The 57,671-nt window shown below is 42.1% G+C and carries 50 protein-coding genes; 21 read left to right on the top strand and 29 right to left on the bottom strand.

Annotated features, from left to right (window positions below; all coding sequences use genetic code 11):
• Positions 1-7: 7 nt before the first annotated feature.
• Both cdaA and folP read right to left on the bottom strand, forming a co-directional pair.
• Positions 8-799, bottom strand: coding sequence for a diadenylate cyclase CdaA (gene cdaA / locus R2S08_RS24960; RefSeq protein WP_108553614.1), 792 nt, complete (start codon positions 797-799; stop codon positions 8-10).
• Positions 800-831: 32 nt separating this feature from the next.
• The gene (gene folP, locus R2S08_RS24955; protein ID WP_316837676.1) at positions 832-1,689 is read right to left on the bottom strand and encodes a dihydropteroate synthase; all 858 of its coding nucleotides are present in this window, start codon (positions 1,687-1,689) and stop codon (positions 832-834) included.
• Positions 1,690-1,744: 55 nt separating this feature from the next.
• Here folP and R2S08_RS24950 point away from each other — a divergent pair, with 55 nt between their 5' ends.
• The 4 genes from R2S08_RS24950 to R2S08_RS24935 are packed head-to-tail and all read left to right on the top strand — an operon-like array spanning position 1,745 to position 5,006.
• Positions 1,745-2,287, top strand: a complete 543-nt coding sequence (locus tag R2S08_RS24950) for a DUF1599 domain-containing protein (protein WP_316837675.1) — start codon at positions 1,745-1,747, stop codon at positions 2,285-2,287.
• Positions 2,288-2,289: 2 nt separating this feature from the next.
• Positions 2,290-3,441 carry a BT_3928 family protein gene (locus R2S08_RS24945; protein WP_316837674.1) on the top strand — a complete coding sequence of 384 codons (1,152 nt, stop codon included), beginning with the start codon at positions 2,290-2,292 and terminating at the stop codon, positions 3,439-3,441.
• A gap of 2 nt (positions 3,442-3,443) precedes the next feature.
• Positions 3,444-4,499 carry an ABC transporter permease gene (locus tag R2S08_RS24940; RefSeq protein ID WP_316837673.1) on the top strand — a complete coding sequence of 352 codons (1,056 nt, stop codon included), beginning with the start codon at positions 3,444-3,446 and terminating at the stop codon, positions 4,497-4,499.
• 3 nt (positions 4,500-4,502) lie between these two features.
• Positions 4,503-5,006 carry a shikimate kinase gene (locus tag R2S08_RS24935; RefSeq protein WP_316837672.1) on the top strand — a complete coding sequence of 168 codons (504 nt, stop codon included), beginning with the start codon at positions 4,503-4,505 and terminating at the stop codon, positions 5,004-5,006.
• Here R2S08_RS24935 and R2S08_RS24930 read toward each other — a convergent pair.
• From R2S08_RS24930 to R2S08_RS24860, 15 genes are all read right to left on the bottom strand, one after another.
• Positions 4,996-5,451, bottom strand: coding sequence for a DoxX family protein (locus R2S08_RS24930; RefSeq protein WP_316837671.1), 456 nt, complete (start codon positions 5,449-5,451; stop codon positions 4,996-4,998). The two genes, R2S08_RS24935 and R2S08_RS24930, sit on opposite strands and share 11 nt — an antisense overlap.
• An 89-nt stretch (positions 5,452-5,540) precedes the next feature.
• Complete coding sequence (truA, locus tag R2S08_RS24925; protein ID WP_316837670.1) at positions 5,541-6,350, bottom strand: tRNA pseudouridine(38-40) synthase TruA; 810 nt, start codon at positions 6,348-6,350, stop codon at positions 5,541-5,543.
• A gap of 4 nt (positions 6,351-6,354) precedes the next feature.
• Positions 6,355-8,319: a beta-N-acetylhexosaminidase gene (locus tag R2S08_RS24920; protein ID WP_316837669.1), complete on the bottom strand. Its 1,965-nt coding sequence runs from the start codon at positions 8,317-8,319 to the stop codon at positions 6,355-6,357.
• A 77-nt stretch (positions 8,320-8,396) separates the two neighbouring features.
• Complete coding sequence (gene dacB / locus R2S08_RS24915; RefSeq protein ID WP_316837668.1) at positions 8,397-9,809, bottom strand: D-alanyl-D-alanine carboxypeptidase/D-alanyl-D-alanine-endopeptidase; 1,413 nt, start codon at positions 9,807-9,809, stop codon at positions 8,397-8,399.
• 76 nt (positions 9,810-9,885) lie between these two features.
• Positions 9,886-10,878, bottom strand: coding sequence for an aspartate-semialdehyde dehydrogenase (locus tag R2S08_RS24910; RefSeq protein WP_133782418.1), 993 nt, complete (start codon positions 10,876-10,878; stop codon positions 9,886-9,888).
• A gap of 76 nt (positions 10,879-10,954) precedes the next feature.
• Positions 10,955-11,830 carry a sugar phosphate isomerase/epimerase gene (locus R2S08_RS24905; RefSeq protein WP_316837667.1) on the bottom strand — a complete coding sequence of 292 codons (876 nt, stop codon included), beginning with the start codon at positions 11,828-11,830 and terminating at the stop codon, positions 10,955-10,957.
• A gap of 11 nt (positions 11,831-11,841) precedes the next feature.
• The gene (locus tag R2S08_RS24900; RefSeq protein WP_316837666.1) at positions 11,842-12,726 is read right to left on the bottom strand and encodes a hydroxypyruvate isomerase family protein; all 885 of its coding nucleotides are present in this window, start codon (positions 12,724-12,726) and stop codon (positions 11,842-11,844) included.
• 10 nt (positions 12,727-12,736) lie between these two features.
• The gene (locus tag R2S08_RS24895; protein ID WP_316837665.1) at positions 12,737-13,972 is read right to left on the bottom strand and encodes a nucleoside permease; all 1,236 of its coding nucleotides are present in this window, start codon (positions 13,970-13,972) and stop codon (positions 12,737-12,739) included.
• A 26-nt stretch (positions 13,973-13,998) separates the two neighbouring features.
• Positions 13,999-14,694 carry a DUF1080 domain-containing protein gene (locus tag R2S08_RS24890; RefSeq protein WP_316837664.1) on the bottom strand — a complete coding sequence of 232 codons (696 nt, stop codon included), beginning with the start codon at positions 14,692-14,694 and terminating at the stop codon, positions 13,999-14,001.
• A gap of 15 nt (positions 14,695-14,709) precedes the next feature.
• Entirely contained in the window at positions 14,710-16,164 is a 1,455-nt protein-coding gene (locus R2S08_RS24885; protein WP_316837663.1) for a Gfo/Idh/MocA family oxidoreductase, read from the bottom strand.
• A gap of 17 nt (positions 16,165-16,181) precedes the next feature.
• Positions 16,182-16,589, bottom strand: a complete 408-nt coding sequence (locus R2S08_RS24880; RefSeq protein WP_316837662.1) for a c-type cytochrome — start codon at positions 16,587-16,589, stop codon at positions 16,182-16,184.
• Between the two features lie 49 nt (positions 16,590-16,638).
• Positions 16,639-17,694: a sugar phosphate isomerase/epimerase gene (locus R2S08_RS24875; protein ID WP_316837661.1), complete on the bottom strand. Its 1,056-nt coding sequence runs from the start codon at positions 17,692-17,694 to the stop codon at positions 16,639-16,641.
• A 4-nt stretch (positions 17,695-17,698) separates the two neighbouring features.
• Entirely contained in the window at positions 17,699-18,859 is a 1,161-nt protein-coding gene (locus tag R2S08_RS24870; protein WP_316837660.1) for a Gfo/Idh/MocA family oxidoreductase, read from the bottom strand.
• A complete protein-coding gene (locus tag R2S08_RS24865) occupies positions 18,859-20,562 on the bottom strand; it encodes a GMC family oxidoreductase (protein ID WP_316837659.1) in 1,704 nt (567 codons plus the stop codon). Before R2S08_RS24865 ends, R2S08_RS24870 begins: the two co-directional genes overlap by 1 nt.
• Before the next feature lie 15 nt (positions 20,563-20,577).
• A complete protein-coding gene (locus R2S08_RS24860; protein ID WP_316837658.1) occupies positions 20,578-21,249 on the bottom strand; it encodes a gluconate 2-dehydrogenase subunit 3 family protein in 672 nt (223 codons plus the stop codon).
• 332 nt (positions 21,250-21,581) lie between these two features.
• On the opposite strand from R2S08_RS24860, the gene R2S08_RS24855 reads away from it, so the two are divergent.
• Together R2S08_RS24855 and R2S08_RS24850 are read left to right on the top strand one after the other, a co-directional pair.
• A complete protein-coding gene (locus tag R2S08_RS24855) occupies positions 21,582-22,532 on the top strand; it encodes an NAD-dependent epimerase/dehydratase family protein (protein ID WP_316837657.1) in 951 nt (316 codons plus the stop codon).
• Between the two features lie 19 nt (positions 22,533-22,551).
• Positions 22,552-23,277: a YebC/PmpR family DNA-binding transcriptional regulator gene (locus tag R2S08_RS24850; protein WP_316837656.1), complete on the top strand. Its 726-nt coding sequence runs from the start codon at positions 22,552-22,554 to the stop codon at positions 23,275-23,277.
• A 207-nt stretch (positions 23,278-23,484) separates the two neighbouring features.
• Here the strand turns inward: R2S08_RS24850 and R2S08_RS24845 are convergent, their stop codons facing one another.
• The 10 genes from R2S08_RS24845 to R2S08_RS24800 all read right to left on the bottom strand — a co-directional run bounded on the left by R2S08_RS24845 (position 23,485) and on the right by R2S08_RS24800 (position 41,868).
• Positions 23,485-24,273, bottom strand: coding sequence for a prolyl oligopeptidase family serine peptidase (locus R2S08_RS24845; RefSeq protein ID WP_316837655.1), 789 nt, complete (start codon positions 24,271-24,273; stop codon positions 23,485-23,487).
• Positions 24,274-24,360: 87 nt separating this feature from the next.
• Entirely contained in the window at positions 24,361-26,658 is a 2,298-nt protein-coding gene (gene bglX / locus R2S08_RS24840; protein ID WP_316837654.1) for a beta-glucosidase BglX, read from the bottom strand.
• A 34-nt stretch (positions 26,659-26,692) separates the two neighbouring features.
• Positions 26,693-27,355 (bottom strand): GDSL-type esterase/lipase family protein, encoded by a 663-nt coding sequence (locus R2S08_RS24835; RefSeq protein WP_316837653.1) that lies wholly within the window; start codon positions 27,353-27,355, stop codon positions 26,693-26,695.
• A 4-nt stretch (positions 27,356-27,359) separates the two neighbouring features.
• Positions 27,360-29,111, bottom strand: a complete 1,752-nt coding sequence (locus tag R2S08_RS24830) for a family 43 glycosylhydrolase (protein WP_316837652.1) — start codon at positions 29,109-29,111, stop codon at positions 27,360-27,362.
• A gap of 1 nt (position 29,112) precedes the next feature.
• Entirely contained in the window at positions 29,113-30,495 is a 1,383-nt protein-coding gene (locus tag R2S08_RS24825) for a glucoamylase family protein (RefSeq protein WP_410479537.1), read from the bottom strand.
• A gap of 61 nt (positions 30,496-30,556) precedes the next feature.
• Entirely contained in the window at positions 30,557-32,041 is a 1,485-nt protein-coding gene (locus tag R2S08_RS24820) for a RagB/SusD family nutrient uptake outer membrane protein (RefSeq protein WP_316837651.1), read from the bottom strand.
• An 11-nt stretch (positions 32,042-32,052) separates the two neighbouring features.
• Positions 32,053-35,118 carry a TonB-dependent receptor gene (locus R2S08_RS24815; protein WP_316837650.1) on the bottom strand — a complete coding sequence of 1,022 codons (3,066 nt, stop codon included), beginning with the start codon at positions 35,116-35,118 and terminating at the stop codon, positions 32,053-32,055.
• A 254-nt stretch (positions 35,119-35,372) separates the two neighbouring features.
• Complete coding sequence (locus R2S08_RS24810; RefSeq protein WP_316837649.1) at positions 35,373-38,264, bottom strand: triple tyrosine motif-containing protein; 2,892 nt, start codon at positions 38,262-38,264, stop codon at positions 35,373-35,375.
• Complete coding sequence (locus R2S08_RS24805; protein WP_316837648.1) at positions 38,261-39,196, bottom strand: rhodanese-related sulfurtransferase; 936 nt, start codon at positions 39,194-39,196, stop codon at positions 38,261-38,263. The genes R2S08_RS24810 and R2S08_RS24805 overlap by 4 nt, the downstream gene beginning before the upstream one ends.
• Before the next feature lie 221 nt (positions 39,197-39,417).
• Complete coding sequence (locus R2S08_RS24800; RefSeq protein ID WP_316837647.1) at positions 39,418-41,868, bottom strand: DUF5686 and carboxypeptidase regulatory-like domain-containing protein; 2,451 nt, start codon at positions 41,866-41,868, stop codon at positions 39,418-39,420.
• A gap of 106 nt (positions 41,869-41,974) precedes the next feature.
• On the opposite strand from R2S08_RS24800, the gene kbl reads away from it, so the two are divergent.
• From kbl to R2S08_RS24765, 7 genes are all read left to right on the top strand, one after another.
• Positions 41,975-43,162, top strand: a complete 1,188-nt coding sequence (kbl, locus tag R2S08_RS24795) for a glycine C-acetyltransferase (RefSeq protein WP_133782471.1) — start codon at positions 41,975-41,977, stop codon at positions 43,160-43,162.
• Positions 43,163-43,284: 122 nt separating this feature from the next.
• Positions 43,285-44,322, top strand: coding sequence for a phenylalanine--tRNA ligase subunit alpha (gene pheS, locus R2S08_RS24790; RefSeq protein WP_316837646.1), 1,038 nt, complete (start codon positions 43,285-43,287; stop codon positions 44,320-44,322).
• Complete coding sequence (locus R2S08_RS24785; RefSeq protein ID WP_133782475.1) at positions 44,322-44,735, top strand: hypothetical protein; 414 nt, start codon at positions 44,322-44,324, stop codon at positions 44,733-44,735. Before pheS ends, R2S08_RS24785 begins: the two co-directional genes overlap by 1 nt.
• Complete coding sequence (locus R2S08_RS24780) at positions 44,735-45,310, top strand: TetR/AcrR family transcriptional regulator (protein WP_133782477.1); 576 nt, start codon at positions 44,735-44,737, stop codon at positions 45,308-45,310. Before R2S08_RS24785 ends, R2S08_RS24780 begins: the two co-directional genes overlap by 1 nt.
• A 994-nt stretch (positions 45,311-46,304) precedes the next feature.
• The gene (locus tag R2S08_RS24775; protein WP_108555555.1) at positions 46,305-46,415 is read left to right on the top strand and encodes a phenylalanyl-tRNA synthetase subunit alpha; all 111 of its coding nucleotides are present in this window, start codon (positions 46,305-46,307) and stop codon (positions 46,413-46,415) included.
• Between the two features lie 112 nt (positions 46,416-46,527).
• Positions 46,528-47,943, top strand: coding sequence for a 23S rRNA (uracil(1939)-C(5))-methyltransferase RlmD (rlmD, locus tag R2S08_RS24770; RefSeq protein ID WP_316837645.1), 1,416 nt, complete (start codon positions 46,528-46,530; stop codon positions 47,941-47,943).
• Positions 47,944-47,948: 5 nt separating this feature from the next.
• On the top strand, positions 47,949-48,356 hold the full coding sequence (locus tag R2S08_RS24765) for a hypothetical protein (protein WP_316837644.1): 408 nt from the start codon (positions 47,949-47,951) through the stop codon (positions 48,354-48,356).
• A 59-nt stretch (positions 48,357-48,415) separates the two neighbouring features.
• Here the strand turns inward: R2S08_RS24765 and R2S08_RS24760 are convergent, their stop codons facing one another.
• Positions 48,416-49,129: a head GIN domain-containing protein gene (locus R2S08_RS24760; RefSeq protein WP_316837643.1), complete on the bottom strand. Its 714-nt coding sequence runs from the start codon at positions 49,127-49,129 to the stop codon at positions 48,416-48,418.
• A gap of 125 nt (positions 49,130-49,254) precedes the next feature.
• On the opposite strand from R2S08_RS24760, the gene R2S08_RS24755 reads away from it, so the two are divergent.
• From R2S08_RS24755 to hemH, 4 genes are all read left to right on the top strand, one after another.
• A complete protein-coding gene (locus tag R2S08_RS24755; RefSeq protein ID WP_316837642.1) occupies positions 49,255-49,764 on the top strand; it encodes a phosphoribosyltransferase family protein in 510 nt (169 codons plus the stop codon).
• A gap of 38 nt (positions 49,765-49,802) precedes the next feature.
• A complete protein-coding gene (locus R2S08_RS24750) occupies positions 49,803-50,429 on the top strand; it encodes a 1-acyl-sn-glycerol-3-phosphate acyltransferase (protein WP_316837641.1) in 627 nt (208 codons plus the stop codon).
• Positions 50,430-50,473: 44 nt separating this feature from the next.
• Positions 50,474-51,322, top strand: coding sequence for a 4-hydroxy-3-methylbut-2-enyl diphosphate reductase (locus R2S08_RS24745; protein WP_316837640.1), 849 nt, complete (start codon positions 50,474-50,476; stop codon positions 51,320-51,322).
• Positions 51,323-51,393: 71 nt separating this feature from the next.
• The gene (gene hemH / locus R2S08_RS24740; RefSeq protein ID WP_316837639.1) at positions 51,394-52,407 is read left to right on the top strand and encodes a ferrochelatase; all 1,014 of its coding nucleotides are present in this window, start codon (positions 51,394-51,396) and stop codon (positions 52,405-52,407) included.
• Here hemH and R2S08_RS24735 read toward each other — a convergent pair.
• A complete protein-coding gene (locus tag R2S08_RS24735) occupies positions 52,404-53,621 on the bottom strand; it encodes a 3-deoxy-D-manno-octulosonic acid transferase (RefSeq protein WP_316837638.1) in 1,218 nt (405 codons plus the stop codon). The genes hemH and R2S08_RS24735 overlap by 4 nt on opposite strands.
• A gap of 145 nt (positions 53,622-53,766) precedes the next feature.
• On the opposite strand from R2S08_RS24735, the gene R2S08_RS24730 reads away from it, so the two are divergent.
• From R2S08_RS24730 to R2S08_RS24715, 4 genes are all read left to right on the top strand, one after another.
• Complete coding sequence (locus tag R2S08_RS24730; protein WP_316837637.1) at positions 53,767-55,077, top strand: UDP-glucose/GDP-mannose dehydrogenase family protein; 1,311 nt, start codon at positions 53,767-53,769, stop codon at positions 55,075-55,077.
• Positions 55,077-56,066 carry a UDP-glucuronic acid decarboxylase family protein gene (locus R2S08_RS24725; RefSeq protein ID WP_316837636.1) on the top strand — a complete coding sequence of 330 codons (990 nt, stop codon included), beginning with the start codon at positions 55,077-55,079 and terminating at the stop codon, positions 56,064-56,066. Before R2S08_RS24730 ends, R2S08_RS24725 begins: the two co-directional genes overlap by 1 nt.
• Before the next feature lie 14 nt (positions 56,067-56,080).
• A complete protein-coding gene (gene galE / locus R2S08_RS24720; protein ID WP_316837635.1) occupies positions 56,081-57,103 on the top strand; it encodes a UDP-glucose 4-epimerase GalE in 1,023 nt (340 codons plus the stop codon).
• A gap of 2 nt (positions 57,104-57,105) precedes the next feature.
• On the top strand, positions 57,106-57,671 hold a 566-nt coding region (locus R2S08_RS24715; RefSeq protein ID WP_316837634.1), incomplete at its 3' end, for a hypothetical protein.

Genomic DNA, 57,671 nt, shown 5'->3' with positions numbered 1-57,671 from the left:
TGAGTAGCTAAAAATCCTTATTCAGGAGTTTTTCCAGTTCTCCAAAAGAAACATTCATTCTTACCCGTCCTTGTTTTGCGTAGGCAATCTCACCGGTTTCTTCAGAAACAATAACCGCTACAGCATCCGTGTTTTCCGAAATACCAATCCCCGCTCTGTGGCGCAAGCCAAACTGAGGAGGGAGGTTATCATTATCTGTTAACGGAAGAATACAGCTTGCACTCTTTATTTTATTTTCAGCAATCACTACTGCGCCGTCATGAAGCGGGCTATTCTTTTGAAATATACTTTCCAGTAAACGTTTGGAAATCTTAGAATCTATAATTTCGCAGCTGTTGGCAAAAAGCTGGTCATCATAGAACTTCACAAACACAATCAATGCACCTGTCCTCGACTTCTTCATACTCTTACAAGCATCAATAATCGGTTTAATCCTTGCCAGATTATCCCTTTCAATTTCTTTATTACCAAACAAATAACCCCACCAGGCTTTGTTTTTCTGTAGAAAAGTGTTCTTCCCAATCAGCAATAAAAAGCGCCTGATCTCCGGTTGGAAGATCACAATCAATGCAATGATCCCCACACTCATGAATTTGTTGATGATGGTCGAAAGCAGTCTCATGTGAAGTGCATCCACTACATAATACAGCAACAAAATGATCAGCATTCCCAGCAGCAAGTTCACCGCAAGCGTATTTTTGATCAGACTATAGACATAATAGATCAGCAGCGCGACAAAAATGATGTCGATAACATCTGTAGGGGTTATTTTTAAAAAATCGAAGTCAAAACCTTTCATTGTTGACAAGTTAGTGAATTTTTAAACAAGCATCAGGCCTGTTGCATTTTTTCAATAAGGATAATGCATTCCCGGGCCTCACGTACATCGTGCGCACGGAGTATCTTTGCACCTTTAAGCAAGGAGAGGGTATGAAGTACTGTGGTTCCATTCAGTGCCTCAGCAGGAGTGGTATCCAGTGCCTTATAGACCATAGATTTCCTGGAGAAGCCTACCAGGAGCGGTAATCCGAAAAGATGAAGATCTTCCATTTCCCGGAGCAGCTGATAATTGTGCTGCGGGCTTTTAGCAAAACCAAAACCCGGATCCAGGATCAGATCTTTTACCCCCAGTTTTTTTAACTTTTCCACCTTATCCACAAAGTAATCCACAACCTCGAGGGTTACATGTTGATAACTTGGGGATAACTGCATATTTTGTGGTGTGCCTTTCATATGCATCAGGATATATGGCACATTTAACGTCGCCACTGTATCAAACATATCAGGATCCAGTTCACCTGCCGAGATATCATTAATGATATGGGCGCCGGCTTCAATACTTTTTTTAGCCACTTCTGCACGAAAAGTATCTATGGACAAAAATGCCTGGGGAAATTGTTTGCAAATGGCTTCAACTACGGGTACTACCCGGTCTACCTCTTCCTGTGTACTGACATCTTTGGCACCCGGCCTGGAAGAATACCCACCGATGTCAATAAAAGAAGCGCCTTCCTGAAGGTACTTTTCTGTCCTGAGTAAGGCATCATCTATGTTGAAATTTCTGCTTTCCCCGTAGAAGGAATCCGGAGTAATATTCAATATTCCCATCACGCAAGGACTGGTCAGATCTAGCAGTTGCCCTTGCAGGTTTAATGTGTGCTTTCGGTTTAAAAATGTATCTTTAGCCATTGTTTGATACAAAAATACAGTATTAAACAGCTTTAAACTAAATATTTTAATTGTTTTGGCAGCAAACACTTCACAGGAATACGATTCAGTAATTGCGGTTTGTAAATCGCTTTTTTTAAAAAAAACAAAAGATTATGGTACAGCCTGGCGCATCCTAAGACCGGCATCTATTACAGACCAGATCTTTATCAAAGCCCAGCGCATCCGGACACTGGAAGAGAAGAAAATTTCGAAGGTCGGGGAAGACATCACCTCAGAATATATTGGCATTGTAAATTATTGTGCCATTGCACTCATGCAGCTGGAGCTTACAGAAGAGGATCCCTATGAATTGGAATTCAGTGAAGTAGAAAAGTTGTATGACCTGTATGTTCAGGCAACCAAAGAGCTCATGTTTGCCAAGAATCATGACTATGGCGAGGCCTGGAGAGATATGCGGATCAGTTCCCTGACAGATCTTATCCTGATGAAGATCTTAAGGGTTAAACAAATAGAAGACAATAAAGGGCAAACCCTGGCTTCTGAGGGCATCAATGCCAATTATCAGGACATGTTAAACTATGCAGTTTTTGCGTTGATCAAATTAGACGTTAAATAGCCATGAGCAAAATTTTTTTAAACTTCTCAAGAATATTTGTTGGTATCCTGTTTATTTTCTCTGGTTTAATCAAGGCTAATGATCCACTTGGATTTGGTTATAAACTCCAGGAATACTTCGAAGTTTTCCACATTCCGTTTTTAAGTGGTATTGCAACTGGAATTGCTATTCTGCTGTGTGTTCTGGAGGTTGTTTTGGGTGCCTTGCTGCTGCTCGGTTTCTGGGGAAAAAAGGTAGGTACCGGTTTGCTCGGCATTATTATATTTTTCACCTTCCTTACCTTTGTTTCGGCGGCATTTAAGGTGGTTACCTCTTGCGGGTGCTTCGGCGATGCGATTCCTTTAACACCATGGCAGTCTTTCAGTAAAGACATCATTTTACTGATCCTGATTGTTTTTATTTATAAACACAGAAAAAGTATACAACCAGTTTTAACAAAAGCAACACAACAGAAAACTGTTTCTGCGGTCATCATACTGGCCGCATTGATCTTTCCGGTTTATACTTATAGCTGTTTGCCGGTTCTGGATTTCCTGCCTTACAAAGTAGGAGCAAACCTGCCGGAACTGATGAAGATTCCTAAAGGCGCTGCACCGGATGAGTATCAGCTGATGTACCACATGAAGAATAAGAAAACAGGAGAGAAGAAAGATATTTCAGACAAAGATTACCTGAAAACAGAGATCTGGAAAGATACAACCTGGGAGATTGTTGGAGAGCCAGATAAAAAACTGCTCAAAAAGGGATATGAACCCAAGATCAAAGATCTGGTGATCAGTGATGCTTCCGGAACAAATTATACCAAAGAACTGATAGAAAACCCTTACTATAACCTGATCATTGTCGCTTATAACCTGGATGATGTTAATGAAAAAGCGCTGGCTAAATTAAATGCGCTTGCACTCAATGCGACTGAACAATTTAACATCAGAACCGTATTGCTTACCTCCAATTCTGCACAAGATGCAGATGCCCTGAGTAAAAGAATGAAATTGTTTACGGAGGTTTTTTATGGTGATGCGGTACCTTTAAAAAGTATGGTGCGGGCCAATCCGGGAGTTCTGCTGCTAAAAAATGGTGTGGTGATCAACAAATGGCATTACAATACTGTCCCTTCATTTAATACACTGGCAGATCAATATTTCAGCAAATAACCATGTTTCAATATGCCCTTAAAAAGCTCCTTTACGGGCTTGCAGTCATTGCAGGGGTAGTTGTAGTGGTTTTCATATTGTTTAACATTTTACCCGGTGATCCAGCACGGATGACTATGGGGCAGCGGTCTGATGTACAGTCGCTGGAAGCCGTAAGAAAGGAATTCGGTCTGGACAAGTCCAAACCAGAACAATTTCTGCTGTACCTCAATGACCTTTCCCCACTCTCTTTTCATGAACACACGGCAGAAAATCAACAAAAGTACCATTATGTAAAGCTCTTTCGGATAGGTGCGGGCGTCGCGGTACTGAAATGGCCTTATTTGCGCCGTTCCTATCAAACCAAACGGGACGTAACCGCTATACTCAAAGAAACGGTACCCAATACTTTTATTCTTGCCCTCACCGCCATGATTGTAGCCACCATAGCTGGTATCCTGCTTGGGGTGGTATCTGCACTCTATAAAGATACCTGGGTGGATAAAACTGCAAATGCCCTGGCCGTCCTGGGTATCTCTGCGCCAGCTTTTTTTGCCGGTATTATTATTGCTTGGTTGTTTGGTTTTGTGTTAAGTGATTACACCGGATTAAACATGTCGGGCAGTCTGTACAGTTACGATCCTTTTAAGGGAGAGGTGATGACCTGGAAGAATTTAATCCTGCCTATGTTTACACTCGCCCTGCGTCCGCTGGCCATTATTGTTCAGCTCACCAGAAGCACCATGCTGGACGTGCTCTCACAGGACTATATCCGAACCGCGAGAGCCAAAGGTTTGTCCCGTTATACCATTATCTATAAACATGCCCTTAGAAATGCACTTAATCCGGTTATCACAGCTGTTTCAGGCTGGTTTGCCTCCTTATTGGCCGGGTCCTTTTTCGTAGAATATATTTTTGGATATAACGGACTAGGGAGGGCAACAGTGAATGCATTGGAAATGTCTGATTTTCCGGTAGTGATGGGCTCTATATTATTTATAGCTTTTATATTTGTAGTGATCAATATTTTAGTAGATGTGTTATATGCCCTGGTTGATCCAAGGGTTAAGCTTGTATAAAAAATGAAGATATTCTTAACAGGATTTATGGGTTGTGGAAAAACCACACTGGCCAAAAAATTATCTGCCCGGCTGGGGTATGAACTGGTAGATCTGGATCACGAAATCGAAAAGCAAGCAGGTACAACCGTGGGCGATTATTTTGCTCTACATGGAGAATCAGCCTTTCGGGAACTCGAAAGCCAAACGCTGAAAACCTTTCCTTATCAGGAAAATTCTGTTATAGCTACAGGCGGAGGTACACCTTGCTATTTCGATAACATCGACTGGATGAACCTAAATGGTCTTACCGTCTATATTGAAATGTCGCCGGAGGCCCTGGCAAAACGTCTGGAAAATGGAAAAGCGAAGCGGCCGCTGTTGAGAGACCTTGATGAACAGGGGATTGTAGATTTTATTACGCAAAAACTCGAAGAAAGAAATCCTTTTTATAGAAAAGCTTCCCTGGTGGTTAATGGCATCAGTCTTACAGCAGAGTCTCTGGGATCCCTGATCCCTAGTCTTTAACCCTTGCCCTTCTTTTCATAGAAGTATCGGTTGAAAAGGGTCCCGAACCGACCACCCAAAATAAAATAAGTAATAAAAGTACAATCACGGAAAGCCACAATTCTGAATTCAGCATAGAAAAGCCCCTGGAAATATTGACAAAAAATATAGCGCACAATAAGATGGGGATCTGGATTACAGCGGCAAAACGGGTAACCAGCCCAATGGTAATCAATAAACCGCCAACAAGATGGACAAAAGCCACGATATGGATGGCAAGGCTGGCCATCAGTCCGGAAAATCCGTAAACATTATTTTGAAGAAGTAATTCCTGCGAAGCAGCATTATTGCTGATCAACGCAATCCCTTTGAAAAAGATCAGTAAGCCCAGAGCAATCCTGACAATGTCGAGCCATTTAGCTCTGTGCATATCGCCCCAGTGTTCGATTTTATGAATAACGTTCATGGATTTTCTTCATTTTAGCGAAGTCCTCTATTAAAGTTAAACAAATATTTTGATATTATCAAAAAGTTAATCTGCTTAAAATAAGAAGTTTAAATCGTTTTCCATAGGGTATCATCCTGATTCTGGAGTATCGCAGAAAAGGCAGTTCTGGGTGGAATATTGAGGTAGGGATAAACCACGCGGGACAAATAAAGCCCCTGGGGATGAGCAGGAGTGATCAGCTCAGGCGTTTCCCTGCTGATCAGATGGTGTTCAAATTCATCGAGGCTTACTACACCACGGCCAATTTTTAACAATTGGCCCATAATGATCCGGATCATTTTACCCAGAAAGCGGTTTGAGGAAATCTGAAACCTGATCCGGTCTGCATTTTCATCTGCCATTAAACGTGCCGACATCACGTTACAGATGGTATGTTCATATTTGTCGGGGCTGGTACAAAAGGCCCGGTAGTCTTTGTATTGAGGGAGCAATGCTGCGGCCTGCTTCATTTTGTCCAGGTCCAGGTCTTTAAGCAGGTAAAAGGAACTCAGCCCATGCAGAAAAGGATTTTTGTAGGTATGGATAAAATAATCATAAGACCTCATCACCGCATCAAAACGGGCATGCCGTTGATCGTCTACCGGAAAAATATCAAATACGGCAATACTATGTGGCAAGAGCTTATTGAGCCGGAACTGCAGGTCGAAATCCCATTCTTTTTCCACATCCATGTGGAAAAAGAACTGGCTGGCATGTACCTGTGCATCCGTGCGGCCACATCCATTGATAAACGTGGGTGTTTTTAAGATCTGGGTGAGTGCGGTTTCAATAACCCCCTGCACATTCGCAACGCCTGGTTGCTTTTGCCAGCCGCCATACCGCAGCCCATGATAGCCTATATGAATAAAATACCTCAAAACCTTATCTCTTTCCTACTCTTTTGTTTAACTCGTCAATTGGCATATTTAACATCCGGCCTACAGGTTCTTTTCCTTTGTAAGTGATGACCCTAAGTAAAGTCGCATCTTTAGGGGCCGTTATTTTTTCTGTGTATTTAGGATAAAACCTGTCCGGATAGGAGTTGTCAAAGCTGTAATAGATATCCAAACCATCAACTTCAGTACTTAGATCAATGAGTAACTGTTTATCCGCTGATCTGCTGACCTTAAATATAGGGTCATAAACACTTGGTGCATATTTCGTTTCAGCGATGTCGAAACGCTTAAAATGTTGTTCTACTTTCGCGAAGAACACCGGCCAGTTTTTTTTCTCTTTTGGAGACCAAACGGATTCTGCAATCGCAAATGCTCTTGGCCAGGTCATGTATTCTGCCTGTCTGATGTTGTAGACCTGTTCCGTCCATAAATTGGCCTGACCGCCTTTAATATACTGAGGATTGGCTCCGGCAGGGATAGGGTCAAATTCATAAGATTTACTCAGGCGCAAGCTTGCGTAAACTTTAGGTTCAGCAATTACATCGCTTTGCATATAGTCCAGGTAGGCATAGGCGGTAGGGCTCATCACGACTTCATGCTTTTTAAGCGAAGCATCAATACCAGCATTCACACTTCTCCAGCTCATTACCGCGGCTCCGGGAGAGAGGTCGTCTTCCATGATCTCGTCCCAGCCCATAAATTTCTTTCCTTTGGATTCTACGATTTTTTGAACTCTTTTTTCAAAATAACCCTGAACCTGCTGCATGTTTTTCAGGCCCTCTTTTTTCATCAGGTCCAAAATCGCCGGCGTTTTTTCCCAGTAATTCTTTGGCGCCTCATCGCCACCCATATGGATGTATTCAAAAGGGAATAAGGCTGCTACTTGTGTAATTACACTATCCAGGAACTGGTAAACCTTTTCGTTGGCCGGGCAAAGTGTATTGTCTACCAAGGCAATTGGAGGTGCGCCCCGCGACCAATCCATGATCCTTTCACCAGATCGAACTTTATAGTTCTCTGCACCCGGTGTACAGGACAACTCAGGGTAAGAAGCAATTACAGACAGACTGTGCCCCGGAACATCTATTTCCGGAAGGATATTCACAAATCTTTCTTTGGCATATTGTATAATTTCTTTGATATCGTCCTGTGTATAAAAGCCCCCGTAGTTTCTGGGTTCATCTGCTGCCGGAGGTGTAAATTCGCCAAAGGATCCTATTTTTTTAACGTTCCAGGCCCCAACTTCAGTCAGTTTAGGTAAGCCTTTAATCTCCAGCCGCCAACCTTCGTCGTCAGTTAAATGCAAATGCAGAACATTGTATTTATATTTTGACATGGCATCGATGTATTGTTTTACCTCATTTTTAGTGAAAAAATGACGAGCCACATCAAACATAAGGCCTCTCCAGCCTACCCTTGGATAATCTGTAATTTCTACACAGGGCACTTTCCATTGTACATCTTTGGCCAGGTCTTTAGATTCAATTTCTTTTGGAAACAATTGCAGCAAGGTTTGTACTGCATAAAACAGCCCTGTTTCTGTGTTTGCCCGCATGGTAATTTGTGTTGGTGTTACCGATAACTGATAACCCTCTTTCCCCAGTTGTGCATTGGCTCTTTCATTCAGGACCAGCTTAATGATAGCTGAAGCTGCATTATTACTGGTGGATATGAAGCTGCCGGTAGCTGTAGAGATTCTTTCCTGCAAATGATCGGTTACAAACTTCATTTCCGGGGTGGCCATCGCTTGTACCATTACATTTTCCGGTAAAATGAAATGCCCTGAACTTTTGGTCATCAGAACGGGCTCCGGAATAATAGCGATTTCAGGTAGGATACTTGTGTTTACAGTTTCTGCCGGAAAAGAGTTATTGCCTGGTGCCGGCATATTCTGGCTATAAAGTGGTGTGCAAAAGCATATAAAACAGGCAACCTGGAAAAATCTGTTCATGGATGTATATTTTATGAAATTGATGATTGGCATTAAAAGATGCAATTTATTAATAAAAATGATAATGTCTGTTCCTGCTATTTTAAGGCATCCAGTACCCGGAACAATTTTTTGTTGATCCCTGAGCCAGAGTAATTATTGACATTGATTACAATAATATATTTTCTGCCCGCCGGGTCGGTATAATAACCAGCAAAAGCGGATACATCACTGATCGTCCCGCTTTTCAGCTGCATTCCATTATTTTCCGGAAGGGACTTGTAATAATCCGGAAACCAGTCTTCTTTCTGGGCCTGGAACAATACACTCGCCATGGCACTGGTGGTGACCCGCGTTGCAGGCGAAAGCCCGCTGCCATCGATGATATTCAATGCATTTTTATCCACTCCTTTATTGGCCCAGTAGCTGGTTTCAACAGCGGCCCCGTTTTTGGTGGTTGCTGTTTTTCCTGCTTTCCAGGCAAGGGTTCTCAACAAATTTTCCCCATAAAGGTTAATACTTTTTTTATTGAACCAATAGATGATCTCACTCAGAGATGGGGAAGAAATGGTGCTGATCTTCTCGGTAACGGCAGGTATTTTTTCGTTATCAGCCAGGATTTTGCGGCCACTGACTGCTTCTTGTGTGCTGGAAATGCCCAGACGTTTCAGCGTGTCTTGTAAACGATAAGCAGCATCATAAGCAGGATCCGGAAGCGCCACAGAAATCCCTGTTTTCCGGATGCCCAATGCCCAGCTTCCTCTCAAATAGGCAATAGAAGACAAAGGAGGTAAATAGGCATAAGCGTTATCTCCACTGCCTTCTGCTCCGGCTTTGAGCTCATTTACAATTTTAAGATAAGGCATGGACGGTACGATGTTCAGTATCGATACAGCCGGATCTTCAGAACGGTTTGCCCTTAAGTGAATGTCAAACTGGTTCTCTCTCCAGGTCAATGCAGACGGCGCTGCTCCATAATAGTTGCCAATATCCTGCCAGATCCAGCCTTCAGGCGTAGAAGAGGTACCCCAGGCCGTATCATCACCAATCACGCGGCCTTCTATACGGGTGATCCCCGCAGCCTTAACTGCGGCAACCCATTGATTCAGAATAGTGTTCTCTTTGCTTTGCGGATACCGGGAAGAAGCCAGGGTAGGGTCACCACTGCCGGTAATGATCAGATCTCCTTTCAGTACCCCATTGCTGATATTACCGCTGTAAGACAGCATGGTCTGGTACCTGAAATCTTTGCCCAGTACACTAAAAGCTGTTGCCGAAGTGATGGTCTTCAGGGTAGAAGCCGTAGCCAGACCTACATTTTCATTTCGTGCGAACAATACTTTACCAGTTCCCGCATCCAGTACACAAAGAGAGCTCATGGCGTACCTGGTTTGCGGATCAGCTGTAAATTCCTGATAAGCTGCCTCCAGCTTTTGAACAGGACTTTGGGTAAATCCCTTAACAGGTAATAAAGGAAGAAAAATCAGGAGAGCGAAGTGCTTAAACTTCATATTGAACAGGTTATCCATAAAAAAAATGTGATGCTAAACAGCAAGCTGTCTGGCATCACATTTCAAAAAGGTATAATTAAATAAGTTCTGATCTTAACAAATATTCTGCAATCTGAACTGCATTCGTTGCGGCACCCTTACGAAGGTTATCTGCAACGATCCATAGGTTTAAAGTATTCGGAAGAGATTCATCACGTCTGATACGGCCAACAAATACTTCATCTTTTTCATGTGCATCTTTTGGCATAGGGTATTTCAGGTTAGCGATATCATCTACCACTATAATTCCTTCCGTTTTAGCGAGTAATTCCCTTACTTCGTTCACATCAAAATCATTCTCGAATTCAATGTTTACCGATTCAGAGTGACCACCCATTACCGGAATCCTTACTGTTGTTGCGGTTACACGGATGCTGTCATCACCCATGATTTTACGGGTTTCCAGAATCATTTTCATCTCTTCTTTAGTGTAGCCATTTTCCTGGAACACATCAATCTGAGGGATCACATTCAGGTCGATCGGATACGCATAAGCCATCGGGCCGTCGGTAATACCTTTACGTTCGTTCATCAACTGCTCTACCGCTTTAACACCGGTACCGGTTACACTTTGGTAAGTGGAAACAACTACACGCTTAATTTTATACTTATCGTGTAAAGGTTTTAAAGCCACAACCATTTGAATGGTAGAACAATTTGGATTGGCAATGATCTTATCATCTATAGATAAGGTATCTGCATTCACTTCAGGAACCACTAATTTTTTAGAAGGATCCATTCTCCATGCAGAAGAGTTGTCAATAACGGTTGTTCCAGCTTCAGCAAAGCGGGGAGCATGTTTTAACGAAGTATCGCCGCCAGCAGAAAATAAAGCGATATCCGGTTTCATTCCAATCGCAGTATCCATATTCACCACAGCGTACTTCTTACCCTTAAAAGTGATTTCCTTACCTACACTCTTCTCTGATGCAACCGGAATTAATTCGGTTAACGGGAAATTACGTTCTTCTAACACTTTTAACATAACAGTGCCTACTAAGCCTGTGGCACCTACAACTGCGACTTTCATTGAATAATCTGTTCTTGGTTTTAAATAATTGATTTAATAAATTCTATGCCTCAAATATGAGGAAAAAACTTCATTCTTAAGGCATTAATTGAGAACTGATATAGCTATAACTTTTTTTGATGCTCTCAAATGGATCCGGAACGTAATTGTTTTCTTGTTCCAGAAAGGCATGCTTTAAACCTGCAAGCTTGGAATGTTTAAAGATTTCTTTAAAATCTATACTTCCGTTTCCAACTTCTGTATTGTGCGAGGGGTCTGCTTTATCCATATCCTTTACATGCCACATAGGGAACCGTCCGGAATGTTCTTCAAATAGCTTGACCGGATCATTACCAGACCTTACCACCCAATACAAGTCCATTTCAAACTGGACCAGCTTAGGGTCTGTTTCTTTCAGCAGCACATCATAGCCGGTTTTACCATCGTGAGATTTAAATTCAAAATCATGATTGTGATAGGCCAGTTTCAATCCCGATGCTTTGCAAATTTCCGCAGCCTGATTGAGCTTTGCCGCCACATTTTTAAATCCATCAAGATCTTTCCGGAGCTCTTCTCCCAGCCATGGTACGGTGATATAGCTTCCGCCAACAATATTTGCTGCCTCAATATATGTTTTTAACTCTTCTGCATTTCCGGTCTGAATAAAATTGTCCATACCGTAATGACCACTTGGTGCTTTCAATCCGGTTTCATTGAGCAGACTTCTAAAAGCCTTTGGATCCAATCCCCAGAATTTATCTTTTACAGAGTATCCATAAGTTTCTACTTCTTTGTAACCAGCTTCGGCCACTTTTCGGATCACTCCCTTAACATCTTTTGGTAATTGATCCCTTAAAGAATAAAGTTGTATACCCACTTTCTTGTTAGAGGGTTTAAAGGCCAGGGAGGGCATAAGTAAAACACCAGCAGCAGCAAGCCCCGTTTGTTTAATAAAAGTTCTTCTTGAGTTCATATCTACAAGGATTAGACGTCGCAAATTTTTACGGCAGTTTTTAAAGATTCTATTTTGTTTTTCTGTACGGGGATGAATTCCTGGGCCACATAGTCTTTGAAACCCGTATCTTTAATGGCCTTCATAATTGCAGGATAAAATAACTCCTGGCTATCGTCGATTTCGTGTCTTCCGGGAACGCCGGCAGTATGATAGTGTGCAATATAAGGATGGTACTTTTTAATCGTACTGATGACATTTCCCTCGTCAATCTGCATGTGGTAGATGTCGTACAGTAATTTGAAGTTTTCAGATCCTAATCTTTTGGCCAGTTCCACACCCCATTCCGTATGGTCACACTGATAGTCTTTGTGGTCCACTTTACTGTTCAGCAATTCCATCACCAAAACCACGTTGTGTTTTTCAGCAAGGCCAATGATCTTTTTTAAACCTGTTACGCAATTGTTCCAGCCAGTTTCATCATCCTTACCCCGGCGGCTCCCGCTAAAGCAAATCAGGTTCTTATAGCCCGCTTCTGCTACTTTAGGAATCATTTCCGAGTAATTTTTAACCAGGGTGTCATGGAACTGCGGATCATTAAACCCGTCGACCAGGTTGATCTCAGCACCATTACACATAGACGAATACAGACCATGTTTTTTTAATGTTGGCCAATCTGCGGGGCCTACCAGGTCTATTCCTTTGATGCCGATTTTCTTGGCCTCTATACATAAGGTATCCAGGTCAATACCACTAAAACACCAGCGGCAAACCGCATGGTTGATATTTCCTTTTAACGAATCTGAAACAGATTCTTTTTCTGAAGCAAAGCTTTGCAAGGCACCAGAGGCACCTAAGGCTACCGTTCCTACCACTATATTTTTTAATGCAGTTCTCCTGCTGTTTTCTGGTTTCATAAATAAATCTTTAGACGCTTGGTTCATTAATTTTGTCCTTATCGTTAAAGAAGACTGCAAACAATAAGAATACGACAGCTGCAATGCCTGAAGGAATGATCCAGATCATTTTCCAGTCAAATGCCCCATTCGCTGCTTTATAGGTGTCTGTAATCATTCCCGCTACTTCAAAACCGATGAGCATACCAACGCCATAAGTGGCCAGGGTGATTAATCCCTGCGCAGCACTTTTATATTGATCGCCTGCTTTGGAATTGGTGTAGATCTGTCCCGAGACAAAGAAAAAGTCATAACAGATCCCGTGCAGCGCAATACCTATAATCAACATAAAACTGAGGTCGTTGGCATTTCCATAAGCAAACAAGGCATATCTGACTGCCCAGGCAAGCATGCCCACCAAAATGGTTTTTTTAAAACCAAAACGGCTAAAAAATACAGGAAGCAGCAATAGGAAAAGCACCTCAGAAATTTGTCCGATGGTCATTTTTCCCGTAGGATTGTCCATACCTACATTTGACAGAAAGGGGTGAGCATTTTGATAATAAAAGGCCAGAGGGATGCAGATCAGAATAGAAGAGATAAAGAATATAGCAAAATTCTTATCCTTCAATAATTTTAAGGCATCAAAACCCAGGATTTCTGAAATTTTCACTTTACCACCTGAAGCCCCCTTAGGTGGAGTTTTAGGTAGGGTGAAGCTGTACAGACCCAGTACCAAAGAAGCAATCCCAGCCATCAGGAAAGTGTTTTTAAGCAATCCATCCTTAGTCCCTGCTTCGGTATCCCAGTGAAAAATGAAACTGATCAGTAAACCAGCTGCAATCCAGCCGAGCGTTCCAAATACCCTGATGACAGAAAACTCCTTTTCAGGATCTTTCATCTGGTTAAAGGAAACAGAATTGACCAGCGCCAGCGTAGGCATAAACAAGATCATATAAGAAAGGACATAGGGATAAAATACAGAAATGTCTGTTGCAGTGTACATTTGATACATGAGTACAGCACCGATAAGATGGAGCACACCAAGAATCTTCTCTGCATTGAAATATCGGTCTGCAATTAAACCTATAATAAAAGGAGCAATGATCGCACCCCAGGATTGTGTGGAGAACACAGAAGCACTTTGTGCGCCTGATGCATTCAAATTACTGCCCAGAAAGGTACCAAGGGTTACAAACCAGGATCCCCAGATGAAAAATTCCAGGAACATCATCCCGGACAGTTTAATTCGGTTGGTTAAATTCATATTTGGTTAGGTCTTGATCTTTAAATTTATAGTTCTTTGACGGAAATATTGCGGTACCAAACCTCGTCACCATGATCCTGTAAAGCAATCCTTCCTGCTTTATAAGTGCCAAAACCTTGCCATGTTGCAAATTTGCTTCCTGCGATCAGCTGTTTCCAGTGTTCATCCCATAACGTGGCAGATACAATTTTCACCCCATTGAGTATAAACTCCAGTTTACCCTGGTTGCTGATGATTTCCACTTTGTTCCACTCACCAACGGGTTTAACAGGTTCAGAGCTGCTTTTAACCAGATCATACAGGTCTCCGGCCCGGTGTTTTGTAATCTTTCCATCCGGATGACCTTCATTGTCCAGTACCTGCATTTCAGGACCTGTGCTATAGGTTTGCTGGTATTTGGCAGGATCTTCATGCACATAGAACAAAATTCCGCTATTGCTTTTCGGGGCTACTTTCCATTCCAGTTTTAAGTGGAAATTACTGTATTCCTTATCCGTTACCAGATCACCACCATCATTTTGTTTTGCTTTAGGGTCCAGGTGTAATGCACCATTTTCCGCTTTCCAGCCCTGGCCAACACTCGTTTTTCCATAACTATGCCAGCCCTGAGTGGTTTTTCCGTCAAAGAGTTTTACCCAACCTGTATTTTTTTTCTGCGCAAAAGCAGCGCCACCACCAATGATGGTGGTGAGCAGCAATGCAGATATTATCTTTTTCTTCATCTTGTTCAGCTTTAATTATACCCCTAAAGACCAGCCTTTACGGTATTCACGTTTTACATATTGATTAACATCGTCAAAATTGGTCACTCTCATATTGGCATTGTCCCAAAGCAATTTGATGTTTCTGCCCGGAAAGTAAGCTCTGCCTTCTGAATTTTTCCGTTGAATATCAGCACCTCTGATGGCAAGATTGGCCATGAGCAGCGCTTCCGTAAGTGGTCCTGCTATTTCAAAAGGAGAACTTACCGGCTGTTTCCCGTAACCAGCAATACTGGCTTCTACCCATTGGCCATAATGGCCATCTGCACCACCTTTTACGCGTGCAAATTTTTCCGGTACTTTAATGTCTTTATTCTTGCTTAATGGAAGTAGTCTTGGATTAGCACTGTAGGTGCTGCTCATCATCTTTCCTTTAGTTCCAATAAACAGAGTTCCATTTCCTCCGTCGCCAAAGGTTTCATTGGCTTCCAGTTCTTCCGGTCTCTCCGGCTGGATTCCGCCGTCCATCCAATGTACGGTAATGTCTCCCTTTGTTTTATCCGTTTTAGGGAATTTTAAAGTAACATGGCTTGATGGCGGACAACTGTCCGGGAAATAACCCCTCTTAAATTCATCAACATAGACAGAACCCACACTGGCCTGCACCTCACTTGCATATTTAAGGTTCAGGACACTGAAAGGTGCCTCCAATAGATGACAACCCATATCGCCCAGCGCACCGGTTCCGTAATCCCACCAGCCCCTCCAGTTAAAAGGCACCAGTTTATTTACATAATCTTTATAAGGCGCTGTACCCAGCCAAAGATCCCAGTCTAGTTCAGCAGGTACTTCCGCTTTATTTTCAGACCAGGCAATCCCTTGCGGCCATACCGGTCTGTCTGTCCAGGCATATACCGTATGCACATCTCCGATCAGGCCGGCATCATACCATTCTCTCATTTGCCTTGGGCCATCATTTGATGCGCCCTGGTTGCCCATCTGGGTAACCACTTTATATTTCTTAGCCGCAGCAGTTAATGCCCGGGCCTCATAAATATCATGCGTCAAAGGCTTTTGAACATATACATGTTTACCCAATTGCATCGCTGCAAGGGTTTGAATAGCATGGTTGTGGTCTGGTGTCGAGATAGACACCGCGTCAAAATTCTTGTGTTCTTTATCATACATTTCCCTCCAGTCCTTATAGAACTTTGCTTTGGGAAATTTCTTCACCGAGTTTGCCGCCCTTCTGGTATCCACATCACACAAAAAGGCAATATCAGCCTTTCCGCTATTATAGAAGTTGGCAATATCAGATTCACCTTTTCCACCCGCACCAACACCGGCGATTAACAACCTGTCACTTGGCGCAAGAAAGCCTTTTCCACCAAGTACATGTCTCGGCACAATCATAAACGCAGCGGTCGCGACCGCTGCAGATTTAATAAAGGCCCTTCTTCCTGCATCTTTGTTTTGGATCTCTTCTTTCATGATGAAATGAATTGGGATTAATTTTTTAAGGATAGGATATATTTGACCATTTCTTTGGCATCGTCTTTACTCAAATTGGCATGAGGTGTCATTGGAATTTCTCCCCAAACGCCTTTACCACCATTAATGATCTTATCTGCTAAATGGTTAATGTTCTCCTCATTTGAAGGATATTTAGCTGCAATATCCACATAAGACGGGCCAATAACTTTCTGGGTTTTGTTATGACAGCCAATACAGTCTGCTTTTGCAACTAATTTTTCTCCCGCCAGCGCTGTCCCCGAAGCTGCAGCAGGGGCTGTTGCTGTACTTTCTGTGCTGCTGGTTGTTGTCGTGGTATCCTCAGTTGATTTGGATGTGTCATGTCCTCCGCATGAAGCCAGTGCAAGACTGATACAGCCTAAAATAAAAAGTGTTCGTTTCATTGTGTGTTGTTTTTATTGCCTGATAAAACTTTAATGGATGCCAAGTTCTTTAACTTAGACCCAGTATTTTTTTGTTAAAATCTTCATTCCCACCTGAGGAAGCGAAATCATCAAATGCACGGCCGGTAACCGGGATAATGTGATTTTTAATAAATTCTGCACCTTCTCTTGCACCTACATTTGAATCTTTAATGCAGCATTCCCATTCCATTACAGCCCAGCCTTTATAATCATACTGGCTTAGTTTACTGAAAATGGTTTTATAATCAACTTGTCCATCACCAGGCGAACGGTAACGTCCTGCCCGGTTGGCCCAGCTTTGATAGCCACCAAAAGCACCTTGTTTTCCAGTCGGGTTAAACTCCGCATCCTTAACATGAAAAGCCTTGATCCTTTCATGATAAAAATCTATATACTGAATGTAATCCAGTTGCTGAAGCACGAAGTGAGAGGGGTCATACAGCAGACAGGCACGGGGATGGTTGTTTACTTTCTCCAGGAACATCTCATAAGTGATTCCGTCAAAAAGATCTTCACCCGGATGGATCTCGTAACATACATCCACGCCATACTGATCAAATTCATTTAATATAGGCATCCAGCGCTTTGCCAGTTCTGTGAAACCCGCTTCTACCAATCCTTCCGGTCTTTGAGGCCATGGGTGGAACATATGCCACAACAATGCACCACTAAAAGTAGCATGTGCGTTCAAGCCCAGATTGCCGGATGCTTTGGCTGCATATTTTAACTGTTGAACCGCCCATTCGGTCCTTGCTTTAGGATTATTCCTGTATTGTTCGGGTGCAAATGCATCAAAAGCGAGGTCATAGGCGGGGTTTACCGCCACCAGCTGGCCCTGCAGATGCGTGGACAATTCCGTAATCTCCAGTCCATAAGCGGCGATCCTGCCTTTCAGTTCGTCTGCATAGGTCTTACTTTCTGCAGCCAGCTGAAGATCGATGAAGCGGCTGTCGAGGGTAGGGATCTGCAGGCCTTTAAAACCTAAATCAGCCGCCCAGGCACAAATTCCGTCCAGTGAATTAAAAGGAGCTTCATCTCCTATAAACTGTGCTAAAAAAACTCCGGGTCCTTTAATTGTTGTCATGCGATTAAATTTTAAAGTCAAACCATTTCTGATCTGATTGGCCAGAGGCCACTGCGTTTTCTATAAATGCCATCCCTCTTACTCCGTCAGCAGCGCCCGGAAAATCGAGCATCTCCGCTGTAGGCGCTGTGCCATTTAAGCGGCTGTTTAAGGTTAAAGCAAAATTTCTGTAAATATTGGCAAAAGCTTCCAGGTAACCTTCCGGATGACCGGCCGGTGTTCTGCAATTGTGCTTTGCAAAAGAAGAAAGGTACCCCTGTCCGGCACGGTAGAGTTGTGAAGGAGCATCCAGCCATTTTACTTTGAGGGTATTGGGCTCTTCCTGATGCCATTCCAGGCCACCTTTTTCTCCGTAAACCCGAATAAAAAGGGCATTTTCTTCTCCTGCTGCAATTTGTGAAGCCATGAGCAGGCCGTTGGCTCCATTATTAAACTTCAGTAAGATATTCCCGTCATCGTCTAACCTACGACCTTCCACTACCCGGTTCAGATCGGCACAAAGCTGCGTGATTTCCAGTCCGGAAATGTATTCAGCAAGTTGGGCAGCATGTGTCCCAATGTCGCCCATACAACCTGCTTTACCACTTTTGGCCGGGTCTGTCCGCCAGGCAGCTTGTTGATTTCCTTCTTTTTCTGAAGGCAGGCTTAACCAACCCTGCGGATATTCTACACATACTTTTCTGATCTTGCCAAATTTCCCTTCTTTCACCATCTGTCTGGCCTGTTTGACCATAGGATAGCCCGAATAGGTATGAGTTAAGCAAAGCAAAAGTCCGGTTTCCTGTACCTTCGCTTCGAGTTTCTTGGCCTCTTCCAGGCTTAAGGTAATGGGTTTGTCGATCACCACATGAAAACCATGTTCCAGGGCCATCATGGCCGGTTCGAAATGTGCAAAATTGGGGGTTACAATGCTCACAAAATGCATGCGCTGATCTTCCGGAAGCCGGGCTTCTGTTTCGATCATTTCTTTATAACTTCCATAATTACGGCTTTCCGGCAGGAATAAATCCCTGCCAGATGCCTTTGCTGTTTCCGGATTGGAGCTCAATGCTCCACAACTCAACTCTATGAGCCCGTCGATATGAGCTGCTATGCGGTGAACTGCTCCAATGAAGGCATTCTTTCCACCGCCAATCATGCCCATTCTTATCTTTCCTGAAGCCATTAAATATTATTTTTCTTTAATTCACTTACCGCATAATCACAGGCCCTGGCGGTTAAGGCCATATAAGTTAATGATGGATTTTGGCAAGCTGCAGAAGTCATACAGGAACCATCGGTCACAAATACGTTTTTCACTTCGTGCATCTGGTTCCATTTATTGAGTACCGAAGTTTTAGGATCATGTCCCATACGGGCTGTTCCCATTTCATGAATGGCCATGCCCGGAGAAGAACCATTATCATAAGTATGTACATCCTTTATGCCTGCCGCTTCCAGCATTTCTGCTGCATCGTTCATCATATCAACACGCATTTTCTGCTCATTCTCTTTGAACTCACAATCAATAGCCAGAACGGGTTGCCCCCATTTGTCTTTCTTGGTTTTGTCAATATATACGCGGTTTTCAAAATAAGGCAGAGATTCACCAAAACCTCCAAGCCCCATACTCCATTCGCCTGGAGTGGTCATCAGATCTTTAAACTCTGAACCAAAAGCCATTTCTGCAATTTCTTTATGCCAGTTGCCACGGCCTGCACCACCCTGGTAACCAAAACCTCTTACATAATCACGCTTGTCACCACCCATGTTCTGGTATCGTGGAATGTAAATTCCATTGGCCCGTCTTCCATAGGTATATTTATCATCAAAACCTTCTGCTCTTCCAGATGCACCGCAACGGAAATGGTGGTCCATTAGGTTATGTCCCAGTTGTCCGCTACCATTACCCAAACCATCGGGAAATTCTGCAGATGTAGAATTCAACAGCAGGAAAGTAGAACCTAAAGTAGAACCGTTTACGAAAACGATTTTGGCAAAGTATTCTATATGTTCATTGGTTTCTGAATCGATCACCAATACACCTTTTGCTTTTTGAGTTTCCTTATCGTACAAGATCTGGTTCACCAGCGAATATGGACGAAGTGTCAGATTACCTGTTGCAACTGCCGCCGGAAGGGTAGAGGATTGCGTGCTGAAATAAGCCCCGAAAGGACAGCCCCTGCTGCATAAATTGCGGTACTGGCACTTTCCTCTTCCTTTATGTTCTACCGTTAAATTGGCTGTACGGCCAATGGTCATGATCCTGGATTTATTCCATTTTGACTCTATGCGTTTTTTCACTTCTTTCTCCACACAGTTCATTTCCATAGGAGGAAGGAATTGCCCGTCTGGCAGAGCCGGCCAGTTTTCATTGCTTCCGCTAATGCCTGCAAAACGTTCCACATAGTCATACCATGGGGCCAGGTCTTTATAACGGATAGGCCAGTCTACACCATGACCATCTTTCAGGTTATCCTCGAAATTCAGGTCACTCAAACGATAACTCTGACGTCCCCACATCAGCGATTTTCCACCTACATGGAAACCTCTGTACCAGTCAAAACGTTTTACTTCCGTATAAGGACAATCCAGGTCATTTACCCAAAAACTCTCGTTAAATTCCTGGTAAGGATAATCCCTGATCTGTACCGGGTGTGTTTTTTTCTGTTCTTCCGTTAAACGGCCGCGGTGTTCAAATTCCCAGGGCTTTTTCATCGCCGTGGTATAATCTTTTATATGCTCAATGTTCCTTCCTCTTTCCAATAAGAGAACTTTTAAACCCTTTTCTGTTAATTCTTTAGCTGCCCATCCACCACTTATTCCAGATCCAACTACAATGGCATCATATGTATTTTGTGCGGTTGCTTTTGTATTTAAATTACTCATTGTTTTTCTGTTAAATTATGTTGCCCAAGTTTTCTGACCAGGTTTCAGAGGTACGTTTCCATCATAATGGCCAGGAATGTCCAGATAAGCACAAGCTTGCGTTGCACCAATTTCAGAAGTGAAATACCCCAGCAAAGTCAGGTCACGAGCAATGGCAAAGAAATAAGGCGTACCTTGCTTCTTTTCTTTAGCCGCCATAGGTTTACCTGCTTGTTCTTTCTCTGGTTTTTGAATCACAGTGTTTTCTTTTGCCTTTCTTTCCGCTTCAGTTTTGTCACTCTCTGCCTTTTGGGCAGCAATGGTTTCCTCCCTCAGTTTGCCCAGCAGCTGTTGTCTTTGTTTAACATCAAGCTCCAGGAAGGATTTGCTGAATTCTTTTTTAGAACGGGCCTCCAGATCGTCTAAACCCTTTACAAAAGCTTTTTGGGCTTCTTCCGGATAACATTCTTTAAGCATCATGGAAATAAACGGTCCAACACCCGCAGCTTTTGCCCCTGGTGAGGAGGTGGTTGGAATAATGATATCGGCAATTTCTGTAATTATTTTTTCCTGGTCAGGAGAAAATAATTTGGAGTTGTCTTTGTTCCCTGATGGGTTGCAGCCCTCTAGAAAAACACCGATCGTAGTAGCAGAAAGTGCGCCTCCGAGTAAAAAAGCTACACTTTTAACTGCGTCTCTTCTATCCATAGTGATTTAAATTTGGTTTTAAATAATTAGGTCCTAAGTGTGTTAGTTCTTCTAAAATAGGAATTTCCAAACAGAAAGTGTAATATTTACACCAAATCAGTTTTGTTTATATTGATTTTGTTACTAAATAGATTCTTTCTAAATAAAGACCAGCCCTCAGAGCGAATTAGGCCGCAATAGGCTTGCGGCTAAACACTTTAGATAGGATCATTTTTTTCGGATGCGGAAGAACAAATTGTTCAGATTAATAACACCTTTTTTAGATTTTTTCATAAATGCGGTGCTAACAAAATATCCCTCATTTTTTTACCTTTGCCAAAACCGTATTTTACATGACTGAAAAAATAGTAGTACTAGGTTCAAACGGACAGATCGGTACCGAGCTGGTAACCGCTTTGAGAAAGACCTATGGAGAAAGTAATGTTGTGGCCTGTGACATCCGCAGACCAGATTATGATATAAAGAATGCCGGACCCTTTGAGTTCGTGAATGTTTTGGAGAAAGAAACTTTAAACAGCATCTTTCAGAAATACAAACCGACTCAGGTCTATCTCCTTGCTGCATTATTGTCTGCAACCGGAGAACAAAATCCAAAACTGGCCTGGGATCTGAACATGAATGGCTTACTGAATATATTGGATTTGGCCCTGGTTTATAAGACGGCTAAGGTTTACTGGCCAAGTTCTATTGCCGTTTTTGGCCCTAATTCACCAAAAGACCAGACTCCGCAGTTTTGTGTAATGGATCCGAATACGGTATATGGTATCAGTAAGCTTGCCGGTGAACGCTGGTGTGAATATTACCATCAGAAATATGGTTTGGATGTCCGCAGTATCCGCTACCCGGGGCTGATCAGCTGGAAGGCCGCTCCAGGAGGAGGAACAACAGATTATGCGATCCATATTTTCCACGATGCGCTAAAAAAAGGAGGGTATTCTTCTTTTCTTTCTGCAGAAACGGAACTTCCGATGATGTATATGGACGATGCCATTCGCGGAACGATTGAGTTAATGGATGCTGAAGCCAGCAAAATCTCTATCCGTTCCAGCTATAATTTTGCCGGCGTAAGTTTTACACCCGAAGTACTTGCCGCTGAAATCAGGAAACATATTCCGGAATTTAAATTAACTTACACCGAAAATGATCCGCGCCAGCAAATTGCCAACAGCTGGCCGCGTTCTATAGACGACAGCTTTGCTGCGAAAGACTGGGCATGGAAGCCGGAATTTGATCTGGCCAAAATGACCATAGATATGTTGGATAACTTAAAAAGTAGTAAGTAATTATAGCTTGTAGATAACAATGGGAAGAGCATTCGAGTTTAGAAAAGAAAGAAAGTTTAAACGCTGGGCAAAAATGGCCGTTCAATTTACCCGTATCGGTAAAGAGATCGTGATGGCTGTCAAAGATGGTGGTCCTAGTCCAGACACCAACTCACGTCTACGTACCGCTATCCAAAATGCCAAGGCTGTAAATATGCCTAAAGACAGGGTAGATGCAGCAATTAAAAGAGCATCCAACAAGGATGAAAACGGATACGAAGAATACGTTTACGAAGGATATGCACAGCACGGTGTTGCCATTTTAATAGAAACAGCAACAGACAATACCAACAGAACTGTAGCCAATGTGCGCAGTTATTTTAACAAAACCGGTGGTACTTTAGGCAAAACAGGTTCCCTGGACTTTATCTTTAACCGCAAATCCATCTTCAGATTTTTACCAGGAGAAAAAGACCTGGAAGAATTGGAATTCGAATTGATTGATGCAGGTTTGGAAGAATTGTATCTGGAAGCAGATGAAGAAGGAAATGACATCGCAGTAGTACAAACTGCCTTTGAAGATTTCGGTAAAATGCAAAAGGCCCTGGAAGACCTTGGACTGGAAATGAAAAGTGCAAAACTGGAGCGCATCGCCCTATCTCATACTGCAGTAACTGAAGAACTGGCAGCAGATGTATTCAAGCTGATTGACAAATTAGAAGAAGATGATGATGTACAAGCTGTATATCACAACATGGAAGAATAAAATTCCAGTATATATAAAATGCAAAAAAGGTGTCCAAAAAATATGGACACCTTTTTTTATATCACCCCCTTTGAAATATGTACGGATGTTCACCTTCCGGTTAAAGCGCCTAAAAGAAATCAATATTACTCAGAAGAGGCCTAGGACTGTTTGCGCTTTTTCAGCGCGAATATTCCAGCCTCTGAAGAGTATATTTATTTCTTAAACCTATTTCTTCTTATGAGAAAACAACCACGGCAACAATTGCGGTTCAGCAAAAGCAGAATCCCAGCTGTTGTGATTGTCATCCGCATACAAAGTATATTTCACTTCCTTTCCAATAATCTTCATCTGGTCTGCAATCTCTTTCGACAATTCCGGGCTCACGACATCATCCTTTCCACCATGAAAAATCCACAAAGGAACTTTTTTATACCTGTTCACATTTGCAATATTATCCCCGCCACAAATTGAAATGGCAGCAGCGAACATCTTTGGTTCCCTTCTCAGAACCTCAAAAGTTCCCATACCGCCCATAGACAATCCCCCGATATAGACCTGATTGCGGTCAGCGTAAGGCTTATCCAGCATATTTTTAATCATTCCCAATAAAGCATGCATAGCCTTTGTCGGCTTTCCACCTTTTTGGAAATTAAACCGCTCTTTACCTGTCTTGTCCTGACTAAACTGAACATTTGACCAGAAATCCTTTTCCGGGCACTGTGGGAAAACCACAATAGCCGGGAATTTTTTACGCAGGTCTTTATTCAGAAACAGCTTACCTCCGTGAACCAGTTGTTTTTGGTTATCACTTCCACGTTCTCCACTGCCATGCAAAAAGAAAACCACCGGATATTTTTGCTGAGGATTAAAGTTTTCCGGAAAAAGGATCCGATACGCCAGTGTATCTTTTTTATTCAGATACAGACCTTTGTCGTATTTACTAAAATCCTGCGCTCCAGCCTGCAATCCTGCAACAGCAAATAGAACAGTTAATATAAGATGAGATGGTTTCATAAATGTATTTAATCAATTTCCAATAAAAATAAAAAAACCCGGCAGATATTTCGCCGGGTTTTAACCAATTTAATAAAATATTGACTTTTATTTAACCAAGGTGAATGAAGCTTCTGCAACATCCCTCGAGTTTGTGCCAATAAAAACTTTAAAATCACCAGGTTCGGCTGCATATTTTAATTCTGCATTATAGAACTTCAGATCATTTATACCGATAGAGAAAGTAACGGTTTTGCTTTCTTCCTTTTTAAGAAATATCTTTTGAAAACCTTTCAGCTCCTTAACCGGGCGGGTAATAGAACCATAAATGTCCTGGATATACATTTGTACCACTTCTTCGCCATCATAATCACCACTGTTGGTTACCTGTACAGAGGCTTGTAACTTACCTGCCGGACTCATCACTTTAGCATTCAAAGAAACAGGCGAGTAGCTGAAAGTGGTGTAACTTAAACCATAACCAAAAGGATACAGCGGGTCATTAGGACTGTCAATATAACGGGATTTGAATTTATCCAGCGGATCTCCAACATACGGACGACCAGTACTTTTGTGGTTATAGTACAATGGGATCTGTCCTACGCTTCTCGGAAAAGTAGCTGTCAGTTTTCCAGCCGGATTATAATTTCCAACCAGCACCTCAGCAATGGCATTTCCCGCTTCTGTACCACCAAACCAGGTTTCCAGAATAGCAGTTACATTGGCATCTTCCCATTCCAGAGTTAGCGGGCGGCTGTTCATTAACAAGAGTATAACCGGTTTTCCTGTTGCGGTAATGGCCTTTAACAAGGATTTCTGGTTAGGCAGCAAGTCCAGGTTGGTACGGCTGGTGGCTTCTCCACCCATAATTGCACTTTCACCCAATACCACCACAGCAACATCTGATTTTTTAGCTGCAGAAACGGCCTCTTCAATCAAGCGTTCCGGAGATTTCTCATCAGCTACAATATCAGCACCATTATTATTGATTTGTTTTAAGATAGAAGGATCATCAACCAGGTTAGCACCTTTAGCATAAGTAATGTCCATTTGTGGCGCATATTTTCTCAAACCTTCCAGAATACCAACCGCTTTTTTCCAATCTCCGGCAGCACTCCAGTTGCCAATCATATCCCGTTTGTTATCTGCCAAAGGACCAATCAGCGCAATTTTTGCATTACCTTTTAAAGGTAAAACATGATTGTTGTTTTTTAACAGAACCAGTGAAGCACGGGTAATGGCTTTCGCATCTAGTCTGTTGTTGTCGCTTAAAATCTCTTTCTGCGCACGTTCTTCACTGATGTACCTGTAAGGATTTTCAAACAGACCTAATTTATACTTAGCTTCCAGGATTCTGCGGCAAGCCTGATCAATCGTTGCCATGCTGATCTTTTTCTCTTTCAGAGATTCTTTTAACGTACCTAAAAAACCTTCGCCAACCATATCCATGTCTACACCTGCATTCAGGGCCAAAGCACTAACGGTTTTCAAATCACCCAGACCATGAGCAATCAGTTCCGGGATTCCCGTATAATCTGTCACCACGAAGCCGTTAAACCCCCATTGCTTACGCAGTACATCCGTCATTAACCATTTATTGGCTGTAGCCGGTGTTCCGTTAATGTCATTGAAAGAGGCCATCACAGAGGCTGCACCAGCATCTACTGCTGCTTTATAAGGAGGAAAATAATCATTGTACATTTTGTTCAGACTCATGTCTGTAGAGTTGTAATCCCTTCCAGCTTCTGCAGCACCATATAAAGCAAAATGCTTTACACAGGCCAGTATGGCATCCCTGTTAGACAGGTCATTGGTTTGATAACCTTTCACCATAGCCTTTGCAATCAGGGAACCCAAATAAGGATCTTCTCCCGAACCTTCAGACATACGTCCCCAGCGAGGATCTCTTGCAATATCCACCATAGGAGAGAAGGTCCAGTTTAATCCATCGGCGCTGGCTTCTCTTGCTGCAATTCGGGCACTCTTTTCAATCAGACTCATGTCCCATGTTGCACTTAAACCCAATGGAATAGGGAAAATGGTTTTATGGCCATGCACCACATCATAACCAAACAGCAAAGGAATCTTCAGACGCGATTTCTGGAGTGCCAGATCCTGTAGTTTTTTAACAGCTGCCGGTGTATAAGTATTGAAAACTCCACCAACAAGCCCCTTTTCGATTTTCTCATCTACACCCTGACTGAGTATAGGACCTGTAACGTCAAAGCCTACCGAAGGCAGGTTCAACTGGCCGATCTTTTCATCCAGTGTCATTTTAGACATCAGATTACTGATATAGGAATTCATCTTCTGATCTGCACTGGCTGCGGTTTTTTTCTTCTGTGCAAATACAGCACTTGAGCTAAAGAGCGCAGCCACTAAGAATAAGGAGGTCGCTTTTTTCATTAGTATATAATTGTTTTTATATGTGTGTTCTTTTTTATTTAATCAGTAAGGGCGTAATTTCTTTAATCCAGATGGCATAGCCCTCCGGTTTCATATGCAGCATGTCCTCCAGGAATAATTCTGGTCTCAGCTGGCCATTCTTCAGCATTTTGCTGTTTACATCTACAAAACGGGTATTTTTATAATGACCAAGGTATTCCTTGATGAGGGCATTGGTATGTATCATCGTTTCGGCATACTGAACCCTCGACGGACTGTTTTTTATGGAGATATACAATACCGGAACATCAGCAAATTTATTGCGGATATGGGTGAAAAAAGTGGCAAAACGGCTTAAAGTTTCCTGTGCGCTTACACCATCAGTTGCAATATCATTTTCTCCACTGTAAATCACAACCAGTCTTGGCTGATATGGATAAACCAGATCTGCAATATAAAAATCAGCCTGTGCCAATGTAGAGCCTCCAAAACCACGGTTTATGGCACCATAGTTTTTAAAAACAGTTTCCAGATCTGTCCATTTGGTAAAGGAGGAGCTGCCAACGAACAAGATGCCATTTTTGGAAGGCATGGCCACACTGTCCCTATGTTTAAAATCCTGGATCTCTTTCCAGAATGCCGGTTTTTGTTGTGCGGTCGATTGCTGTCCGGCAAAGATCAGCAAGGTCATTACAAAAAGATAAAATCGTCTCCTCATATGTTTAATTCACTTTCATTACAGGGCTTCGTTCAGAAACACCATTTTCATTTATGGCCTCAATGCTAAAATAATAAGCCTTTTCCTTATCCATTCCCTTGTACCAGTATTCGTTGGTGTTGTATACCATAATACTGTTGTAGAGTTTATCCGGCGATGTGCCCAGATAGAGGTTGTAGGCATAAGCATCTTTATTGGCTGTCCATTTGATCCAGGCACTGCGTTTGTCTTTTTCTGTTCTCAGCACCACCAGGTCTTTGACAACTGCTGGTTTTGGAACATCACTATTGCCGAAAACACGTAATCCGCTAATGGCAAATTTTCCCGTAGGCATATGGATGTTTTCAAGCTTAACAAAGCGTGCCTTAACCGGTTGCTCCAGCTCTATATAATCATGAGGAACATCCGTTTTGTTCTTGCTTTTATCGGCCAGAACTTTCCATTTTCTGCCGTCCTCGGAATACCAGAGTGTATACTGATGATAAATGCCCTGTTGTTTTCCTAAGAATTCCGCATCCTGATCTGCATAATTGATCTGGATGGCACGCAGGGTAGAAAGTCTGCCCAGGTCAGACTGAATCCATTCTCCTTTGTTTGCCGTCGCTGCACTCCAATAGCTCTGGATACTTTCGTCAACAGCATTGTTGGCTGCATAGGCGCCATAAGTGGAAGACACCTGTACAGGTTTATTGTAATTCAGCAGCATCCAGCCTGTGAAACCACTGGTTAGATGATCTGCTCCTTTAGTTGGAAGGTAATGTGGGTAATCGCCAAAAGCAGCATCCATATACAGTACATCATCTTTATCAAAGCCTGCGGGCCAGATTCCTATGCGGCGTTCAAAATTATTTTTAACGGCGATGACCATAGTAGATACATGCCAGTAATTGTTCCATTTATCTTGAAAAGTAGCCCCGTGTCCTGCACCACGCGCAAAGCCACCCGGTTTGTAAGAAAAAGGAAGAGACTGATGCTCAAAGGGGCCAAGTGGGGTTGTTCCAACAGCTACACCATCGGCATATCCACTGAATTCGGTTGCAGGGGCACCATATTGCAAATAGTATTTGCCATGGTATTTGGTCATCCAGGCACCCTCCATAAAAGGATCCAGGAAAGTGTTGTCCAGGTGTTCACCAAATCGCTGCCAGCCAAAGCGCTCTGGGTTTAAAAGCAAAAGCTCTTTCCTGGTGCCAACCGGCTGGAAAGTCTTTCGGTTCAGTTCTACACCGTATAAAGGATACACATTGCTGCTCCCGTTATACATATATAGTTTCCCGTCCTCATCTACAAAATGTGCAGGATCCCAGCCGCCAATTTCAAATTCGCGAACGGCTTCTTTCCATTCATTGGCCTTAGGATTGGTACTCATCCAAATCGGGAAATTACGGGAGTAAGTAGAACCGAACACCAGCATGGTATCTCCCTGTATCCAGACAGAAGGGGCACAGAGATCATCATATACCTTATGTTCCGGTCTTAAAAATGATTTGGAGACAAATTTCCAGTTATAAAGGTCACTGCTCCACCAGTAGCCCCACTGGTTAGTAGAAAACAAATAATAATCGCCTTTGTAATTTACAATCACCGGATCTGCAGTGGCGCGGTGCTTCCCCTGCTCCGCAAAATTGGGAATTGGGGTATAGCCATAATCCAGGTTAATTGGATTACAATAGGTTTTCTGCAGATGCTGAGCCATGACAGTTGTACAAACACCAAGCAAGCAAATCAGAACCGCGATATGTTTCTTTACATCCATATTAGGGCTTTAAAGAAGGGCTGGTGAAACCCAAATGATTTAATCCTTTTTGTACTTCCGGGCTATTCATAAACAATTTCCAGAGCAAGCCCGTTCTGTAATTTTCGATCATGACCACGATAGGCCCCTGATCTATACCTAAATATCTTTTTGGATACCAGTTATCCGTTTCAGAAAAAGCATCGTAAAAGCCATATTCGCCCCAGATTTTATCACCCAGATCTTCATATAAATGCCTGATCACCTGCATAGATTCTTTTGGTGTATATGGAATTGAAGATAATGCAGCCGTAGGAGAGATAACACCAAGGTCCTCATTGATGCTGTGTGCCGCATAGCCATTTACCGAATAGCTGGCGGTAAGGCCCCAGCAGTTTGCTGCATAACCTTTAAATTTCTTTGGGTTGGCCACGCAATAATCGCGAATGGCCAGAGTTTGATTGACATTGTTTTGCCAGTAATCTGCGTACTGGTCTTTCAGGCCCTTAGGATTTAAGCCTAAATAAGAGTAGTGTGCCCAGAAAAGTGGTCCTACAGAACCCTTAGCACCCTGATAGTCCAAAGAGATCAGATGCCCCTCTACTTTTATGTCGGTTTTAATTGCCCCGTTTCTAGCCCATCCTTCATGATAAGCAGCGGCTGGAATGGTATGATCGGGTGAGGAGGCCCCTACAACATACATAATTAAACATTCATTATAACCCTTTACCGGAAAATTCATTTCCCATTGGTATTGGGGCGACCAATGCCAGTACAGTACATTTTGTCCGTTTCTATACCAGTTATAGTCTATACCTTTCCATAAACCGTCTGCTTTTTTGGCCAACAGTTTTTCTTCGGTATTTCCATTCTTATAATATTCGTTGATACAAATTAAGGCCTGAGCCACAAAAGAGCTTTCCACGAGGTCACCTCCATTGTCTTTCTGCCCAAATGGTTTTACTTTACCTGTTTCACCAATAATCCAATGCGACCAGGCCCCATGGAAACGGTCTGCTGTGGATAGGAAATTCAGGATCTTATCCAGGCGTTTTAAACCCTCCTCTTTACTTACATAACCTCTGTCGATTCCACTTAAAATGGCCATAAGACCAAATCCTGTTGCTCCGGTGGCTACAATATTTTTATCGTTATCGGGATAAATATTATCCGAATGGAAGCGTTCTCTTGCAGCCCCTGAAACAGGCTCTGCACCCTTCCAGAAATACTGGAATGTTTGTTTCTGCACCAGATCTAGTAATTGCTCGTCTGTCAGGTTCTTTTTGATCTGCACAGGTGAAGTCGTCTGGTTCGTATCGTTTTGTGCCTCAGCAGGCTGAGGAACCATCGAGGAACAGGAAGTGAGGGCTAAGAACAGTAAAGGAAAGAGTCTAAGTTTAATCATATGCTCAAGGGATGAAAAAAGGCTGCTGACTTAGATCAGCAGCCTTCGGATTTATGTGTGTTTAGTAACCAGGGTTTTGGGTAATTAAGCCCCCTGAGATATCAATTTCAGTTTGAGGAACAGGCCAAACTTCATTTCTTCCTGCTTTCCAGCCTTTAGGGCCAAAAACTTCAGTTCCTCTACCCTGACGGATCACATCGAAATAACGATCATTTTCCATAGCCAGTTCTGAACGTCTTTCTTTCCAGATCGCTAAGCGCAGAGCCGTTTTGTCTGTTGTAGTCACTTTAGGTAGGATAGACGTATTTCCCTGACGGGCCCTGAACCTCACTTGTTCTAATGATGACAAGGCTTGTGAGGTATTACCTAATTCATTAGCTGCCTCTGCATTCATTAGCAATACATCTGAATAACGGAATATACGTACATTTTGCTGAGCCCCTTCATTGTAATTTGGTACAAACAAGGCAAAAGGCACATAAGACTTCTGGTTGTACATCGGGTTATCCCCAATTTCGGGAATCTTATCGCCTTCAGGAGTTGTTTCTCCTCTGAAAATAATGGTAGCGTCTCTTCTTGGATCTCCGGTTTCATAAGAAGCTGCGAGATCAGCAGAAGGAACGTTGAATCCCCAGCCACCGCCTGTGATTCCCCTTACACCTTGTACTTGAGAATATTGAGAATTTGATACATCTGCATTCCCCGGAACCAGTGCACATTGGATTTCAAAGATGGACTCTGAACTGTTTTCATTTGCAAGTCTGAATACTTGCTCATAATTAGGCAATAAAGAATAACCCAGGCCCATTACTGTATTGGTGTAGGATAATACATCGCTCCATTTTTTTAGATACATGGCTACTTTGGCATGTAAAGTTAAAGCAGCACCTTTTGTCGCCCTGCCAACATCTGCTGAACCATAGGTGGCAGGTAGTACAGCGGCGGCTTCATTAAGGTCCTTCTCAATTTGAGCATAGACTTCTGCAACCGAACTTCTGGGGATTTTGTATTGTGATACATCTGTTGGTACAGTAGTCCGTAATGGCACAGCACCAAACGCACGTACCAATCTGAAATAAGAGAGTGCCCTGACAAATTTGGCTTCTGCAAGATATCTGGCTTTTAACGACTCATCCATTTTTATAGCCGGTACATTGTCCAATACCTGATTTGTATAGTTGATATTGCGATACTGACCACTCCAAAAACCTGAAATATTTCCCTGATCAGGATCTATTGTGAACTGATCAAACTGGAGGAAGAAGCTGGCATCTGATGCTGTACTTCCTTTATCAGCATCATCAGAACCCATGTTTTCGATAGCAATAGCTGGAAATGCAGTGTTCTCCCAGGAGCGCAGGTTTCCATAAATGGCATTTACGCCTTTGAAGGCATCATCTGCCGTTTTCCAGAATACAGCACTTTGCTGTTGACCTTGTTGAGGGACATCTAAAAAGCTCTTTTTACAAGAAGGTGTAATTGCAATAGTAAGGGCTAAACCTATACCTAATGCTGCTTTTTTATATATATAATTATCTAATTTCATGATTTTGCAGATTAAAAAGTAAGGTTAATACCGAAGTTGTAAGTAGCAAACAAAGGATATACATCAGCATCTAAGCCACCATTTAAAGTTGTGTTTTTCAAAGTTGTTTGAATCTTTTCTGCGTTGTCAGTCGGTATTGGGCCAACTTCAGGGCTGAAACCTTTGTATCCGAAAATATTAATCGCATTCTGTGCATTAGCATAGAATCTGATTTTTTTGATCTTCCATTTGCTTAGGATGCTTGACGGTAAGGTGTAGCCTAACTGTGCATTTCTAACTCTGAAATATGATCCGCTGGATACATAGAAGTTGTTTGGAGCAGAGTTGGCTGATGCACCAATATTAGCAGAAGGATAGGTATTAGAAGTACCCTCACCGTGCCATCTATGGTCAAAGAAATCTTTAGTGATGTTCTCATTTCCATAACGATAGGCAAGATTCGCGTTATAAATGTCTACGCCTGCAACTCCTTGGAAATCTAAAGCCAAGTCGAAGTTTTTATAAGCAAAACTGGTATTGACCCCATAAGTATATTTAGGATTGGGATTCCCAATTACAGTTCTATCTGCAGAAGTAATTCTGCCATCACCATTTAGATCCTGATATTTGAACCCGCCTGGAGCTGCACTCGCTTGTGTTGGGGAATTTGCTACATCTGCGGCATTTTGAAAAATGCCAGCGGTTTTATAACCATAGAACATTCCAATTGGGTCGCCCGCAATTGTCCTGGTTGCTAATGAACCATTTGTTATACCAGTGCTTCCGCTATATATCGGAGTTAAACCAGAAAGTACAGATAGTACCTTATTTGCATTATAACCAATGTTACCACCTATTGAATAGGTAAGTCCGCCGCCAGTTACATCACTCCATGCTGCAGATAACTCTACACCTCTGTTTTGTATGTCGGCCTGATTACCAATAATTTGGTTGTCCTTGCCACCTAAGTCACCAGGTAATGGAATACCAAATATTGCTGCCGAAGTTTTTCTGTTATAAAAATCAGCTTCAACTGTTAGTCTGTTTCTTAGGAATGCAGCCTCTAAACCTATATCTGTACCAATTCCTTTTTCCCAAACAATAGCCGGTGGAACAAATGTGTTTACACTTGCACCAGGGACGATAATTCCACCAAGGTTAGCGGCAAGGTCGCCCGTTTGTGAAACAAGGCGCTGTGTTGGATTGATCGGAACGCTTGCATTACCAATTTTACCCCAGCTTCCTCTTAATTTCAGTGAACTGAATAAGGTCTGATCTTTCATGAAATCTTCGTTGGTAATCACCCATCCTGCACCTACTGAAGGAAAATAACCCCAGGTTTGACTTCCGAAAAACTGTGAGGCACCATCAGCACGTATAGAAGCATTCAGCATGTATTTGTTTTTGAAAGAGTAATTGGCTCTTGCAAAATAGGATGCAAATTTAATGAGTGAGCCACTGTCATTAACATTTCTTCCTGTCGGATCACCTAATGTCAGATATAAATCTGCCTCACTGTTAAATGGAACATTTTGAGCAGAGCCGTTTAATGTATAGGCCTTATTGCTTTGAGCAGATTGTCCTAATAATACGGTCAGGTTATGGTCTTCATTGAACGTGTTCTGATAGGTCAATGTGTTTTCTACGATCCAGTTCCTGGTTTCCACACGTTTTAGATCAAGCACGCTTCCGTCACTTTTCTGTGCATAGGTCGCATAATATTTAGGACTGTATTTTCTAACCTCCATTTGACCAAATTCACCACCAAAACTAGTTTTGAAAGTAAAGTGTTTTGCAAACTTTAATTCAGCAAACATATTACCAGTTACACTGTATTGTTTAGTTTGCTGATTGAAGAAGTCAATCGTTGCCTGGGGATTGAAATTTGCTCCATCACCCAAGTGCTGGTCGTTTGGATCTCCATAACTTCCATCTGCATTAAATACAGAGACAGTTGGTGCTGCTGAGTACAATTGGTGATAGATGGTTAAAGGAACATCATTCGACTTACCTGAAACACCGGTAATATTATAACCAACTTTTAGATTTTTGAAAATCTGAATATCATTTGAAACCCTCGCTGTATATCTCTTGTAGTTATTGGTTTTTACAATACCATCCTGATCCAGATAACCCAATGAAATGTTATAAGTTGATTTTTCAGAACCGCCACTAACTGATACATTGTGATTGGTTACAAAAGCATCACGAAGGATCTGATTGTACCAGTTGGTTCCTGCACCTAAATTTGACGTGTTTGCAAATACAGGATCTCCGCCATTTAAACTAGCCAATTCATTGGTAAATGTAGCATATTCGGTTGCATTAGCCATTTTAACCTGATTGGTTACTTTTTGAAAACCTGCATAAGCATCATAGTTTACTGTAGTTGGGGCGCCGAGCTTACCTTTTTTAGTGGTAATCAAAACAACACCATTTGCAGCACGGATACCATAGATGGACTGAGCAGAAGCATCTTTTAAAACACTCATATTTTCAATGTCACCAGGATTTAAAAAGTTAATATCGCTGTACCAAACACCATCTACAACATACAAAGGTGCCTGATTACCAAAAATGGTACCCAGACCTCTGATCCGAATTTGCGGTGTAGTACCAGGTGTTCCTGAATTGGTAATGGATACACCGGCAATTTTACCTTGTAATGCAGCTACGGGGTTAGTGGAAGCTTGTTTAGAGATTTCGTCTCCTTTTAAGCTTGCCACAGCTCCTGTTACATCAATTTTACGTTGAGTTCCGTATCCCACAACCACAACCTGATCCAGTTGCTGTGAAGCAGAAGCCAGGGTAACGTTGATGGTGGTTTGACCGGCAACGGCAACCTCTTGAGTAACGTAGCCGATGTAGGTAAACACCAGCGTACTGTTGGCCGGTGCGCTAATGCTATAGCGGCCGGCAGCGTCTGTCTGTGCTCCGGTTGTTGTACCTTTTACCATTACACTTACGGAAGGGATCGTTAATTTGTCCGAACCATCAGTAACCACACCTTTCACAGTAATATTCTGTGCAAAGGCGGCATTGATAAAAAGCAAACAAAGAAAAGTTAAAACAGAAAATTTTGTAAAGATTCTTTTCATGCTCGTATTATGTTTTGTTTAATTGTTTGTTAAATCTCGATTAGTTAATTTGCTATTACAAGCTTGTGTACCTCAACATTAATACATCAACGGCGAATCTGGCACTATCTCAAACGGATGTGCAATCGTTGTTTTTAGTACAAAAACACTGTTTTTATGGATGAAACCCAAATTTAAGTACTACATCAGCAGGGCTTTTGAAAATTTTTATCCGGATGGATATTTTTGAGTTATGAGAGGTAATGTAGTAGTGCTTACAGCTCCATGAGGAACTCTACAAGGTTTTTATCATGAGGTACATTGAGCTTTTTTCTCAATCTGTACCTTCTGATTTCCACACCCCGGAGCGAGATGTTTAATAAAGAAGCCATCTCTTTACTGCTCATGTTCATGTGCAGGTAAGCGCAAAGTTTCAGGTCATTTGGAACCAGGTCCGGATGGTTGGCTTTTAATTTTTTGAAGAAGCTTTCATGCGCCTCATTGAAACTGCTTTCAAACAGGTTCCAATCGCGTTCATCATTCATACCTTCATCAATCACTTTCTGTATTTTTCTCAACTGATCTTCTGAAAGCTTCTTGCCGTTTTCATCTTTCAGCTTCAGCATTTCTTCACTGATCTTTTGCAAGAGCTCATTCTTATAGACCAGGCTCATTGCCGAATTGGCCAGTTCCCTGTTTTTACCCGCCAGTTCAGCATGTAGTTTTTCCGTCTGAAGTTTGATGATCTGTTTTTCTGTGGTTTCTGCTTCCTTTTTTAAGAAGGCTTCTTTTTCCGCCTGGAGTTTAGCCGTGATGGATAACTGGTCTTTAAGCAGTTTCTTTTCATATAGCTTTTTACCCAGCAGGAGCACAACTACGATCAGGATCACATAAAGCAGAAGAGCCCAGTTGCTGGCATAGAATGGGGGCTGAATAGTAAATTCGAAAGAGGTGACCTCCGTAACGGTTTGATCATTGATCTTGGCTCTTACCAGGAATTTATAGGTTCCCCGTCCAAGGTTGGTGAAGTCTTTTTGGGAGGCTGTGCTCCAGTCTGACCAGATTTTGGAATAGCCTTCCAGGTAATACTGGAATTTAATCTTCGCTTGTCTGTAATAGGGGAGGGTGTAGGAAATCCGGATATTGTTCCTGCTAAATGGAATTTCGATTTCCGACTCACTGTTGCCCACTTCGCTGATGGTTGAATAGGTGTCGGTAATGTCGTCTACTTTTCTGATGAGTACTGCAGGTAAAATGGTCTTTTTCCGGTCTTGTGTATCCTGGGCATTGTAGATCACAAATCCGTCGTCTACGCTGATCAGATAGATCTGGTTGCTGATCTTGCTGATGTTTTCATAATACTGCACCATTCTTCCGTCAAGAACACTGAAACGGTTAGAATCGATCTCAATTTTACCTGGCTGGCCAAAATTGATCAGGGCCATTTTGCCATGATTGATAAACCAGTATTTCTTATTGTCTGCGCTAATGATCTTATTCGATGTAGAAAAAGAGCCTAAGGCTTTATTTAAGGTCTCGTATTTGCTGAAGCGGTTGCTGATCTCATCAAAAGTGAGAAAACCCTCATCTGAAGAATACAGCAATTTGTTTTCCAGCGTAAAAAGGTTGATGTTGTAACTGCTGGGCAAGCCGTTCCGCTCATCATAATATTTTGTAGTGACTACTCTTTTGAAGTCGGGGCTAAGCGTGAGTTTATACAGGCCTTTGTAAGCATGACTCACCCATATGTCCCCTTTGGAGTCCCTTTCCACATATCTGGAAGGTTCACCAAAGTTCTCAATCTTATAGAAGTATTTCCATTGCCCCGATGGATCTTTCTTATAGAGCACCAGCCCGTTGTAAGCCCCCTGTATCAGGTAGTCGTCATTTAATTTCTTTATGGTCCAGCCCCCGCTGATGTTGGATATCTTTTCAATAGAGCCGCCGGTTACATTAAATGTACCATCATTATGGCCACAAAGTAATTGTCCATCAATCTGGCTGAGGTCCCAAACCTGCCCCTGGGAGCCTGGAATGAGCTTAAAGTTAAACATATTAAAGGACTGGCCTTTGTCTCCGGTCCAGGGGCTGTAAAATAAGCCCTGATTGGTCCCCAGATAGATATTGTTCTTGTAGATCAGGCTGGAGTACACCGTTCCAAACAATCCGCTCTTATCAAAATAGAAATAAAGCGGTGAGTTCAGTTCAATCCGGTCAATACCATTGTCCAGACCAGTCCAGAGGTTTTGCTCGTCGTCTGCATATATACTTAATACAGTGTTGTTCTGTAAGCCACTTGATTTGTTGATTTGCTGTATAATACGGCCATCTTCATCAATAATGATTAATCCATTCAGAATGGTACCATAGGCATAATACTTACCCAACACTTTTACTCCGTTATTGAGCTGATAGGTTTGCAAAAATGCATTAGCAGGCGTGCTGAAAGGTGTATACCGCTGGCCATCATAGAGGAAGAGTCCATTTTTACTGGTGCCGATCAGCAAATTTCCATTTTTATAAGGGAGGATGGAGAGTATGCTTTGCGGGAGTGGCGGTCCGTCATTTTTTAATGGAACCAGTTGATTGCCCTTCAGTTCGTACAGCCCCTTGCCGAGTGCTTCGATGATGAAACGCTTGTCTACTTTATATAGGAACAGGAAGAAAGCAGGGCCTTTAATAACGCTGATCTTATTGTCCTCATAAATATAGATGCTGGTAAAAGACTGAAATATAATCCTTTTTCCATCAATGTAAATCTTCCAGATTTCATCTGTGATCTTATTTTTTTTGGGAATAAGCGGGATAAGCGAAGTATACTTCAGGTGCTTGTTTTCAATTCTCCAGTAACCGAACTCACCAAAACTGCCTGTGTAAATCCTGCCATTGGTATCTGCGACTACAGACCTTACAATTTGCCGGTTGGGCATTTTGTACTGCTGCCAGTATTTGCCGTCAAAGCTCAGCAGGCCCTGGGCGTTTCCAAAGTACATTACACCGTTCTTATCTTTTGCGACAGACCAGTTTTGATTACCGGAGAGATAAACAGACTTTGGATAGTTTTGAATATAAGGGACCCCGACACTTTTAATATCTCCTGCAGCAACCCGAAGGCTGAATAAGGTGAGCAGGCCGTATAAAAGAAATTTCAGGGTTCCTTTAATCATGAAACCTTGTTAACGGGCTGCGGAACTTTTACATAATAGCCAGTGCCGTCATATGGGCGCCTGCGTGGATTGGTCATGCAGGCCGCTGAGCAGCAACCCTGCAGCTCTGTTCCGCAATCATCGCATTGGGTGATGTGCTCATTGCATTCCGGATTGGCACAATTGATCATTTTTGGTGTTACCTTTCCACAGTTGTAGCATTTTGACACTATGGTTGGGTTTACAGAGTTCACATCTACAGCAATGCGGTTGTCAAAAACATAGCATTTGCCTTCAAAGTCTTCTCCTCCGGCTTCTTTTCCATATTTAATAATCCCTCCGTGAAGCTGATAAACATCACTAAAGCCGTGGTGCAGGAGTAAAGCTGATGCTTTTTCGCATTTGATTCCTCCGGTGCAATAGGTCAGTACTTTTTTGTCTTTATACTGAGCCAGCTCATTGATCTTGTCTGGGAAATCGCGAAAGTTCTCTATATCCAGGGTTACTGCGTTCTTAAATCTGCCCAGATTGTGTTCATAGTTGGAACGTACATCGAGAATCACGACGTCTTCCTGATCAATCATTTTTTGAAATTCTGCAGGCTCCAGGTGTTTACCTGTCTGTCTGTTGGGATCAATGATATTGGGGTCGCGAAGGCCGGAATGTACAATTTCCGATTTATATCGGCAATGCATTTTGATGAAGGAAGGTTCTTCTACCGTGTCAATTTTGAAGTCGGTTTTTGCAAAGCGTTCATCTTCTTTAATGGCGGCCATATAGGCTTCGCAGGCTTCAGCTGTACCAGAAACGGTACCGTTTAATCCTTCGTCCGCCACAATGATCCGGCCCACAAGACCAAGTGATTTGCAAAAAGTAAGGTGATCAGCAGCAAATTGCTCCGCATCTGCTATTGTACTATAGCAATAGTAAAGTAGTGTTTGAAATTTTGTCATAAGTCATTGATACCGTTGCATACGGCGTTTAATGTAGTTTTCTGCAAAAATACGAAATTTGTTTAACAAACAATTGTGAAGAGAGGTAAAGTAGGTGAGCTTTTTATGAAAAATCAATGTTACTCTTCGAGGACTGGACTCCTTGCCCCGCTTCGCTCTTGTGGCAAGGCGCCCTGAGGTCCTCGAAGAGTAACATTGATTTTTCACAAAGAAAACCGGGGTTAAAATCCGTAGGAAATCCTGAATCCCTGCATCACCCTCTTGTCCCCGTCGTATGCAAAGCCATAGGTCGCTCTGAAAATCAATCTCTGCAAACCAAAATAAAACTCCTTATAGTTTTTCTTCAAAGGCTGAGTCAGATAATTGGCACCAAGTACCTCTTCGAGCTTCAGTTTACGGATCAAGGGAATCTTATTGGTGATCAAACCCGCAAAATTATGTTCCAGGTGCGCCTCAATATAATGCTTATCTGTATTGTATTCATAGAAATCCAGGAAAGAGAACCTTCTCAGGTCCGGAAGTGCGGTTAAAGAATTGTTTCCCCGGAAATGTTTGCTGTCCGGATAATACACCGTTTTATTGTTCAGGAATTTGCCAGCTCCCGCAACAAAGGAAAAATAACCCCATAAACCCGTACCAATTCTGTCCTGATAAACTTCAAAAGCCAGCAAATCATAATCTGCAGTACTGCCAAAAAAGTTTTTTATTCCCTTTCTGTAATTCATCTGGATCTGCGGGTAAACAGAGGCCGTATAGAATTTGCCATCCGGGCGGCTGATGTATTTCTGTCCTATGGTATAAGTTAGGGTGGCATCTACAGTCAAGGCTTTATAATCCGGAAAAAGAGGTGTTTCTGAGTCTGGTGTGAAGGGGTTGTTTGAAGTGAACTCCCGACCTTTCCTGTTAAAAAAGGTGAAATCTGTATGGTTAACCAGGGTCTGGTTTTTGGCAAATTCTACAGAAACATGTGCCTGCAGCCCTGTGGCCAGTTCACGGGAGGTACTTGCTTCCAGAAAATTCTTCTCATAGAACTTTGAAAAGTTCTTTTCGAAAAGCAAACCATTTAAGGAGTTGGATAAAGTACTCATGGTTTTATACCGGTTCAGGTCATAAATTCCCGATCCGGCAGAAAATTCCACATCAGCCTTCTTTAAAGGATCATATAAATAATTCACAGTCAGGTTACCTGTTAAGGTATGATTGGCCAGTCCATACCTTAATTCGGGGCGGATGCTGTAATAGCGGTTGTATTCGAAACGCTTGGTATAGGTAACACCATAACGAAGTCCAAAACCTTCAACTGTATTGTAAAATAAACCCCGGAGAATAGGATCCAGTCTTAAATATTGCTGATCATAACGGTTATTGATGGTATAGCCGGTGAACAGGAATTTGCTGGCCGTAAAATTATTATTGATCCGCTCCAGTGAGTCGAGGTAATATTTAGACTCCTTTCTCTTTTCAATGCTGTCCTTTTTGAAATAATTCAACCTTTCTTCCCGGGTTAAGGGGATTGGCCGATTGGTGTTCCAATAAGCAGAATCTTTTTTATTGACCATTTTTGTCACTTTCAGGATTTCGCCGCTGAAATAGTTCTTAGGAAAATCCGGATGGAGGTTATAATTGTTGTAGACCCCGAGGTAATAGCCTTCAAATTTAAAACCCATAACATTGCCGTTAAAGGTGAAATTGATATTGAAAGGCATATAGTGCTGTTCCACCTTCATAAATTGCTGGGTAATGTTCAGCGTGTCAATCAGGTTGATGCCGGTATTTTTAGTGAGGTACAATTCCGTTCCCATGATCCGCCAGCTGTCATCGGCAATATAAATGATCCCCCTGAAGACAGGATCATGCTGCCGACGCGGAATAACCTCTATCTTATGAACGCTTTCTCCATTTTCTACGGATGTACCTAATAATTTATACCGGTAGTAGAATAAGGCCATGTCGGCAATCGGGGATACGAAACCCCTGGAGCTGAGTACATTTTCAAGAAGGAAATTATTGTAAAAATTGATTTCCAGATCCGACGCTTTATTAAAACTAAAGGCATTGTTGCGTCCGGCAACTTTCGATGCAATCATCTCCTCCCGGATATGATTTGTTCTTTTATAGTGATAATTGGATTGTGATTCAGATTGATAAAGGATACCTCTCCGGTTGGTATCCAGTTCCAGGGTCTTTTGAATATCTCTTCCGAAAAAGCGTTTCGGAGCAGCCATCAATTTTTGAAGGCCCTTAATGTAGACACTGCAACTGAATTCTTTAACTTCGGTTAAATGATGTTTCCTGTTCTTTATCGCATTTCGAATGATCTGGTAGGCGGGGTCCTCCGCTGAAGCACTAATGGTGACGTTCCGCAAGGTATAGGATTCCGGGCTGAGGGTCACATTCTGTGTGATATTGGTGTCTATCTTGAGCTCTTTTTCTATGCTTTTAAAGCCAATCGCTTTGTACACTACGGTGTAACTGCCTTTTTCCAGATTTAAACTGTATTGGCCGTCGATATTGGCAGAAGTACCCCTGGTGGTATTTTTCAGGTATACAGAGGCAAAAGATACCGCTTCACCGTTTGGATCTTTAATATGGCCGCTGAGTTTGAATTGTTGCGCGTGCGACACAAGGATTTGGGCTAGAGATAAAAGAAGGACAAGGCAGATTCTGTTCATAAAAACCCTAAGATATAAATATCATTGATTTGCCGGGGCAGAATAATTTAGATTACCACTGGAAGATGATATTTTCCTAACTTTGGTTGCATCAATTCATTATAAAATGTACAAAACACTACAGCCCGTTCTGAAACAGGAACTTGAACAAATAGAAAAAGACGGATTATATAAACGTGAAAGAATTATCGTTACTCCACAGGGTGCTGATATTAAGGTAAGTACAGGACAGGATGTTGTTAATTTCTGTGCGAACAACTACCTGGGTCTATCTTCTCATCCTGCAGTACTGGAAGCTGCCAAAAAAGCAATTGATCAGTATGGTTACGGGATGTCTTCAGTTCGGTTTATTTGCGGTACACAGGATGTACACAAAGAACTGGAAGCGAAACTGTCCCAGTTCCTTGGTACAGAAGATACGATCCTGTATGCTGCAGCTTTTGACGCCAATGGTGGTGTTTTTGAACCTCTTTTTAATGATCAGGATGCCATTATCTCTGATGAACTGAACCATGCTTCCATTATTGATGGGGTGCGTTTGTGTAAAGCCAAGCGCTTCCGTTATAAAAATGCAGACATGGAAGATCTGGAAGCACAATTGATTGCCGCAAAGGATGCCAGACATCGCATCATTGTTACAGACGGTGCTTTTTCTATGGATGGGGTAGTGGCACCTTTGGATAAAATCTGTGACCTGGCCGATAAATACGGTGCGTTGGTGATGATTGACGAGTCGCACTGTACTGGTTTTATAGGAAAAACAGGCAGAGGTACACATGAGCATTTCAATGTCATGGATCGTGTGGATATTATTACAGGTACACTGGGTAAAGCTTTGGGAGGCGCTTCAGGCGGATTTACTTCCGGAAAAAAAGAAATTATTGAGATGCTTCGTCAGCGTTCCCGTCCATATTTGTTTTCCAATACTTTAGCTCCGGCCATTGCTGGTGCATCTGTGGCGGTACTGGATATGCTGAGCGAAACCACAGAATTAAGAGATAAGCTGGAAAGCAATACGCAATATTTCCGTCAAAAAATGACAGAAGCAGGTTTTGATATTAAGGAAGGTGTTCACCCGATTGTACCGGTGATGCTGTACGATGCAAAGCTTGCACAGGAATTTGCCGCTAAAATGCTGGAAGAAGGAATTTATGTGATCGGTTTTTATTATCCGGTTGTGCCTCAGGGTAAAGCAAGGATTAGGGTACAACTCTCTGCTGGCCATGAGAAGCACCATTTAGATAAGGCTATTGCCGCATTTACAAAGGTAGGGAAAGCACTGGGGGTTATTTAAGATCTTCCCTCCCCTGAAATTTTCAAAGCCCGGGTTCATTTTCATTAATGACACGGGCTTTGACCTTGTTTTTGAACCCTGCTCTATGAAAATTATTACCGAAATAGCTGTATATTTGCCCCATGTTACAAGATAAGATAACACAATACACTGAAGAAATTAATGCTTTTTCTACCGCTAAAGCCGCAGAGCTGGAGCAATTCAGAATTAAATTTCTGGGTACTAAAGGTATTATTAAGGATATTTTTGATGAATTTAAAGCCGTTTCACCAGAGGAAAAGAGAACGCTGGGGAAGGTATTGAATGTATTTAAGCAATTGGCAGAATCCAAGTACCTGGCTTTAAAAGAGCAAAGTACAGAAACCTCTGCAGGAAAAGAAGAAGGATTAGACCTGACGCTGCCTGGTGAGGGTTTTGAAATCGGAGCGCGTCATCCCCTGGCTTTAGTGAGAAAAGAAATTGTAGAAATCTTTAATAAACTTGGCTTTATCGTAGCTGAAGGACCTGAAATTGAAGACGACTGGCACAATTTCTCTGCATTAAATTTCCCGGAAGAACACCCGGCAAGAGATATGCAGGATACTTTCTTTATCAAGAAGGGTGGAGAAAAAGGGGATATCGCGTTGCGTACGCATACTTCTTCTGTGCAGGTGCGTATGATGGAGTCTGGTCAACCGCCATTCAGGGCTATTATGCCAGGAAGGGTATACCGTAATGAAGCAATTTCCGCAAGGGCTCATTGTTTCTTTCATCAGGTAGAAGGTCTTTATGTAGATGAAAATGTTTCTTTTGCAGACCTGAAGCAAACCTTGTTTTATTTTGTCCAGGAAATGTATGGCGAAGGTACTAAGGTGCGTTTCCGTCCGTCTTATTTTCCATTTACAGAGCCTTCTGCGGAAATGGATATTTCCTGTACCATTTGTAAAGGCGCTGGTTGTCAGTTTTGCAAGTACAGTGGCTGGGTAGAGATTCTTGGCTGTGGTATGGTAGATCCGAATGTTTTGGAAAACTGTGGTATAGATGCCAAAAAATATAGTGGCTTTGCTTTCGGAATGGGTATTGAAAGGATCACCAATCTGAAATTTGAGATTAAGGACCTGCGTTTGTTCTCTGAGAACGATGTGCGTTTCCTTAAACAATATAAAACAACCTTGATTTAATGATAAAAAAGATCACAGTTCTATTTTTAATGCTCGGCCTTTTTACCAGGTGTGGAAAGGAAAGTAATTATATTGCCAATGTGGCGGTGAATTATAATGTAACCATACAAGAGTTTAAAATCAAGGCTGTGAATAATGTTCTAACCGTTCAGGGGGTTGGTGTGGCAGGTATACTGGTTGTTTATAATCCATTTAACAGTGCTTATATGGCTTACGACCGTTGCAGTTCTGTGAATCCGGAGGCCATGTGTAAGGTGAATCCGGACGATGGAGGATTGAGTGCTACAGATCCTTGTACGGGAGCTAAGTTCTCCCTGCTTGACGGAAGTCCTTCAAAAGCCCCCGCTGTTCGAAATTTAAAATCTTATAATGTTTCCCTTCAGGGCGGACAGCTTTTACATATATCTAACTAATGGAACCGGAAAAAATAAAAGAGAGTATACTGAGAGCAGCTAAGGAGTTGTTCAGGAAATACGGTTATCATAAGACCAGTGTAAATGAGATTGCCAAGAAAGCGCGTATTGCTAAAGCAACGATTTATAAGTATTTTGATAGTAAAGAGCATGTGCTGGATGCTATTTTGATGGATTATCTGGATTTGAACTTACGGGAGATCCTGAAGAATAAAGCCCAGTTTGCCGATGAAGAGGAGCACCTCAAGGCTTTGGTGATGAAGACTTGCAGGCTTACTTTTACGGTTTGTAATGAGTTTATCGGATGGGATTTTGTTCGTGAGAATGCCAATTCTCAGGAGTTTTTGAAGCATCTTTCGGATCAGCTGGAGTCGTTGTTACTCGCGGCTTATCTGGAGCTGGATCATTTTAAAAATAATCCTTCGCGTAAGGAGGGATTGGCTTTCTTGCTTAAGGCGAGTAAGAGCATCGTTTTTTCTTTCGCTTTTACTTCTGTGAGCGATTCTGATGTCAGGAAGAATTTTGTGAGTTTTCAAAAGGAACTGTTGCCGTTTCTTGTCAAAGCTGCGTTGTAAGGAGGGTTAAGCTTGTTGTTGAAAAATAAATGTACTCTTCGGAGACTACGCTTTCTACGCGCCGCTGCGCGGCCTGCTGCGAAAGCTGAGGTCTCCTCTGAGTAACATTGATTTTTCCTGAGCGCTTAACTAGATGGCGCATCCAGGTATGGCGTGTAAGGGTTTATGGATGTTGTTTGTTCTGTTTTTTTGAACAGATTGCTGATTGATAATTATTTGAGATATCGGTTTAGTTTTCGCTTCCTGCATGGATATCTTTCCCATTAGATACCGAGAAAAATCAATAATTTCGCCGCATTCTAATTCTTTTAATGCTTTCTATTTTTGCACCTTGTGGGATCTCTCATCTAGTTAAGCACTTAGAAAATCAATGACGTTTTAATTCCATTCAGCATTTTATAATTCAGCACCTTCTATTTTTGCACCCTGTCTGGATTTCTTCCCAGTTAAGCGTTTAGAAAAAATCAATAATTTCCCCGCACTCTAAATCTTTTCAGCGCTTTCTATTTTCTGCGCCCTGCCCGGATATCCTCCCTGTTAAGCGTTTAGAGAAATCAATAATTTCCCCGCATTCTAATTCTTTTCAGTACCTTCTATTTTTGCACCCTGCCCGGATATCCTCCCTGTTAAGCGTTTAGAGAAATCAATAATTTCCCCGCATTCTAATTCTTTTAATGCTTTCTATTTTCTGCGCCCTGCCCGGATATCCTCCCTGTTAAGCGTTTAGAAAAATCAATAATCTCCCTGCACTCTAATTCTTTTAATGCTTTCTATTTTCTGCATCCTGCCTGGATATCCCCCCAATTAAGCGCCCAGAAAAAATCAATGTTACTCTGAGGAGACCTCAGCTTTCGCAGCAGGCCGCGCAGCGGCGCGCAGAAAGCGTAGTCTCCGAAGAGTACATTTATTTTTTACGACAACCTTAATCCCCCACAAAACTGATTTGGTTTTTGGTCTATAAACACCTACATTTGGCATATAACAATCATTTACAATGAGCAAAGAAGTTTTAGAAATTTCGATACTGGTAGATGAAAAGTTTGATGTAAGCTTTGACCTGGTGGAAGGTATTCTTGGAATAATCCTTAAAGTATTTGGCAAGTAAGAAGTAACATCCGGCTTTCTTCTCTTTGCAGGCATTTAAAATGTCTGGAGAAGACTTCTGCGCCAAAAAAAACCGTATATAATTCAAACGAAACCTGTAAATTTGCCGGATAATGAGTAGAAAGAGAAAATCAGGGACGGTTACTATCCTTCCTAATTTGCATATTATTGATATCGCTGAAGAAGGTAAAGGCGTAGGAAAAGCCGATGAGCTTGTCGTTTTTGTAGATAAAGCAGTGCCTGGTGACGTTGTTGATGTACGTCTGACCAAGAAAAAGAAGAACTTTGCAGAAGCTGTAATTGAAGAACTGCACACCGCTTCTGAGTACAGGACAGACCCTTTCTGTCAGCACTTTGGAACCTGTGGTGGTTGTAAATGGCAGCACATGCAATACGATGCCCAGCTAAAGTTTAAGCACAAAAATGTAGAAGCCGCTTTACAGCGCCTGGCGAAAGTAGATACCACTGCTATGGAACCCATTCTGGGATCAGCAGAGAATAAATACTACAGAAATAAACTTGAGTATACTTTTTCGAACAAACGCTGGCTGGAAAAAGAAGACATGACAGACCGGGAAGATCTGGAACTGAATGCGCTTGGTTTTCACGTACCCGGACGTTTCGATAAGATCCTTGACGTTCAGCATTGTTATCTGCAGGCCGAACCTTCCAATACACTAAGAAATGAAGTGAGGAGTTATGCCATTAAAAATGGCCTGACTTTTTATGATCTTCGCAACCATGAAGGGAATTTACGGAACCTGATCATCAGAACCTCCTCCACTGGAGAAGTGATGGTTGCCGTGATTTTTGCTTATGCAGAGCAGGATCAGATTAACGGGTTGATGGAATACCTGAAAGTCAATTTCAAAGAAATCACTTCTTTGCTTTATATCGTTAATCAGAAGAAAAATGACACCATTTTTGATCAGGATGTTATCGTGTACGCTGGCAGGGACCATATCTTTGAGGAAATGGACGGTCTTAAATTTAAGATCGGGGTTAAATCTTTCTATCAGACCAATTCTGATCAGGCCCATGAGCTGTATAAAATCACCAGGGAATTTGCAGGTTTTACCGGGAATGAACTGGTGTACGATTTATATACCGGGGCAGGAACCATAGCCAATTTTGTGGCCCGTCAGGTAAAACAGGTCGTTGGGGTAGAATATGTACCCACGGCGATTGAGGATGCGAAGTTTAACTCTGCATTGAACGGTATAGACAATACCATTTTTTATGCTGGTGATATGAAAGACATCCTGACTGCTGAATTTGTAACGGAACATGGCAAGCCGGATGTGGTGATCACAGATCCGCCAAGGGCAGGTATGCATACTGATGTGGTAGAACGCCTATTGGAGATGGAAGCGGAAAAGATTGTATATGTGAGCTGTAATGCGGCGACACAAGCCAGAGACCTTGCCTTATTGAAAGAGAAATATGAGGTTGTTCGCATCAAACCAGTAGATATGTTTCCGCATACTCAACATGTGGAAAACGTAGTTTTGTTAAAACTCCAAAAATAATTGAAATGGATGTAGAAGAGTTAATGCCGCAACAGCCTGCAGGTGACGGGAAAAGTGAAAAGAAACAAAGCCCGCTGGTGAGTCTGGAGAAAGACCTGGAATTTTATGCAGACTCCATTAAAGAAGTGGCTGTAGAAATTATGGTAGAAGGAATTTCAGCCCGCCCGATCTTTATTGCCCATCAGCATACTGTAAGTATAGGAGAGTTGATCCTGAACAGGGAAGAGTTGAATACCAACTGGACCATTCAGGCCTCTACACTGGAAGAATTTGTTCAAAAAGGAATTATTCAGCCGGACAGAAAAGAACTGTTTTTGAAGAGCTATAAAAAGCCAGAAGATTATATGTGTGTATTTGTGATTGTACCGGAAGGGGCAAATTTCATTTACTATCCTTATAAAAAGAGGCACTAAAAAAAAATCCCTGCCAGGGAGGGGATTCCAGGGCAGGGATTACAAACTAAAAACTAAACTTAATTTACTTTCGTTACATCTCCGCTTTTAGAGGAGTTATTTTTTAGAGCGGCATCTCCTTTATAATGGATATCACTGCCTCCGCTGGCACTCGCTTCAAGTGCACGTGTCACATATACATTGGCATCTGATCCGCCACTGGAACTTACCTTCGCATTCTCTACTTTAAATTCATAAGCTTTAATATCGCTTCCTCCGCTCGATTGAATTTCCATATTGGTTGCACTGCCTTTGAGGCTTACATCAGAACCACCACTGGCCTGCAGCTGGAAATCCCTCGCGGTCAGGTCTAGTTTAAGATCAGAACCACCCGAAGCCCTTACGTTCAGACGGTCTGTTTTTATAGGCACCTGACTAAAAACGTCGCTGCCTCCGCTTGCAGTGAGGGCAGTTAATGTTTTAAAGTTTACATAGGCCTTGATACTTTGCCCTTTAAAAAACCTGCCCCATCCCGAATTGTCTTTATACCGGATGGTCAGGGCATTGCCGTTTTTCTCAACGATTACATTTTTCAGTAAATCTTCGTGTGCAATAACTTTAACGGCTTCAGCACCGTTCTGTGTCAGATAAAGGTCGATACCACTGGCCACAGTGATTTCACTGAAATTATTTACAGAAAAATTTTTACTCGGTTGTGCGTAAAGGGTCAGCGTGCTTAAGCAATAGACCAGCGCCAGGGCGAACATTGATTTAATAGGGTATAAGGTTCTCATGCGATTAGGTTTTACTTAATTTAGACGCACAAAGTATTGAAACGTTGCAAACTTTAGAAAATATTTTTTAAATATTTGATTATGATCGTTAAAATAGTTCTTTTTGTAGGACAAACAATGAACAAATGGCCGATTCTCAATTAGTAGTTCTGGATAAAATACAAATACAGCAAAAGATCAACCGGATCGCCTACCAGATCCTGGAAGACAATCTTAATGAAAAGGAGATTGTACTGGCTGGTATATGGGACAGAGGCTATAAGCTGGCTTTGAGGCTTAAGGACGTTCTGTTGAAGATTTCCGATCTGAAGGTCCTTATCCTTAGGATTGATCTGGAAAAGAACAACAGTAAACTGGTGGCCAGCACAGATCTGGATGAAACCAAGTGGAAAAACAAGGTAATCATACTGGTGGATGATGTGCTGAATAGCGGTAAAACCCTTGCTTACGGATTGGGTGTGTTTTTAAACACTCCCCATAAAAAGATCCGTACCGTTGTATTGGTAGACAGAAGCCATAAGATTTTTCCGATTGCCACCGATTTTGTGGGTTTACAAATGGCTACAGTACTCAAGGAGCATGTAGATGTGGTTCTGGATGTAGACGGACAGGAAGACTGTGTGTACCTGAGTTAGGCATTTGTTTTTCTGGCTGTTTTTTTGCACTTTAGAGGATGCACCAGCCGCGTAAGAATTCAATTGTTCAGCAGGTCTTTTCCTGGTATATCGATTATCTCTTTAAAAGGGATTTCTCTTCTTACAGTTACACCACAGACCTTAATGTAAAAGAAGATGAAGCTATTCTTTTGCTGTCTAATCATTTTAGCTGGTGGGATGGTTTTGTTATGGTGTATCTAAATAAGAAGGTATTTAAGAAGCAGTTTCATGTACTGGTAACAGGCGAGGATTATAAAAAGCAATGGTTCTTAAAGTATTTTGGTGGCTTTGCCCCGGAACAAAAAGGTAAGGATGTGGTGGAGACGCTGCTTTATGCCGGACGATTGCTGGATGATCCTTTGAACCTGGTCCTGTTGTTTCCACAAGGCAAACTGCATTCCGGGCATGTGGGCAGCGTCACTTTTGAAAAAGGGATTATGCAGGTACTCAATGCTTCCAAAAAGAAATTTCAAGTCGTTTTTTCAGCAACTTTGTGTGACTACTTTAACCAGCGTAAGCCTCAGATGAGAACTTACCTTAAAGAATGGGAAGCCGAAGAATACGTGAGTCTGCAATTGCTTAAAAGCGAATATAATAAGCATTATGACCATGCGCTGAAACAGCAGTCAAAAATTGCACTATAAAGGCTCCTGGTTTTTACGTATTTTTGCAGAAAGAAAGAGAAAATATGTCCTATAATTTAACGGTTACTATAGATAAAGATTCTGGATTCTGTTTCGGTGTAGTCTATGCTATTGAAATGGCAGAGGATATACTAGACCATGAAGATTATCTGTATTGCCTTGGAGATATTGTTCATAACGATGAAGAGGTCAGGAGATTAACCGATAAGGGCTTGCGGATCATTGACCACGAACAACTCAAATCGCTTAGAAACGAGAAAGTGTTGGTTCGTGCACATGGCGAGGCGCCTTCCACCTATGAACTGGCCCTGAAAAATGAACTGATCCTGATCGATGCGTCCTGCCCGGTGGTTTTAAAATTACAAAACCGGATCAAGAACTCTCATGATGAAGGCGAGCCTATTCTTATTTTCGGAAAGCATGGCCACGCAGAGGTCATCGGTTTACAAGGGCAAACGGATGGACAGGCAATTGTGTTTCAAGACCTGTCAGAGCTCGACAATGTGGACTTACCATCGTCATTTACCCTGTATAGCCAGACCACCAAAAGCACAGATAAATTTTATCATATCAAAGACCAGTTGCTGAGCAGAGGGTATGAGGTAAAAGCCAATGATACCATTTGCAGGCAAGTATCCAATCGTTACGGTGATTTGGAGAAGTTTGTGGTTAATTTTGATAAGATCATCTTTGTTTCGGGAAAGAAATCATCCAATGGTAAGGTATTGTACGATGTTTGCAAAAAATACAATGACAACGCTTACTTTATCTCCAATGTAGAGGAAATAGATTTCTCCTGGTTTAATCCGAATGACAGGGTGGGGATTTGCGGTGCAACCTCTACACCAATGTGGCTGATGGAACAGGTGAAAGCATTTCTTCTTCATCATTAAAAAGTAATTATTGGTTTTCAGAAAACAGATTAAGCATTATAACGCGTTGATTCGTTATTTTTGGGCAATTTATGGGAAAAAAGGGTATATTATTAGTGAATTTAGGGACTCCTGATAGTCCGGAAGTTAAAGATGTTCGTAAATATCTTGATCAGTTTCTAATGGATGAACGGGTGATTGATATTCCTGCTTTCAATAGAACACTTTTGGTTAAAGGGGTTATTGTTCCTTTCCGAAGCCCAAAAACATCCAAACTCTATAAAGAAATCTGGGACGAGAATGGATCTCCTTTACTGTATTTCAGTAAGATCCAGGCAGCCCTGTTGCAGGACCAGCTTGGACCAGATTATCAAGTGGAACTGGCTATGCGTTACCAGAACCCTTCTATTGCCACAGCACTTGAAAAAATGAAGGCCAATCTGGTGGAAGACATCCGGGTCATCCCGATGTTTCCGCAATATGCATCGGCCAGTACCGGATCTGTGATACAAAGTGTGATGGAAATCCTGAGTAAATGGCCTACCGTGCCCCCGGTATCTTTTGTCAGTTCCTTTCATAACAATGAACTCGTGCTGGAGGCTTTTGCTGAAAATGCGAAGAAATATCAGCCGGAAACTTATGATCATGTTTTGTTCAGCTTTCACGGACTTCCGGAGCGGCAGCTGTTGAAATGTGACCATACTGGAAGTTATTGTTTGAAAAAGGACAATTGCTGTGAGACATTGAACGATACCAATAAATACTGCTATTCTGCACAAGGGCACGATACCGCAAGGTTAATCGCTCAAAAACTAAATATAGCCAGAGAAAACTATACGGTTTGTTTTCAGTCCCGCTTAGGGAAAGAACCATGGGTACAGCCTTACACTACTGATGTGTTAAAGAAACTGGCTGCTGAAGGTAAGAAACGTCTGCTGGTTTTTAGCCCTGCTTTTGTTGCGGACTGCCTGGAAACTTTGTATGAAATTACAGTGGAGTATCATGAAGAGTTTAAGGCACTCGGCGGAGAACATGTTCAGTTGGTAGAAAGCCTGAACGATCATCCCAAATTTATAAAAGCTCTGGTAGAACTGGCCAAAAACTAATTCAGGTATTTGCTGATTTTTTTCAGGATGCCTTCGGTAGCGCCTTTTCTCTCTTTCACGTAATCTTTGGCCATTTGCCCGAAGGCTGGCTGGCTGGAGAAATGTTCGAATGCATTTTCCAGTTCCTGTTCGTTATGGATGCTGATGGCTGCTTTTCTTAGGACCAGGTCTTTGGCTTCCTGAAATTTCTCATATCTGGGACCAAAGATAACCGGTAAACCAAAAGCGGCAGCTTCCAGTGTATTGTGTATCCCAGCCCCAAAGCCACCGCCAATATAAGCGACAGTACCATATTGATAAAGGGAGGATAAAAGGCCAATATTGTCTATAATCAGTACTTGTTTGTCTGCTGATGAGCTCTGTAAGGTAGAATACCGGACAGCTGAAGGAAATTGTTTTTCTATTTGCCGGATATGGTCAGCTCCTATCTCATGTGGTGCCAGTATGAACTTCCATCCAGGGTGTTTCAGCGTAAGCTGAGTCAGCAGGTTTTCATCGGCAGGCCAGGTGCTGCCAGCCAGAAAGACGGGGGCACGGGAAATAAATTCCTCGATGAGGGGCAAGGATTTAACAGCTTCCGCATTTTCATAAACCCGGTCAAAACGGGTGTCTCCGCTCAATTCTACATTTTGTAAGCCGATTTGCTGAAGCAGGTTTACGCTTTCTTCATTTTGGACAAAGAACCAGGTTATACAGCTGAGCATGTTGCGGTAGAAACCTCCATACCATTTAAAGAACATTTGATTGGACCTGAAAATTCCGGATATCAGGAAGAGCGGGATATTCTTTTCTTTTAATACTTTAAAATAATGATGCCAGAATTCATATTTGGTGAAAATGGCGATCTCCGGGTTCACAATTTCTATAAATTTTCTGGCGTTGGAGGCGGTGTCTAGCGGAAGATAAAAGATGCCTTCGGCCAGGGCATAATTTTTACGCACTTCATACCCCGAAGGGGAAAAGAAGGTAATGATGATCTTTTTATGTGGATAAAGTATTTTGATCTTCTCCAGAACTGGGCGGCCTTGTTCGAATTCGCCAAGAGAAGCAAAATGAAACCAGACGTGTTTTTGTCCTTTTGTTATTTTTTCCTCTAAAATAGAAAATAGATGCTTTCTGCCTTGAATAAATAATTTGGCCTTAGAATTGTAAGGGGCAATTGATTTAACAACAAGGTTATAGAGAAAAATACCAAAATTATAAAGCCAAAGCATTTTGAGTGTTTATTTGTTATCTTAGCCGAAGATACTTTTAAAAATTAAAAATAGAGTAATATATGAGAAACCAAGCTTCCGGAATACTACTGTTAAGTACGTCTGATCCTGATTTCTCCACATATTTTAAACACCCCAGCATTATATGAAAATTGCCGTAATTGGAACAGGATATGTCGGTTTAGTAACCGGAACATGTCTTGCAGAAACAGGTAACAATGTTATTTGTGTTGACATTGATGAAGCTAAAGTAAAGAAGATGCAGCATGGCATTATTCCAATCTATGAACCTGGCCTGGATGTGTTGTTTCATAGAAATATCGCCCAGCAAAGGTTAACTTTTACCACCGATCTGGCTATAGCTGTTCAGGAAGCACAGATCATTTTTATGGCGCTCCCTACGCCTCCCGGAGGTGACGGAGCAGCTGATCTTTCCTACATTTTAGGTGCAGCAAAGGATATTTCAAAACTGGTGACTGAATATAAGGTCATTGTTAATAAATCTACGGTACCCGTAGGTACAGCAGATAAAGTGCAGGCTGTTTTTACAGCACATACAGATGTAGAGATCGATGTGGTTTCCAACCCGGAGTTTTTACGTGAAGGAGTGGCTGTTGAGGATTTCATGAAACCAGACCGTGTAGTGATCGGTACGGGAAGTGAAAAGGCAAAAAAACTAATGGCGGAATTGTATGGACCATATGTACGTCAGGGAAACCCGGTATTGTTTATGGACGAGCGTTCTTCTGAACTAACAAAATATGCTGCGAATTCCTTTTTGGCTACCAAGATTACCTTTATGAATGAGATTGCTAACCTTTGCGAGATTGTTGGCGCAGATGTAGATGCCGTACGTAAAGGGATCGGTTCTGATGACCGGATTGGTAAAAGATTTTTGTTTCCTGGTATTGGTTACGGAGGAAGCTGTTTTCCTAAAGATGTACAGGCCCTGGCCAAATCTGCAGATGAGCATGCCTATGATTTTCAGATCCTGAAAGCGGTAATGGATGTGAATGAGAAGCAGAAAATTGTTCTTGTAGATAAAGTGTTGAAATATTACAAAGGAGATCTGAAAGGGAAGCATTTTGCGCTTTGGGGATTAGCCTTCAAACCTGAAACAGATGATATCCGTGAAGCTCCAGCATTATACATCATTGATCATCTGGTTAAAAACGGCGCTACAGTAACTGCTTTTGATCCGGAAGGGATGAAAAATGTACAGGGTATTCTTGGCGACAAGATTAAATTTGCCAAAGATCAGTATGACGCGCTGAGCGGTGCCGATGCTTTACTGATTGCAACAGAATGGTCTGTGTTCAGAAACCCTGATTTTGAAAGAATGGAATCTTCCTTAACCAATAAAGTGATCTTTGATGGCAGGAATCTATATGACCTTCAGAAAATGATAGATCTGGGTTATTATTATAACAGTATTGGACGTAAGCTTGTAGACTAATGGAACGCAAAAGAGTTTTAATTACCGGTGCGGCCGGTTTTCTGGGATCACACCTTTGTGACCGGTTCATCAAAGAAGGTTACCATGTAATCGGGATGGACAATCTGATTACCGGAGACCTTCAGAATATTGAACATCTTTTTAAACTGGAGAACTTTGAGTTTTACCACCATGATGTTTCCAAATTCGTTCATGTACCGGGTAAACTGGATTATATCCTGCATTTTGCCTCTCCGGCCAGCCCGATAGATTATTTGAAAATCCCTATCCAGACTTTAAAAGTAGGGTCGTTGGGTACACATAATTTACTGGGTCTGGCAAGAAATAAAGGTGCCAGGATGATCATTGCTTCTACTTCTGAGGTGTATGGTGATCCAAGTGTTAATCCTCAGCCTGAAGAATATTGGGGTAATGTGAATCCTGTAGGCCCAAGAGGTGTATATGACGAGGCTAAAAGGTTCCAGGAAGCTATGACTATGGCTTACCATACCTTTCATGGTGTAGAAACCCGTATTGTAAGGATCTTCAATACGTATGGTCCCAGAATGCGGCTAAATGACGGACGGGTATTGCCGGCTTTTATCGGACAGGCTTTACGCGGAGAAGACTTAACTGTTTTTGGCGATGGTTCTCAAACCCGGTCATTCTGCTATGTTGACGATTTGATCGAAGGAATTTACCGTTTACTGATGAGTGATTATGCCTTGCCGGTGAATATCGGTAACCCGGATGAGATCACGATTAAACAATTTGGAGAAGAGATTATTAAGTTAACGGGAACCAGTCAGAAACTGGTTTTAAGGGATCTTCCGGTAGACGACCCTAAACAGCGCCGTCCGGATATTACCAAGGCCATAGAGATCCTGGGCTGGGAGCCAAAGGTAAATAGGGCAGAAGGATTAAAGATTACCTACGAGTATTTTAAGTCGCTGCCTAAAGAGGCCTTATTTAATAAAGACCATAAAGATTTTACAACCTATAACCGATAAAAAGAAGTATAAAAATGGCTAAAATTTTAGTAACCGGGGGAACCGGATTTATTGGATCACACACTGTTGTTGAATTGCATAATGCAGGATACGATGTGGTCATTGTAGACGATTTCTCCAATTCCAATCCAAAAATCTTAACACAGCTGGAAAAGATCACAGGAAAGAAACCTGAGTTTCATGAACTGGATCTTTGTGATGAGGCAAAAGTGAATGAGTTTGTCAAAAAACACGCAGATATCAGCGGTGTTATTCATTTTGCAGCATTTAAAGCCGTGGGTGAATCGGTTCAGCAGCCTTTAAAATATTACAGAAATAATTTTTATTCCCTGATCAATTTGATCACCGCCTTCAACCAAAAGGTTAACCTGGTATTTTCATCTTCCTGTACCGTTTACGGACAGCCTGATGTATTGCCGGTCACTGAAGATGCACCGGTGAAAAAGGCGGAATCTCCATACGGAAATACCAAACAGATTGCAGAAGAGATCCTGCAGGAAACCTGTGCCGTAACACCTTCATTAAAGATCACTTCGCTACGGTATTTTAACCCTGTAGGTGCGCATCATACTGCATTGATTGGTGAATTGCCAATTGGGGTGCCTCAAAACCTTGTTCCGTTTATTACCCAAAGCGCTATTGGAAAACGTGGTCCGATTACCGTATACGGAGACGATTACAGTACTCCGGACGGCAGTGCTATCCGTGATTATATTCATGTAGTTGATCTGGCCAAAGCTCATGTGGCTGCGATTCAAAGGTTGGAAAGTGAAAAAGCAAGTTCCAATTATGAGGTGTTTAACCTGGGAACAGGTAAGGGCTCTTCTGTCCTGGAGATCATCCATGCTTTTGAAAAGTCTACAGGAGAAAAACTGAACTATACTATTGGTGCCAGAAGAGAAGGAGATATTGAGCAGGTATGGGGAAATGTAGAAAAATCAGCAAGGGATTTAGGATGGAAAGCCGAGCTGGACATCGATGAAATGATGAAGTCGGCCTGGAACTGGGAAAAATATTTAAAGGATAACCCTTTTTAAGGATGTTATTAAAGGAGCATAAAGTGCTGAAAACAGCTATTGTTGAACTTCCTGAAAAGGAAAAGGACAAGCTTTTGCTCCGTTTAATTGCGAAGGATAAAGTTTTAACGGAGCATTTGCATTTTAAATTGCTGGAAGATGAATCGGATCTGGAACAGAGATCGGAACAGCTGAAGGCAGAGATTGATGAGGCCGGAGTTATATTTACACAGGATCCGAAGCTTTCTTCCAAAGATGTGCTGACTACCTTTAGGAAACTGAATGGAAGGATTAACCACCACTTTAAGGTGACTAAGGATATCAGTTCTGAAGTAGAACTCCGGATTTACCTGTTGAACTGTATACCGGTGTTGTGTAAGGAGTCGGTGTTTTCTTCCTTGTATAAATTCCAGGAAAAACTGATTACTTATTTTGTAAGGACAACTTTATCAGCTGTTAACAAATACACTAAACTGCATGAAGATTTGCAGTTTGACCTGAAAGATGGTCTTAATGACGTACTCAATAAAATATACACCGGCAAAATGGCTGCTGCTGCGCAGGAGTTGAAGTTGCCAAAAGAATTCTA

Origin of the sequence: Pedobacter nutrimenti, from assembly GCF_032678445.1 — a bacterium.
Classification (GTDB): domain Bacteria; phylum Bacteroidota; class Bacteroidia; order Sphingobacteriales; family Sphingobacteriaceae; genus Pedobacter; species Pedobacter nutrimenti_A.
The sequence above is the reverse complement of the archived record's forward strand: the minus strand, read 5'-3'. Positions and strand labels throughout refer to the sequence as shown.

Excerpts from the sequence above, each read along its gene's own strand:
- cdaA (WP_108553614.1), bottom strand. The coding sequence starts at position 799 with ATGAAAGGTTTTGACTTCGATTTTTTAAAAATAACCCCTACAGATGTT.
- folP (WP_316837676.1), bottom strand. The coding sequence starts at position 1,689 with ATGGCTAAAGATACATTTTTAAACCGAAAGCACACATTAAACCTGCAA.
- R2S08_RS24945 (WP_316837674.1), top strand. The coding sequence starts at position 2,290 with ATGAGCAAAATTTTTTTAAACTTCTCAAGAATATTTGTTGGTATCCTG.
- R2S08_RS24940 (WP_316837673.1), top strand. The coding sequence starts at position 3,444 with ATGTTTCAATATGCCCTTAAAAAGCTCCTTTACGGGCTTGCAGTCATT.
- R2S08_RS24935 (WP_316837672.1), top strand. The coding sequence starts at position 4,503 with ATGAAGATATTCTTAACAGGATTTATGGGTTGTGGAAAAACCACACTG.
- R2S08_RS24930 (WP_316837671.1), bottom strand. The coding sequence starts at position 5,451 with ATGAACGTTATTCATAAAATCGAACACTGGGGCGATATGCACAGAGCT.
- R2S08_RS24920 (WP_316837669.1), bottom strand. The coding sequence starts at position 8,319 with ATGAACAGATTTTTCCAGGTTGCCTGTTTTATATGCTTTTGCACACCA.
- dacB (WP_316837668.1), bottom strand. The coding sequence starts at position 9,809 with ATGAAGTTTAAGCACTTCGCTCTCCTGATTTTTCTTCCTTTATTACCT.
- R2S08_RS24910 (WP_133782418.1), bottom strand. The coding sequence starts at position 10,878 with ATGAAAGTCGCAGTTGTAGGTGCCACAGGCTTAGTAGGCACTGTTATG.
- R2S08_RS24905 (WP_316837667.1), bottom strand. The coding sequence starts at position 11,830 with ATGAACTCAAGAAGAACTTTTATTAAACAAACGGGGCTTGCTGCTGCT.
- R2S08_RS24900 (WP_316837666.1), bottom strand. The coding sequence starts at position 12,726 with ATGAAACCAGAAAACAGCAGGAGAACTGCATTAAAAAATATAGTGGTA.
- R2S08_RS24895 (WP_316837665.1), bottom strand. The coding sequence starts at position 13,972 with ATGAATTTAACCAACCGAATTAAACTGTCCGGGATGATGTTCCTGGAA.
- R2S08_RS24890 (WP_316837664.1), bottom strand. The coding sequence starts at position 14,694 with ATGAAGAAAAAGATAATATCTGCATTGCTGCTCACCACCATCATTGGT.
- R2S08_RS24885 (WP_316837663.1), bottom strand. The coding sequence starts at position 16,164 with ATGAAAGAAGAGATCCAAAACAAAGATGCAGGAAGAAGGGCCTTTATT.
- R2S08_RS24880 (WP_316837662.1), bottom strand. The coding sequence starts at position 16,589 with ATGAAACGAACACTTTTTATTTTAGGCTGTATCAGTCTTGCACTGGCT.
- R2S08_RS24875 (WP_316837661.1), bottom strand. The coding sequence starts at position 17,694 with ATGACAACAATTAAAGGACCCGGAGTTTTTTTAGCACAGTTTATAGGA.
- R2S08_RS24870 (WP_316837660.1), bottom strand. The coding sequence starts at position 18,859 with ATGGCTTCAGGAAAGATAAGAATGGGCATGATTGGCGGTGGAAAGAAT.
- R2S08_RS24865 (WP_316837659.1), bottom strand. The coding sequence starts at position 20,562 with ATGAGTAATTTAAATACAAAAGCAACCGCACAAAATACATATGATGCC.
- R2S08_RS24860 (WP_316837658.1), bottom strand. The coding sequence starts at position 21,249 with ATGGATAGAAGAGACGCAGTTAAAAGTGTAGCTTTTTTACTCGGAGGC.
- R2S08_RS24855 (WP_316837657.1), top strand. The coding sequence starts at position 21,582 with ATGACTGAAAAAATAGTAGTACTAGGTTCAAACGGACAGATCGGTACC.
- R2S08_RS24850 (WP_316837656.1), top strand. The coding sequence starts at position 22,552 with ATGGGAAGAGCATTCGAGTTTAGAAAAGAAAGAAAGTTTAAACGCTGG.
- R2S08_RS24845 (WP_316837655.1), bottom strand. The coding sequence starts at position 24,273 with ATGAAACCATCTCATCTTATATTAACTGTTCTATTTGCTGTTGCAGGA.
- bglX (WP_316837654.1), bottom strand. The coding sequence starts at position 26,658 with ATGAAAAAAGCGACCTCCTTATTCTTAGTGGCTGCGCTCTTTAGCTCA.
- R2S08_RS24835 (WP_316837653.1), bottom strand. The coding sequence starts at position 27,355 with ATGAGGAGACGATTTTATCTTTTTGTAATGACCTTGCTGATCTTTGCC.
- R2S08_RS24830 (WP_316837652.1), bottom strand. The coding sequence starts at position 29,111 with ATGGATGTAAAGAAACATATCGCGGTTCTGATTTGCTTGCTTGGTGTT.
- R2S08_RS24825 (WP_410479537.1), bottom strand. The coding sequence starts at position 30,495 with ATGATTAAACTTAGACTCTTTCCTTTACTGTTCTTAGCCCTCACTTCC.
- R2S08_RS24820 (WP_316837651.1), bottom strand. The coding sequence starts at position 32,041 with ATGAAATTAGATAATTATATATATAAAAAAGCAGCATTAGGTATAGGT.
- R2S08_RS24815 (WP_316837650.1), bottom strand. The coding sequence starts at position 35,118 with ATGAAAAGAATCTTTACAAAATTTTCTGTTTTAACTTTTCTTTGTTTG.
- R2S08_RS24810 (WP_316837649.1), bottom strand. The coding sequence starts at position 38,264 with ATGATTAAAGGAACCCTGAAATTTCTTTTATACGGCCTGCTCACCTTA.
- R2S08_RS24805 (WP_316837648.1), bottom strand. The coding sequence starts at position 39,196 with ATGACAAAATTTCAAACACTACTTTACTATTGCTATAGTACAATAGCA.
- R2S08_RS24800 (WP_316837647.1), bottom strand. The coding sequence starts at position 41,868 with ATGAACAGAATCTGCCTTGTCCTTCTTTTATCTCTAGCCCAAATCCTT.
- kbl (WP_133782471.1), top strand. The coding sequence starts at position 41,975 with ATGTACAAAACACTACAGCCCGTTCTGAAACAGGAACTTGAACAAATA.
- pheS (WP_316837646.1), top strand. The coding sequence starts at position 43,285 with ATGTTACAAGATAAGATAACACAATACACTGAAGAAATTAATGCTTTT.
- R2S08_RS24785 (WP_133782475.1), top strand. The coding sequence starts at position 44,322 with ATGATAAAAAAGATCACAGTTCTATTTTTAATGCTCGGCCTTTTTACC.
- R2S08_RS24780 (WP_133782477.1), top strand. The coding sequence starts at position 44,735 with ATGGAACCGGAAAAAATAAAAGAGAGTATACTGAGAGCAGCTAAGGAG.
- R2S08_RS24775 (WP_108555555.1), top strand. The coding sequence starts at position 46,305 with ATGAGCAAAGAAGTTTTAGAAATTTCGATACTGGTAGATGAAAAGTTT.
- rlmD (WP_316837645.1), top strand. The coding sequence starts at position 46,528 with ATGAGTAGAAAGAGAAAATCAGGGACGGTTACTATCCTTCCTAATTTG.
- R2S08_RS24765 (WP_316837644.1), top strand. The coding sequence starts at position 47,949 with ATGGATGTAGAAGAGTTAATGCCGCAACAGCCTGCAGGTGACGGGAAA.
- R2S08_RS24760 (WP_316837643.1), bottom strand. The coding sequence starts at position 49,129 with ATGAGAACCTTATACCCTATTAAATCAATGTTCGCCCTGGCGCTGGTC.
- R2S08_RS24755 (WP_316837642.1), top strand. The coding sequence starts at position 49,255 with ATGGCCGATTCTCAATTAGTAGTTCTGGATAAAATACAAATACAGCAA.
- R2S08_RS24750 (WP_316837641.1), top strand. The coding sequence starts at position 49,803 with ATGCACCAGCCGCGTAAGAATTCAATTGTTCAGCAGGTCTTTTCCTGG.
- R2S08_RS24745 (WP_316837640.1), top strand. The coding sequence starts at position 50,474 with ATGTCCTATAATTTAACGGTTACTATAGATAAAGATTCTGGATTCTGT.
- hemH (WP_316837639.1), top strand. The coding sequence starts at position 51,394 with ATGGGAAAAAAGGGTATATTATTAGTGAATTTAGGGACTCCTGATAGT.
- R2S08_RS24735 (WP_316837638.1), bottom strand. The coding sequence starts at position 53,621 with ATGCTTTGGCTTTATAATTTTGGTATTTTTCTCTATAACCTTGTTGTT.
- R2S08_RS24730 (WP_316837637.1), top strand. The coding sequence starts at position 53,767 with ATGAAAATTGCCGTAATTGGAACAGGATATGTCGGTTTAGTAACCGGA.
- R2S08_RS24725 (WP_316837636.1), top strand. The coding sequence starts at position 55,077 with ATGGAACGCAAAAGAGTTTTAATTACCGGTGCGGCCGGTTTTCTGGGA.
- galE (WP_316837635.1), top strand. The coding sequence starts at position 56,081 with ATGGCTAAAATTTTAGTAACCGGGGGAACCGGATTTATTGGATCACAC.